Genomic DNA, 56,901 nt, shown 5'->3' on the forward strand with positions numbered 1-56,901 from the left:
TAGGCATCGCGAAGTTCCTTTACGGCATCTGCGCTGGAGTCTCCATGCTAGAAAAATTAGAGTAGAGAAAATAAATCTGTCCCCTTTATGCTCCTTTATGGTCCTTTGCCCCTGAGTCACTATTAGGGGCTCTACATGCTTGCAGGCCCCGAGCGTCTTCTTTTGTGCCTGATTGAGCGTCAGTACGCCTATGCGTCCCAAGGTGCGCCTTTAGGGACGCCATTTCATGCTCTGCTCCAGCTTCCCTCGCCGCTTCGACAGTCCGCTTGCCGTCACTTTCTCCGATAGCTTTTCTTGCCGCCCGGCGTCAGGCAGTACACCCCTCCGCGCGGGCCTGTGCAGAACGAGCCGCTGCCACAGGCACAGCCCTGCGTCGTGCCTTGCAGACGCTGTACGGCGGGTTGTCCGGTACGTCCGCCGGCGTTGCCGAAGTAGGCCGCGCAACTGCGCTTCGAGGCGCTGATGGAGCCGTCGTTGCAGAGGAAGATATCGCCGTCGCAACCGGCGATACCGCCTTTCTTTCCCGAGCAGGGGCTATTGGCAGCCAGCGCCGGAAGTGCGCAGACCGACAGGAGGAAGAGGGCAGTCGAGGCGAAGAGTCCGAATTTCATTGGCGAAGCTTCCGTGCGAATGATGGCTGCATGCTATCTCAGGCGCGCGCCGTGCGCTTTCGCGAGCGCGCCGATTACATGGTCTTACCCGAGCCTTGACAGGTCTTTTCAACGGGGCTTATAAGTGGCGCCATCAGGTCATGCGCATCAGCGTCGATGTCGCGGGACCGAACCTAACGCATACGTACAGAGCAAATGGGCTCTCCCGGGGTTACCCGGGAGGGCCTTTTTTCGTCCCGAAAAAATAACAACAAGAGGTGATATCCATGCGTCACGGCGATATTTCCAGCAGCAACGACACCGTCGGAGTGGCGGTGGTCAACTACAAGATGCCGCGCCTGCACACCGCGGCGGAGGTCCTGGACAACGCCCGGAAGATTGCCGACATGATCGTTGGCATGAAGCAGGGCCTGCCCGGCATGGACCTGGTGGTGTTCCCCGAGTACAGCCTGCAGGGCATCATGTACGATCCGGCGGAGATGATGGAAACCGCGGTGGCGATCCCCGGCGAGGAAACCGAGATATTCTCCCGCGCCTGCCGCAAGGCCAACGTCTGGGGCGTATTCTCCCTCACCGGCGAACGGCACGAGGAGCATCCGCGCAAGGCGCCGTACAACACCCTGGTGCTGATCGACAACAACGGCGAGATCGTCCAGAAGTACCGCAAGATCATTCCCTGGTGCCCCATCGAGGGCTGGTATCCCGGTGGCCAGACCTACGTCAGCGAAGGGCCGAAGGGCATGAAGATCAGCCTGATCATCTGCGACGACGGCAACTACCCGGAAATCTGGCGCGACTGCGCGATGAAGGGCGCCGAGCTGATCGTGCGCTGCCAGGGCTACATGTATCCGGCCAAGGACCAGCAGGTGATGATGGCCAAGGCCATGGCCTGGGCCAACAACTGCTATGTGGCGGTGGCCAACGCCGCCGGCTTCGACGGCGTGTATTCCTACTTCGGCCACTCGGCGATCATCGGCTTCGACGGTCGTACCCTCGGTGAGTGCGGCGAGGAGGAAATGGGTATCCAGTACGCCCAGCTGTCGCTTTCGCAGATCCGCGATGCGCGCGCCAACGATCAGTCGCAGAACCACCTGTTCAAGATCCTCCACCGCGGCTACAGCGGCTTGCAGGCGTCCGGCGATGGCGACCGGGGCCTGGCGGAGTGTCCGTTCGAGTTCTACCGCACCTGGGTCACCGACGCCGAGAAGGCGCGCGAGAATGTCGAGCGACTGACCCGCTCGACTACCGGTGTGGCGCAATGCCCGGTCGGCCGGCTGCCCTACGAGGGACTGGAGAAGGAGGCCTGACGGCAGACGCCGCCAGCCCGGCGTGCCGTCGTGCGGCACGCCGTCTCCGCCATTTCCCCCTGTGGCAGAAGGAGTTTCATCCATGCCTTTTCTGAGCGACATGCTCGACCAGTCCCGCCGGCAGCAGGACGAGGAACAGGCCCTGGCGCGGGAGAATCTTGCCGAGGCAAGTCTGCTCCAGGCCCACCTGAGTCACCGCAGCGCCCTGCACAGCCGTTTCCGTTTCGACCCGGCGGCGGTGATGGACTGCCTGCGCGCCGAGGTGCTCGGCCAGGAACCGGCGCTACAGGCCGTCGAGGACATGCTCAAGGTGGTTCGCGCGGACATCGCCGACCCGCGCCGTCCGCTGTTCAGCGCGCTGTTCCTCGGCCCCACCGGGGTCGGCAAGACCGAGATCGTGCGCGCCCTGGCCAGGGCCCTGCACGGCGACGCCGAGGGGTTCTGCCGGGTGGACATGAACACCCTGTCCCAGGAGCACTATGCCGCCGCCCTCACCGGTGCGCCGCCGGGCTACGTCGGGGCGAAGGAGGGCACCACCCTGTTGGAGCAGGACAAGCTGGACGGCAGTCCCGGGCGCCCCGGCATCGTTCTCTTCGACGAACTGGAAAAGGCCAGCCCGGAAGTGGTCCATGCGTTGCTCAACGTACTCGACAACGGCCTGCTGCGGGTCGCTTCCGGCGAACGCACCTACCATTTCCGCAATACCCTGGTGTTCATGACCAGCAATCTCTGCGCCCATGAGATCCAGCGCTACGACGAGCGTCGCCAGCGCCTGCCCTGGCGCCTGCTGCCGGTCGGCGGCGAGCGCCGGCGGCGGGACATCGACGGGATGGTCCGGGCCCGGCTGCTGAAGACTTTCTCGCCGGAGTTCGTCAATCGCCTCGATAGCGTGGTCACCTTCAACTGGATCGAACGCGACGTCGTCGCGCGCCTGGTCGAGCTGGAGGTGCAGCGGCTCAACCGGCGCCTGGAGAAGCATCGCTGCCGCCTGGAGGCGACCCCGGAGGTGCTGGCGAAGATCGCCCGCGCCGGCTTCGACCGGCAGTTCGGCGCCCGTGCGTTGCGCCGCAGCGTCCGTCATCATCTCGAGGTACCGCTGGCCGAGCATCTGCTCGACCACCACCAGCCGGGCGACGGGAACTGCACGACCTACCTGGCGAGCCTGGAGCACGAGCGGGTTCGCTTCGTGCGGCGCTGAGCGACAGTCACAGGAGAGGAAACGGATGGGATCGCACCAGGAGCGGCCGCTGATCGGCCTGCTGTTCTCCGAAACCGGCGTCACCGCCGATATCGAGCGCTCGCAGCGCTATGGCGCATTGCTTGCGGTCGAGCAACTGAACCGCGAGGGCGGCGTCGGCGGTCGCCCGATCGAAACGCTGTCCCAGGACCCTGGCGGCGACCCGGACCGCTATCGGCTGTGCGCCGAGGACTTCATTCGCAACCGGGGGGTACGGTTCCTCGTGGGCTGCTACATGTCGCACACGCGCAAGGCGGTGATGCCGGTGGTCGAGCGCGCCGACGCGCTGCTCTGCTACCCGACCCCCTACGAGGGCTTCGAGTATTCGCCGAACATCGTCTACGGCGGTCCGGCGCCGAACCAGAACAGTGCGCCGCTGGCGGCGTACCTGATTCGCCACTACGGCGAGCGGGTGGTGTTCATCGGCTCGGACTACATCTATCCGCGGGAAAGCAACCATGTGATGCGCCACCTGTACCGCCAGCACGGCGGCACGGTGCTCGAGGAAATCTACATTCCGCTGTATCCCTCCGACGACGACGTGCAGCGCGCCGTCGAGCGCATCTACCAGGCGCGCGCCGACGTGGTCTTCTCCACCGTGGTGGGCACCGGCACCGCCGAGCTGTATCGCGCCATCGCCCGTCGCTACGGCGATGGCAGGCGGCCGCCGATCGCCAGCCTGACCACCAGCGAGGCGGAGGTGGCGAAGATGGAGAGCGACGTGGCAGAGGGGCAGGTGGTGGTCGCGCCTTACTTCTCCAGCATCGATACGCCCGCCAGCCGAGCCTTCGTCCAGGCCTGCCATGGTTTCTTCCCGGAGAACGCGACCATCACTGCCTGGGCCGAGGCGGCCTACTGGCAGACCTTGTTGCTCGGCCGCGCCGCGCAGGCCGCAGGCAGCTGGCGGGTGGAAGACGTGCAGCGGCACCTGTACGACATCGACATCGACGCGCCCCAGGGGCCGGTCCGGGTGGAGCGCCAGAACAACCACAGCCGCCTGTCTTCGCGCATCGCGGAAATCGATGCGCGCGGCGTGTTCCAGGTCCGCTGGCAGTCGCCCGAACCGATTCGCCCCGATCCTTATGTCGTCGTGCATAACCTCGACGACTGGTCCGCCAGCATGGGCGGGGGAGCGCTCCCATGAGCGCCAACTCGCTGCTCGGCAGCCTGCGCGAGTTGCAGGTGCTGGTACTCAACCCGCCGGGAGAGGTCAGCGACGCCCTGGTCTTGCAGCTGATCCGCATCGGTTGTTCGGTGCGCCAGTGCTGGCCGCCGCCGGAAGCTTTCGACGTGCCGGTGGACGTGGTCTTCACCAGCATTTTCCAGAATCGCCACCACGACGAGATCGCTGCGCTGCTCGCCGCCGGAACTCCGCGCACTACCCTGGTGGCGCTGGTGGAGTACGAAAGCCCCGCGGTGCTCTCGCAGATCATCGAGCTGGAGTGTCACGGCGTGATCACCCAGCCGCTCGACGCCCACCGGGTGCTGCCTGTGCTGGTATCGGCGCGGCGCATCAGCGAGGAAATGGCGAAGCTGAAGCAGAAGACCGAGCAGCTTCAGGAACGCATCGCCGGCCAGGCCCGGATCAACCAGGCCAAGGCGTTGCTGATGCAGCGCCATGGCTGGGACGAGCGCGAGGCGCACCAGTACCTGTCGCGGGAAGCGATGAAGCGGCGCGAGCCGATCCTGAAGATCGCTCAGGAGTTGCTGGGAAACGAGCCGTCCGCCTGAGCGATCCGGGCCGACCAGAACAATAACAAGAGGGGTATCGTCATGATGCTGGGACTGGTTCTGCTGTACGTTGGCGCGGTGCTGTTTCTCAATGCCGTCTGGTTGCTGGGCAAGATCAGTGGTCGGGAGGTGGCGGTGATCAACTTCCTGGTCGGCGTGCTGAGCGCCTGCGTCGCGTTCTACCTGATCTTTTCCGCAGCAGCCGGGCAGGGCTCGCTGAAGGCCGGAGCGCTAACCCTGCTATTCGCTTTTACCTATCTGTGGGTGGCCGCCAACCAGTTCCTCGAGGTGGACGGCAAGGGCCTCGGCTGGTTCTGCCTGTTCGTCAGCCTCACCGCCTGCACCGTGGCGATCGAGTCGTTCGCCGGCGCCAGTGGTCCGTTCGGCCTGTGGAACGCGGTCAACTGGACAGTCTGGGCGTTGCTCTGGTTCTGTTTCTTCCTGCTGCTGGGGCTGTCCCGCAGCATCCAGAAGCCGGTGGCCTACCTGACCCTGGCCAGCGCCATATTCACCGCCTGGTTGCCCGGCCTGCTGCTGCTCGGGCAGGTGCTCAAGGCATAGCAGGAAGTCGGAAAGGGATGGCGGCTTGCCGCCATCCCGTCCCTTCCGAACTCCTAGCCGAGCGGCCAGTTGATCACCACGACGGCGTCGTTGTAGTCGTTGTCGGTGCCGTCTTCAGAGCCGACCAGGGCGAAGTTCAGCTCGTTGGTCAGGATTACCTGTGCCGAGACCAGATCCGAGGGGCGGCCGTTGACGCTGACCTGGACCTGTACCTTGCCACTGCTGCCGGAGTTGAGCACCTGGGTGCCGATGACGGCGTTATTGGTGCTTTGCCCGCTGAAGGTCGCGGCCGTCTCGTTGTTGACCAGCACGTTCACCGTCTGGGTTCCGGACGAGTTGGCGAAGGCGGTGACGCCGAACCGGGTGTTGGCGGGAAGGGTGAACACTCCTTGTGTTGCCATGGTGTATCTCCACTGAATACCTGGCCTGCCTTTTCAGGCAGCCGTCTGGCGCGCGGTATGGCGTGTCGGGAGAAATCCGCAGTCCTTGGCGGCAGGCGATGCGCAGGCAGGAAGGACGCATCGTTCAGCCAATCTACGCCGTCGACCGGGCGCGACCACTGCTAGAGTTCGCAGGAGGGCTACAGGGGTGTCCTGGCACTGGCGATGCATGGCCCGGTGCCGGACTGCGGCAGCGGCCTGCCGTGCCGGCTGGTTCGATTGTTACGCTGTCTGTAACGATCTATTGCCGATGCCGGCAGGCCAGGGGCGATTGTCTCGAAATATACTGCGTCACCTGGTCGCCGCAGCGGCGACGGCTACCCACTGGCCGTCGTCCGGGTCGCCGGTTCCATCCCGGCCGCGCCAACCCCCGCATTCAGGCCCCGCTGCGGCGACTGCATTCCCGCTGGATTCGAGGCTCGTACCCTATGACTCCCGATCAACGATTTGCCCGTTGGGTTCAAGTCGCTATCGCGGTATTCGTGTTGCTGTTCGTCTACTTCCTGGTCGCCGACCTGTGGATGCCGCTCACCCCGCAGGCCCAGTTGACCCGGCCGGTGGTGCGCGTCGCGCCGCGTGTCAGCGGTCAGGTCGCCGAGGTGCTGGTGTCCAACAACGGCCACGTGCAGCCCGGCGAAGTATTGTTCCGCCTCGATCCCGAGCCTTTCCGACTGGCCGTGCGCCAGGCCGAACTGGCACTGGAGGAAGCCGAGCGCACCAACCGCGAACTGGATGCCGCCATCGCCTCGGCCAAGGCCGACCTCCTGGCCGCGCGCAGCAGCGCCGGCGAGCTGGACAGCGAGGCGCGCCGCACCGCCCAACTGGTGCAGCGCCACCATGTGTCGCAGCAGATGCACGAGCAGGTCAGCGCCCAGGCCCAGGCCGCCCGTGCCCGGGTCGCCGCGGCCCAGGCGCGGATCGGCGAGCTGACCGCGCGACGCGGCACGGCCGGCGAGGACAACCTGCGCCTGCGCCAGGCGCGCAATGCCCTGGCCCAGGCTCGTCTGCAACTGCAATACAGCAGCGTCCGGGCCGACCGCGCCGGGACCCTGAGCAACCTGCAACTGACCCCGGGCACCTACGTTCCGGCCGGAACGCCGGTGGCGGCGCTGGTGGACGACCGTATCGACATCGTCGCCGACTTCCGCGAGAAATCGCTGCGCTACGTGCGCCCTGGCGACCGTGCGGCGGTGGTGTTCGACGCGCGTCCCGGCGAAGTGTTCGGCGCGCGGGTGGCGGCCATCGACGCCGGGGTCAAGGAGGGCCAGCTGGACGCCAACGGCGACCTCGCCGCGCCGGTCACCTCCGACCGCTGGGTCCGCGACGCCCAGCGCCAGCGCCTGCACGTGGTGCTCGACGAACTTCCCGAAGGCCTGCTGCCCACCGGTGCCAAGGCCACCGTGCAGCTCTATCCCGGCGACGGCCTGAGCCATCTGCTCGGTCGCGCGCAGATCGTCGCCATCAGCCTGCTGCACTACGTCTACTGACGCCATGCCGGCCAAGCTCGCGATGTCCGCCAACGACCTGCGTCAGTGCCTGCGCATCGCCGGCGGCGGCACCCTGGGGTTCTTCGTCTGCAAGCTGATGAACTGGGACTACGGCTCGTTCTTCGGCGTCTACCCGATGCTGCTGCTCGGCCTGACGCCGGTGATCAACCTGCACATCGTCCGCCAGTTCCTCGCCAACTCGGTGGTGATCAGCGTCGAGGTACTGGTGCTGTACGGGTTGTTCGGCGACCGGCCGCTGCTGATGACGCCTATCGTCTTCGGCCTCTTCGTCTACCGCTTCGCCCTGATGGCGCGCGGCCCGCTGTTCTTCTTCGGCGCACTGAGTTCGGTGTTCCTCTCGATGCTGCTGCACTTTGCCAGCTATCCGGACGTCGATCTGTTCGACATGCTCGCCAGCAACATGGTCGCCACCTGGCTGACGGTGGCCATCGCCGTGCTGATGTTCTACCTGTTCCCCGACGTCGAACCGCGGTCGCCGCGCCAGGCGCCGGCCAAGGACGCCCCCAGCCGGCGCCACGAGACGCTGCTCGGGGCCACGGTGGCGACCTTGTCCTTCGTGGTCTTCCAGACCTTCGACCTGAAGGACTCGCTGTCGGCGCAGATCGCCTCGATCCTGGTGTTGTTTCCCATGCACTGGAAGGGCGTGCACTTCGCCGGGCGCATCCGCGCCCTCGGTACGCTGCTCGGCTGTGCGCTGGCGGTGGGCTTGCAGGTGCTGCTCTACGATCACTACGACATCCTGCCCTTCGTCGCCCTGTTGCTGTGGATCTCGGCGATGTTCTGCGCGCGCATCCACATGCTGGAGAACGGCGTACCGGGGATCGGTTTCGGCGCGCTGACCACCCTGGCGATCGTCCTCGGCCAGTACCTGACGCCAACCCACGACATGATGTACAGCGTGCTCTACCGATTTACCTCGGTGTGCTTCGCGGTGCTGATCACGTTGATGACGGTGCTGGTGATCCACCTGTTCCTCAACCGCTTCGCCGCCACCCGGCACTACAGCCACTGAGGCCTCAGGCGCGCCGGCCCGACCAGTTGACCAGCGCGACGCCGAGCATCACCAGCAGCATGCCGCCGATCGCCGCCGGCGCCAGGCGCTCGTCGAACAGCAGCCAGGAGGCCAGCGCGGTCACTGGCGGCACCAGGTAGAACAGGCTCGCCACCTTTGACGCGGCGCCATGCCGGATCAGCGTGTAGAGCAGGCCGACGGCGCCGAACGAGAGTCCCAGCACCAGCCAGCCGAGGGTCAGCACGAACGGCGTGCTCCACTGCACCTCGCGGCTTTCGAAAAGCAGCGCGGCGAGGCCGAGCAGGGCGCCGCTGGCCAGGTACTGGACGACGCCGCCGGTGCGCAGGTCCATGCCGCCGCAGAAGCGCTTCTGGTACAGCGTGCCGCAGGTGATCGCCGCCAGTGCCACCAGCACCGCAGCCCAGGCCAGGCCGTCGGCGCCACCGTGGATGCGGCCGAGTACCACCAGGGCTACGCCAGCCAGGCCGAGCGCCAGTCCCAGCCATTGCCGGCGGCTGACCTGCTCGCCGAGCCAGATGCCGGCCAGGGCCGCGGTAGCCAGCGGTTGCAGGCCGACCAACAGGGAGGTCAGGCCGGCCGACATGCCGTGCTCGATGGCGAGGAACACCCCGCCCAGGTACAGGCCATGGACCAGCAGGCCGGCGACCGCGACATGCCCGGCCAGCCGTGCCGAGCCCGGCCAGGGCGCACCGCTGAGCAGGGCGAAGGCGGCCAGCAGGGTGGCCGCGAGGAGCAGGCGGATGGCCAGGAAGGTGAAGGGCTCGGCGTACGGCAGGCCGAACTTGGCGCCGAGGAATCCAGTGCTCCAGAGCAGCACGAAGAGCAGCGGCATGCCGCTGCCGAGCCAGGCGGGTGTGCGCATGCAAGGTCCTCGTCGGGAGGTGGCGGGACGGTCGTGGCGCCCCGCGCGTGTCGGTGTCAGTCCAGCAGCGAGCGGCCTCGCTCCAGGTAGGCGCGCATTTCCGTCTCGGGCACCATGCCGCCGCCGGTGGCCCAGACCAGGTGGGTGGCATTGGCCAGGCGCGCCGAGGTCAGCCCCATGCGTTCGCGATAGCCCTGCGGCTCACGGGTGACCCGGGCGATGCCCGGCGCGCCGGCCAGGGCCGAGGGTTCCAGGCGGATGCCCTGGCTGCGCTCGAGCAAGGCGAGCAGGCGGAACAACTCGTCGTCGTCCACCGTGTAGTAGCCGTCGAGCAGGCGCTGCATGGCGCGGCCGACGAAGCCCGACGGACGCCCCACCGCCAGGCCATCGGCGGCGGTGCGGTTGTCGATGCCGAAGTCCTGCACCGAAACCTGCTCGTGGCGGCCGGTATAGACGCCGAGGAACATGCAGGGCGAATGGGTCGGCTCGGCGAACAGGCAGTGCACCGCGTCGCCGAACGCCAGCTTGAGGCCGAAGGCCACCCCGCCGGGACCGCCGCCGACCCCGCAGGGCAGATGGACGAACAGCGGGTGCTCGCTGTCGACGCGGATGCCGGCGGCGTCCAACTGGCCGCGCAGTCGCTCGGCGGCGACGGCGTAGCCGAGGAACAGGTCGCGGGAGTTTTCGTCGTCGACGAAATGGGTGTAGGGATCGCCGGCCGCTTCGCGGCGGCCCTGTTCCACCGCGACACTGTAGTCGGAGGCGTACTCCACCACCGTCACGCCGTGGGCGCGCAGCTTGTCCTTCTTCCACTGGCGGGCGTCGGCGGACATGTGCACGCTGGCCTGGAAGCCCAGCGCGGCGCCGATGATGCCGATGGAAAGGCCCAGGTTGCCGGTGGAGCCCACCGCTATCCGGTGGCGGGCGAAGAATGCCCGGCAATCCGCCTCGGCCAGCCGCGAGTAGTCGTCGTCGAGGCCGACCAGGCCGTGCTCCAGGGCCAGGCGCTCGGCATGGGCGAGCACTTCATAGATGCCGCCGCGGGCCTTGATCGAGCCGGAGATCGGCAGGTGGCTATCGCGTTTCAGCCAGAGCCGGCCGGGCAGTTCGGCGGCGTAATGCTGGCGCAGGGCATCGTGGAAGGTGGCGACCTCGACCAGGTCGGACTCGATGATGCCGCCGCTGGCGGCGGTTTCCGGAAACAGCCGGGCGATCAGCGGGGCGAAGCGCTGCAGGCGGGCGCTGGCGTCGGCCACGTCGGCGGCGCCGAGGCCGACGTCGGCCAGGGCTTCGGCGCTCGGCGCGATGGCCGGGTTGAACCACTCGCTCGGACGCAGGGCGATGAGGTCGGCCAGGCGCGGGAATTCGGCGAGCCAGTCGGCCTTGGGTGTTCCGAGAATCAACGGCAGTACTCCTGTGGCGGGTAGGGCGGCGAAGGCACAGAGGATATACGCCTGGCCGGCGTTTTTCCTCGTACCCGGCAGGCAAGGCAGAACGCCTCTGCGGCGAAAGGCTTTGCACACGCGAGAATGTGCCGCATGCTTGATATCTTGAACAAGCGATGCGTATTTTGTACGCGGCCGCCGCCCGGTGCGGCATCCGCGATACCAACAAGGATAAGAAGTCATGACTATCGAAGGCCAAGGCTCACTCGCCGAACGGCTGGCTGGAGTTGAAGAAATCGAATGCGTCACCCCCGACCTCAACGGGGTGCCGCGCGGCAAGGTGATGACCGGCGAGGGCTTCCTCAGCGGCCGGCGCCTGCAGCTCGCCCGTGGCGTGCTGCTGCAATGCATCATGGGCGGCTACCCGCCGGCGCGCTTCTATGGCAGCGACGATGGCGACCTGGCGCTGGTCGCCGAGCCGACCCAGGTCCATCGCCTGCCCTGGAGCAACACTCCGCGCGCCTTCGCCATCTGCGATGCGCAGGAACTGGATGGCACGCCGTCCGGGCTGTCCACCCGCGGCCTGCTCAAGCAGGTGGTGGCGCGCTACGCCGCCCACGGCTGGCAACCGGTGGTGGCCACCGAACTGGAGTTCTTCGTCTTCGCCCCGAACACCGATCCCAACGAGCCGTTCCAGGCCCCGCTGGGGCCGGATGGCCGGCGCGAGCTGGGCTATTCGGCCTTCAGCGTGTCTTCCAACAACGGCCTGCGGCCGTTCTTCGAGGACGTCTACCGCTGCATGGATGCGCTGGGCCTGGTGCGCGACACCTTCATGCACGAGATGGGCACCAGCCAGTTCGAGATCAACTTCCTGCATGGCGACCCGGTCCTGCTGGCCGACCAGACCTTCCTGTTCAAGCACCTGCTCAAGGAGGTCGCGCTCAAGCACGGCCTGATCGTGGTGTGCATGGCCAAGCCGCTGGCGAAGACGCCGGGCAGCTCGATGCACATCCACCAGAGCATCGTCGAACTGGACGGCGGGCGAAACATCTTCAGCGAAGCCGATGGCGAGCCTTCCGCCGCGTTCCGCCACTTCATCGGCGGCCAGCAGGCCTGCCTGGCGGACTTCACGCCCTTCTTCGCGCCGCATGTGAACTCCTTCCAGCGCCTCTGCCATCCCTACGCTTCGCCGAACAACGCCTGCTGGTCCCACGACAACCGCGCCGCCGGCCTGCGCATCCCGGCCAGCGGAGCCTCCGCGCGGCGCGTCGAGAATCGCCTGCCGGGCGCCGACGCCAACCCTTACCTGGCCATCGCCGCCAGCCTGGCCGCCGGTCTCTACGGCCTGGAGCACGAACTGGAGCCGAGCCCGGCGATCCAGGGTGAGTTCGAGGTACCGGAGGAGTTGACCCTGCCTTGCACCATGTACGACGCCCTGCGGCGCCTGAAAGGCAGCGCGCTGGCGCGCGAACTGTTCGGCAGCGAGTTCGTCGAAGGCTACGTGGCGACCAAGAGCATGGAGCTGACCAGCTTCTTCGACGAGATCAGCCCCTGGGAGCGTCGCGTCCTGGCAGCCCAGGCCTGATCCACCGTGGTACTTTCCTAGCCCTGTGTCACCCCCTGCCGCCTCGCGGCGGCAGGGTCGTGGTGTCGGGTGCCGGCTTCGGCATCCCGCGTCCTGTCCCGGGGCCTCCCCGGGACTCCAACGCTGTGCGAGCCGGGCAGTCCGCGAGCGGCGCCGGCTCCCTTGTACGGGACCGGAGGTCCGATGCGGCGGATTTTCTTCTCTTTTCGCGCTCTCTATTTCGCTACCCTGCTGATGCTCACCGGCTCCGGCCTGCTCAGCACCTACCTGGCGCTGCGCCTGGCGGCGGACAAGGTCGACGGCCTGTGGGTCGGCGCGCTGATGGCAGCCAACTACTTCGGCCTGGTGCTGGGCGGCAAGGTCGGTCACCGGCTGATCGCCCGGGTCGGACACATCCGCGCCTACGTCGCCTGCGCCGGGGTGGTCACCGCCGCGGTCCTCGGCCATGGCCTGCTGCCCTGGCTGCCGGCCTGGATCGCCTTGCGCATGGTGATGGGCCTGGGCCTGATGTGCCAGTACATGGTGATCGAGAGCTGGCTCAACGAGCAGGCCGATGCCAGCCAGCGCGGCGCGGTGTTCGGCGGCTACATGGCGGCTTCCTACCTGGGCCTGGTGCTCGGCCAGATGATCCTGGTGGCGCATCCGCAACTGGGGCCGGAGTTGCTGATGCTGGTGGCCTTCTGCTTCGCCCTGTGCCTGGTGCCGCTGGCCCTGACCCACAAGATCCACCCCGCAGCGCTGCGCCCGGCGCCGCTCGAACCACGTTTCTTCATCCGCCGGGTGCCGCAGTCGCTGACCACCGTATTGGTCTCGGGGCTGGTGGTCGGCTCCTTCTATGGCCTGGCGCCGCTGTATGCCAACCAGTTGGGGTTGCCCAACGAGCAGGTCGGCCTGTACATGGGCGCCTGCATCTTCGCCGGGCTGCTGGTGCAGTGGCCGCTCGGCTGGCTGTCCGACCGTCGCGACCGCGCCTGGCTGATCCGCGCCTGCGCCATCCTGCTGTGCCTGTTCGCCTTGCCGCTGGCATTGTTGCAACAGATGCCGCTGGCGTTGCTGCTGGCCCTGGGAATCGCCGCGAGCATGTTGCAGTTCACCCTCTATCCGCTGGCAGTGGCCTTTTCCAACGACCATGTGGAGACCGAGCGACGGGTTTCGCTGACCGCCATGCTGCTGGTGACCTTCGGCGTCGGCGCCTGCATCGGGCCGCTGGCGGCCGGCGCGCTGATGCGGCTGTTTGGCGCTAACATGCTATATGCGTTCGTCAGCGCCTGCGCGCTGATCCTGGTCTGGCGGGTCCATCCGGAGAAGGTCAGCGGCCTGCACCGGGTCGACGACGCGCCGCTGCACCACGTGCCGACCCCGGACAACATGACCAGCTCCCCGCTGGTCGCGGCGCTCGATCCGCGGGTAGACGAACAGGCGGTGCAGGAGCAGATGGTCGATGGCGAGCCCGACGCGCCGCAGGCCGACGGTGCGACGCAGAACTGAACTCCGCTCGCCGCGGGAGCCGATAGGCAGGAGAGGTTGCGATGAGTCCGACGCTTTCCCTTCACCTGATGGTGCGCAACCTGCCGCCCGGGCAGCGGCGGCCGAAGATCGCCCAGGCCATCGGCGAGGAGAGCGCGGGACGCTTGCAGCGGGTATTGCTGGAACGCGCCCTGCGCCTGCCCGATCGCGGTTTCAGCGCCCGCATCCTCTGGTTCGACGACGATCTGGACAGCGATCTGCAGGCGCTGGCGGTGGCATTGGGCTGGAGCCTGATGAGCCAGCCGGCCGGCGACCCCGGCGAGCGCATGCGGCGTATCGCGGCGCTGGGGTTGGCGGAAAGCGAGGCGGTACTGCTGATTCGCCACGACTGCCCGGTGCTGGACGGCGACTACCTGGAAGCGGCCTGCACCGCCCTGGGCCGCCACCAGGCGGTGCTGGGGCCGGTGGAGCGGGGCGGCTACGCGCTGCTCGGCCTGACCCGGGTCGACCCGCTGTTGTTCGAGTCGATGCCCTGGGGCGGAGACCGCCTGCTGGCGCTCACCTGCGAGCGTCTCCGGCAACTGGGCTGGGAGCATCACCTGTTGCCGGCGCTCTGGGACGTCGACCGTCCCGAGGACCTGCCGCGCCTGGCGGCGCTGGGGCTGGTCCTGTGAAACTCAGAACAGTTCGTCTTTCTCGAAGCGCCGCGCTTCGCGCTGTAACTGGTAGACGAAGCGATCCACCTGACGCTGGGCGAGGCCGCTCATCTCGCTGAAGCGGACGCCGGCGAAGGTCGCGTCGAGCTTTTCGTCGAAGCGCACGTGACGCAGTTCGATCGCGCTACTGATCGCGCCCTGTGGCAGCTGGGCGCTGAAGTCTTCGTAGATCTCGCCGGGATGCAGGCGTTCGGCGACATTGCCGGCGAAGCGCAGCTTGGCGCCGGTGGCGGAGATATCCAGCAGTTGTCCGCTCAGCGGCGCGCGGAGTTTTTCCCCGGCGATTTCCGCGGCGATCGGCTGGCTCTGCTTGATGCTGGCGCGGTAGGCGTTGCGGCGCTGGTGGTAGAGCACTTCGGCGGGAAGGGCGGCCCAGTAGCAGGGGACGCCGTCGTGTTCGCCGAACTGCACCGGGCGCTCGCATTCCCAGGCGATACGCACGCCTTCGTGGAAGGCTTCGACGCGAAACGCCTCGCCGTTCTGCAGGAAACGTTCGCCGGTGTTGGGGATGAGTTCGTCCAGCGCGACCATCCCGCGGTCGCGGTCGATGTCCACCAGGAAGCTCTGGAAGCGCTGGTTGCGATCGGCAAAGGTGATCAGCAGGGAGTCGCGGCTATCCTGCAGCAGGCGCAGGTTGGCCTGGATTTCCACGGGGGCCTTGAGCACCTTCGGGGGTTGCGGCCCCGCTTCTTCGACGAACGGGTTGGGCACCTTCAATGCTCTCCTGGGGCACGAATGCCTCAATGATAGCACTGTGCCTTGATACGTGTGCTGGTCGGGTTCAGGCCTGGCTGAGCGGACGTTGCCGGCTGCTCGAGGCGGTGCCGCCGCGGCTGTCGTACAGGCTCGGGGCGTCCTGGCCGCGGAGGATGTTCAGCAGGCTGCCGGTGGAAGCCTGGTTGGCGCGGATGATCCGCCCGTTGCGCAGATTGGCCTGCTGGCAACGCTCCAGCAGTTCGCCCAGTTCGTCGCCGCGCGCCAGCAGCTCGGCGCCATCCGCGCGCTCGCGGGCATAGCGGGCAAGGCCTTCGCGGTCGAGGGAAACGCCGGCTTCGCGGAGGATTTCCGCGCGGGCCCGGCCATTTCGCTCCAGTTGCTGCATCAGTGGCTGCTTGGCCCCGAGAAGCTGTTGCAGGACCGGCAGCTCGCGCCGTTCCAGGGCCTGGAATTCTTCGTCGACCAACTGCAGGAGTTGGCTGGCGTGGCCGATATCCTCGGCGAACAGATCGAGCAGGGTAGGGGAGTCAGGCATCTCGGGCTCGGGAGTTCATTCGGCGTCCAATGTCCTCCAGCGCGTCCTTCGAGGTCAGCGCTGGGATTCGAAGTCGAGCAGCTTGCTGGCAACACGCTCGCTGTCGACCTGATAGGTGCCATCGGCGATCGCTTGCTTGATCCGGGCAACCTTATCGTTGTCGACCACCGGCAGGGTCTGCAGCTGGTCCGTGACTTTCTGCATGTTCTGGGCGGTTTCGCTGATCTGCACCGACTCGCCGCTCTTCGGAGCGGAAGTCGCGGCCTGGCCTGCCTTGTCGGCGCCAGTGGCGTCGGGGCGACCTGCGGCGGTGCTGCCGGTACGGCCGGTGGTGGCTGGCGTGCTGCCGGGATTCAGCCGGTTGAAGTCGATGACCATGGTTGTAAACCTCGAAGGTATTGGACGCTTGCCTAGCTTTTCGGCGAAGGCTTGAAAAACTTTAGGACTTATTTTCGTGCGTCGTTTCCCAGTTTAGAGAAACCCGCCGGGGTAGCGCCAGCGCTACCGGCCACGGCTTTCCCTCTACATATTCACCTCGACCGTGCCGGGTTCTATCACGCGGGCCTTGATTATCCGCTGCGAGCGCAGGTTGCGCACGCGGATCTGCTGGCCCGGGGCGCCATCGGACAGCGCCTCGCCGGGCATCTTGACGTTGATGGTGGCGGTGCGTGCGAGGATCACCACCTGGTCGCCCTTGCGCACGGCCTCGGCCTGCTCGAGGAAGACCGGCGCCAGCACCTGGTCGTTGACCACCGGTCGGCGCAGCTTCTGCCCGACGACGCGGGCCGGATCGGTCAGGTAGCCCTGGGTCAGCAGGCCGACGTCGCGCTCGACCAGGGCGATGTCGGCATCCTCCAGCACGTGCGCGCGCTTGAGTGGCTGCACCGCGACCACTACCTGGCGGAACAGTTTCACCTGCGCCGGCATGAAGATGGTCCAGGGCGCACTGCCTTCGCAACTGATGCGCACGGTGACCCTGCCGATCGGTTGTGCCGGACTTTCCTGGCTGAGCGTCAAGTCCCTGTCGCATTCGGCCAGGCGCAAGCGCGGGTCGACGCGATTGACCTGAATCTGGTAGCGCCCGTCGAGTCCGCTATTCTGCAGATATTCTTCTACCTTGAATTCAAGAAACCCCTGGGTGGAGCCGATAAGTACCTCGGGAGCGGTAAAACCCTGGGCCTGGCTGTTGTTAGCCGCGCACAGGTAGCCGAGCCCGAGCAAAACGGGTAAAAACCGTAGAGAAGTATGGCTACATGCCATTATTCGTCGAAAAACTGTCGTTGCCTGTTTCATGCAACGGGTTAAGCAATGGTCGTGCCGGAGTCCGGCACGACCGTCTGAGGGGAGCGCCAATGGCCGGTGTTTTGGATTCAGTCAACCAGCGTACGCAGTTGGTCGGACAGAACCGTCTGGAGCTGCTTCTGTTCCGCCTGGACGGCAACCAGCTCTACGGCATCAACGTGTTCAAGGTGAAAGAGGTGTTGCAGTGCCCGCGCCTGACGGTGATGCCCAAGTCCAGCCCGGTGGTGCGCGGGGTGGCGAACATCCGCGGAGGCACCATTCCGATCCTCGACCTGGCGCTGGCCACCGGCCGCCGCGGGTTGCAGGACCTGACCAACAGCTTCGCGATCATCACCGAGTACAACACCAAGGTGCAGGGCTTCCTGGTGCGCTCGGTGGAGCGCATCGTCAACATGAACTGGGAAGAGATCCATCCGCCACCCAAGGGCGCCGGCCGCGAGCATTACCTGACCGCGGTGACCCGGGTGGACAAGCAGTTGGTGGAAATCATCGACGTGGAAAAAGTGCTCGCGGAGGTCGCACCGACGTCCGAGGAAGTGTCCCACGGAGTGGTGGACGCCGAGACCCAGAGCCGCGCGGTGACCAAGCGGGTGCTGGTGGTGGACGATTCGTCGGTGGCGCGCAAGCAGGTAATCCGTTGCCTGGAGGCGGTCGGCGTGGAAATGACCGCGCTCAACGACGGGCGCCAGGCCCTGGAGTACCTGCAGAACATGCTCTCCGAGGGACGGCGTCCGGAAGACGAGCTGCTGATGCTGATCTCCGACATCGAAATGCCGGAAATGGACGGTTATACCCTGACGGCGGAAATCCGTAGCGATCCCCGCCTGCAGAAACTGCACATTCTCTTGCATACTTCGTTGTCCGGGGTCTTCAACCAGGCGATGGTGAAGAAGGTCGGTGCGGACGACTTCCTCGCCAAGTTCCGTCCGGACGATCTGGCGGCGCGGGTGGTGGAGCGGATCAAGGCGGTGGACGCGGGCTGAGCGATCGGCCCTCGACAACAATGTGAATACGGGCGACCGGCTGCGTTCCGGTCGCCCAGGGCGAAGAGGCTTATGCGTGTCGGCAGCTAATGCGGATTTCGAGTTGTTCAGGGTCTTCCTCGAGAAGACCTGCGGCATTGTGCTGGGCAGCAACAAGCAGTACCTGGTCTCGAGCCGGCTGAACAAGCTGATGGAGCAGCAGGGCATCAAGAGCCTGGGAGAGCTGGTGCAGCGCATCCAGACCCAGCGCGGCGGCCTGCGCGAGATGGTGGTGGACGCGATGACCACCAACGAGACCCTGTGGTTTCGCGATACCTACCCGTTCGAGGTGCTCAAGCAGCGGGTTCTTCCCGAACTGATCAAGGCCAACGGCGGGCAGCGCCTGCGGATCTGGTCGGCGGCCTGTTCGTCAGGCCAGGAGCCGTACTCGCTGTCGATGGCCATCGACGAGTTCGAGAAGACCAACCTGGGGCAGTTGAAGGCGGGCGTGCAGATCGTCGCCACCGACCTGTCGGGGTCGATGCTCACCGCCGCCAAGGCCGGCGAATACGACACCCTGGCGATGGGCCGCGGTCTGTCCCCGGAGCGTCTGCAACGCTATTTCGACGCCAAGGGACCGGGGCGCTGGGCGGTCAAGCCGGCGATCCGCAGCCGCGTCGAGTTCCGTGCCCTGAACCTGCTGGACAGCTACGCCAGCCTCGGCAAGTTCGACATGGTGTTCTGCCGCAACGTGCTGATCTATTTCTCCGCCGAGGTGAAGCGCGACATCCTGCTGCGCATCCATGGCACGCTCAAGCCTGGCGGCTACCTGTTCCTCGGCGCCTCCGAGGCGTTGAACAACCTGCCCGACCACTACCAGATGGTGCAGTGCAGCCCGGGCATCATCTACCGGGCCAAGTAGCGCAAGGAAGCGGACCCGCGCCAGGTTGCGCCGGGGGTGACCTGGCAGCCTGGCGCGGGTCCGCTTGGGACGGGCAGGTGGGACGAGACTTTCGCCCACTGCCCAGGCTCCGAGCGCCACGCGCGGCGGCGCCGTCGCAGCCCGCTCGGCACAGGACGGCTGGCTCGGAGCGGGGCAGTTTAGGACTGCGCGATCTAGTTGTATTGACAGATATTTCTGATAGTCAGGTGATCTGGCAAGTTGCCGCTTTGCCGGGGAACTGCTTACATGATTCAAGCCTTCCCTCGATCCGCCACGCCTACCAGGAGACTTCCATGGCCATCACTGCGCTGCCCTCGGCCGATGGGCAAGAGTTGACCATCCAGATCCAGGGGCGCTTCGACTTCGGGGCCCATCAGGATTTCCGCGACGCCTACGAGCGCGTCGCGATCACTCCGCGACGCTATGTCGTCGACCTGCGCAACGCCACCTACCTGGACAGCTCGGCCCTCGGCATGCTCCTGCTGCTGCGCGACCACGCCGGCGGCGAGAACGCGCAGATCAGCCTGGCGAACTGCAGCCCGGAAGTGCGCAAGATCCTCGCCATCTCCAACTTCGAGCAGTTGTTCAAGATCAGCTGAGATGAATCCCCCGGCGGCGCGGATCGAGAGCCTGACGATTCTCATCGCCGAGGACAACGCGGCCGACCGCCTGCTGCTGTCGACCATCGTCAGCCGCCAGGGGCATCGCGTGCTGACCGCCGGCAACGGCCTGGAGGCGGTGGCGCTGTTCGAGACCGAGCGGCCGCAACTGGTCCTGATGGACGTGATGATGCCGGTGATGGATGGCTTCGAGGCTGCCCGGCGGATCAAGCAGCAGGCCGGCGAGGAGTTGGTGCCGATCATCTTCCTCACCTCCCTCAGCGAAACCGAGGCGCTGGTGCAGAGCCTGGAGGCGGGCGGCGACGACTTCCTCTCCAAGCCGTACAACCGGGTGATCCTCGAAGCCAAGATCAACGCCATGGGACGCCTGCACCTGCTGCAACGAACGGTGCTGGAGCAGCGCGACCTGATCGTCCGGCACAACGAGCACCTGCTCAACGAACAGCGGGTGGCCAAGGCGGTGTTCGACAAGGTGGCCCATTCCGGCTGCCTGAACGCCAGCAACGTGCGCTACCTGCAATCGCCCCTCGCGCTGTTCAACGGCGACCTGCTGCTGGCCGCCTACAAGCCGTCCGGCGGCATGCACGTGCTGCTCGGCGACTTCACCGGCCACGGCCTGCCGGCGGCGATCGGCGCGATGCCGCTGGCCGAGGTGTTCTACGGGATGACCGCCAAGGGCTATCCGATGGCCGACATCCTCCGCGAGATGAACGCCAAGCTGAAGCGCATCCTGCCGGTCGGCGTGTTCTGCTGCGCCACCTTGCTCAACCTGAGCTTCCAGCGCGAACTGGTGGAGGTCTGGAACGGCGGCTTGCCGGACGGCTACCTGCTGCGCGCCGCCAGCGGCGAGCGGGTCGCCCTGGTGTCCCGCCACCTGCCGCTGGGAATCCTCGAACCGGCGGCGTTCAGCGACCGTTGCGAAACCTATCCGCTGGATATCGAAGATCGGATATTCCTGTTTTCCGACGGGGTCCTCGAGGCCAGCAACAAGGCTGGCGAGATGTTCGGCGAGGCGCGGCTGCTCCAGCTGTTCGAGCGCAATCGCCAGCCGTCCGCGCTGTTCGACGAGATCCAGCGCAGCCTGGCGCAGTTCCGCGGCGCGGTGCAGGACGACGTGAGCATGCTCGAAGTGCGGCTGCAGCCGGATAGCGGCCTGCAATGCCCGCCGCTGGCGTTTTCCGATAGCGGCGTGAGCAGTCCGCTGGACTGGTCGGTGAGCTTCGAATTCCGCGCCGAAACCCTCAAGCATTTCAACCCGCTGCCCCATGTGCTGCAACTGCTGCTCGAGGTCCACGACCTGCGCGCGCGCGGCGGCGCGCTGTATACGGTGCTCGCCGAACTCTATTCGAACGCCCTGGAACATGGCGTCATCGGCCTCGATTCGACGATGAAGAGCGACGCGGCGGGATTCGCCCGCTATTACCAGGAGCGGGTCAGCCGCCTGCAGGCCTTGTGCGACGGCTACGTGCGACTGCACCTGGACCTGGCGCCGCATGGCGCGGGGGGGCGTCTGCTGGTGCGGGTCGAGGACAGCGGCGAAGGTTTCGACGTGGAGCGCGCGCTGAATGCCGTGGAGCGCCAGGAACGCCTCTGCGGCAGGGGTTTGCGCCTGATCCGCGAATTGTCCGATCGTTGCCAGTGGTCGGCCGACGGAAAGGTGGTGTCCGTGGAGTTTTTCTGGTCGCCTCAGGCATAATCGCGCTTTCGTCGCGGTGCTCCTAATGGGTAGGGCATCGGAAGTCGACTTCAGGGAGCGATCGAATGTCCGCGCCGCATCTCGATGATCGTGTTCTGGCTTCGCTGCAGGAGGTCATGGAGGACGAATATCCGGTCCTGCTGGATACCTTCGTGCTCGACTCCGAGGAGCGCCTGCGCAGCCTGCATGCCGCCCTTCAGGCCGGCGATGCCCAGGCTTTGCGGCATACCGCACACAGCTTCAAGGGAGGCAGCAGCAACATGGGCGCGGTACTCCTCGCCGGCTACTGCAAGGAGCTGGAGGAAAGCGCCAGGCGCGGCGACCTGCAACGGGCGCCGGCGCTGATCGAACAGATGGAGCGCGAATTCGCCATCGTCCGCATCCTTTTCAAACAGGAACGTCAGCGCTATCGCTGAGGTTTTCGTCCTTTCCGGCGACAAGGTACCGGCCCGATCGAGCCTCCCTGGCGTATAATGCGCCGCTCGATTTGGAGTCCTTCATGCGCGAGCAAGCCCTACGCATCCTCAAAGACGTTTTCGGTTACGACGCCTTCCGTGGCAACCAGGCACGGATCATCGAGCGGGTAGCCGAGGGTGGCGATGCGCTGGTACTGATGCCCACCGGCGGTGGCAAGTCCCTGTGTTTCCAGGTCCCGGCGCTGCTGCGCGAAGGCCTGACGGTGGTGGTGTCGCCGCTGATCGCGCTGATGGAGGACCAGGTCGCCACCCTGGACGAACTCGGCGTGCCGGCGGTGGCGCTGAACTCCACCCTCAACCCCGAGCAGCAGCGGGACATCGCCGAGCGCCTGCAGCGTGGCGAGATCAAGCTGCTCTACCTGGCACCGGAGCGGTTGGTCCAGCCGCGCATGCTGGCCTTCCTGCAACGACTGCCGGTCGGCCTGTTCGCCATCGACGAAGCGCACTGCGTGTCGCAATGGGGCCATGACTTCCGTCCCGAATACCTGCAGCTCGGCCAGCTTGCCGAGCTGTTCCCGCAGGTGCCGCGGATCGCCCTGACCGCCACCGCGGACATGCGTACCCGCGAGGAGATGATCCAGCGCCTGCACCTGCAGAACGCCGAGCAGTTCCTCTCCAGCTTCGACCGGCCGAACATCTTCTACCGCATCGTGCCCAAGGAGCAGCCGCGCAAGCAGTTGCTCGGCTTCCTCTCCGAGCGGCGCGGCGATGCCGGCATCGTCTACTGCCTGTCGCGGAAGAAGGTCGAGGAGGTCGCGGAATTCCTTGGCAACCAGGGCTTCCCCGCGCTGCCGTATCACGCCGGACTGTCCAACGAACTGCGTGCCCACCACCAGAAGCGCTTCCTCAACGAGGAAGGCTTGATCATGGTGGCGACCATCGCCTTCGGCATGGGCATCGACAAGCCCAACGTGCGTTTCGTCGCCCACCTCGACCTGCCCAAGAGCCTCGAGGCCTATTACCAGGAAACCGGCCGCGCCGGCCGCGATGGCCTGCCGGCCGACGCCTGGATGGCCTACGGCCTGCAGGACGTCCTGCTGCTGCGGCAGATGATGCAGAGTTCCGAGGGCGACGAGCGGCACAAGCGCGTCGAGCGGCACAAGCTGGAAGCCATGCTGGCGCTCTGCGAGGAAACCCGTTGCCGGCGCCAGGCGCTGCTGGCCTATTTCGACGAGGAGATGCCGCAGCCCTGCGGGCATTGCGACAACTGCGTGGACGGCGTGGAAACCTGGGATGCCACCGAATCCGCGCGCCAGGCGCTGTCGGCGATCTACCGCAGCGGCCAGCGCTACGGCGTCGGCCATCTGGTGGATATCCTGCTCGGCCGCGAGACCGAGAAGATCCGCAGTCTCGGCCACCAGCACCTGGCGGTGTTCGGGATTGGCAAGGGGCGTGGCGAAGACGAATGGCGGACCCTGTTCCGCCAGTTGGTCGCGCGCGGCCTGGCCGACGTCGACCTGGACGGCTTCGGCGGCCTGCGCCTGACCGAGGCCTGTCGTCCGCTGCTGCGGGGCGAGGTGCGGCTGGAGCTGCGCCGCGACCTCAAACCCCAGCGCGCCAAGGGCTCCTCCAGCGGCGGCGCCAGCGCCGCCAGCCAATTGGTGCGCAGCGAAGAGCGGGAAATGTGGGAGGCCCTGCGCGCGCTGCGGCGCAAGCTGGCCGAAGAGCATTCGGTGCCGCCCTATGTGATCTTCCCCGACGCGACCCTGCTGGAAATGCTCCGCAGCCAGCCGCGCTCGCTATCCGACATGGCCCAGGTCAGCGGGGTCGGCGCGCGCAAGCTGGAGCGCTACGGCCAGGCCTTCCTCGATGTCCTCACCGACTCGCCGGCGGCGCCCGCCGCGCCGCCGCAGGACCTGCGCCACGAATTGGCCAGCCTGGCCTGTGCGGGGATGACCCCGGCGCAGATAGCCCGCCAGCTCAATTGCAGCGAGAAGAACGTCTACGCGATGCTCGCCGAGGCCATCGCCGGTCAGCAGGTGAGCCTGGAGCAGGCGCTGGATCTGCCCGAGGAACTCCTCGGCGAAATCCAGGACGCCTTCCTCGAGGAAGACGGCGAACTGCCGCCGGTGGCGGCGCTGGAGGAGCGTTTCGGCAAGCGGGTGCCGAGTGGCGTGCTGCACTGCGTGCGCGCCGCCCTGCAGGTGGAACTGGAGTCGTGATATGGCCATTTGCCGGTATTTTCTGACGCCAATCTTGTGACGTCCTTCGCAAGCGTCTACTGTGACGCCAAGCCCTCCAAGAGAAGAGGTGTGCGTGACACAGAAGGACCGGTTGGACGACTCCCGTTCCAATCTCTATGCCGACCAATTGAACCGCGGTTTCCGCGGTCTGCGTTTCCTTCCCGAACTGGAGCGTGACTACCGGCGCTACATGCTGGAGGACAGCTTCGCGCTGAAACGCATCGCCCTCAGCGTCGGCATGCTCGTCTGGCTGGCGTTCATCGGCATCGACCTGCTGATCCTCGCTGGTCCCCCGCTGTGGGGCGTACTGGCGGTGCGCCTTGGCGTGCTGGTCCTGCTGCTGGTCTGCGGCTGCCTGATCATGCTGCGCCGGCACATCCAACTGATGGTGCCGCTGAGCATCGCCTGCGTCCTCGCCCTTGGCGTCGGTGCGGCGGCGGTGGTCGGCCTGGCGCACCGGGCGGATCCCGGCTATCCCTACGAAGGCCTGCTGCTGGTCAGTTTCGCCGCCTATTTCCTCGCCGGCCTGCGGTTGTCGCAGGCATTGAGCTGTGCGTTGGTGGTGCTGCTCGCCTACCTGGGTTTCGAGTGGTGGGCGGGTACCCAGGAGCCGCTGGGCAACAACCTGCTGTTCCTGCTGTTCGGTAACCTGATCGGCGCGGTCGGCTGCTACCTGCTGGAGTTCAAGTCGCGCGAGCATTTCCTCATCAGCCGCCTGTTGCGGGTGATGGCCGACCACGACAGCCTGACCGGCCTGCACAACCGGCGCAGCTTCAACCAGCACCTCGACCGCCTCTGGCGCCAGGCCCAGCGCGAACAGAAGACCCTGGCGCTGCTGCTTTGCGACGTCGACCATTTCAAGGCCTATAACGACCGCTACGGACACCAGGCTGGCGATGCGGTCTTGCAGCGCATCGGCGCGGTGTTCGAGGCGAATGCCAGGCGTCCGCTGGACATGGCGGTGCGCCTGGGCGGCGAAGAGTTCGCCCTGTTGCTGTACGGCGCCAACGAGCACGAGGCGAGGCTGCGCGCGGAAGCGCTGCGCGCACAGGTCCAGGCGCTGCGCATGGAGCACGAGGCGTCGGACACGGCGCGCGAAGTGACCCTGTCGGTCGGCGTGTCCTGCCTGTGGCCGACCCCGGGCAACGACCTGAAGCGTCTCTACGATCTCTACGAGCATGCCGATCGCGCGCTTTACGAAGCCAAGGCGTTCGGCCGCAACCAGGTGGTGGCCTGAGTCCATGGCCGATTTTGTCCCTGTGGCTGGCGCCGCCGGTGACTGCGGGACGAGGCGGCGAATGCTAGGTTCGACAGGAAAAAATGCCAGACACGGCCGCTCTTCGCAGAGCTGCCGGCCCCACCGCGAGACGACTTCCGGACGGACCCCATGCAGCGCTTGATCCAGGCCAACGGCCAACCGCACTACGGCATCTTCCCGAGTGCCCCGCAGCACATCAATTACCGCGATTTCGACTTCCGTTCGCCGATGGGCCGGCGCGTGGGGGCCCTGGGCAAATGGCGACGCTTCCATCAGTTCCAGTACTTCGGCCTGATCAGCCCGGAGCTGATCGGCGGCTGCGCCCTGGCCCAGCTGAGCTTGCTTGGCGTCGGCTTCGTCTACCTCTACCAGCCTTCCAGCGGACGCATGCTGGAGCGGCGCTTCAAGCTGCCGCTGGGGTTCGGAACCCGGTTTTCCCAGACCCCGGACGACGGCGTCTGCGAACTGCGCCAGGGGCGCAACCTGCTACGCCTGGAGAACCGTATGGCTCACCGGGAGAAACGCCTGCTGGTGGAACTCGACGATGGCACCCGCATCGACGCCTGCTTCAGCGAGGAGGCGCCGAGCTTCCAGCCGATGTGCCTGTGTACGCCGACCGCGGTGAACGGCTGGGTCTACGCGCAGAAGGTGGCCGGCGTGCGCTGTCGCGGCGACGTGCGCAGCGCCCTCGGCGACCACGACCTGCAGGCGCTGGACGCCTTCGCCCATCACGACTGGTCGGCGGGCTACATGCGCCCGGAAACCTTCTGGAACTGGGCTTGCCTGTCCGGCGAGGCGGACGGCTTGCGGGTCGGCCTGAACCTGTCGTGCGGGGTCAACGAGACCAGCTTCACCGAGAACTGCTACTGGCTGGACGGCGAACTGCTGAAGGTCGACAGCGTGCGCTTCGACTTCGACCGCGACCAGCCGCTGCGGCCCTGGACCATCCGTTCATACGATGGCCAGGTGGAGCTGCGCTTCGAGGCTCACGGCATGCATCAGGAGCGGCTGAACCTCGGTCTGCTGGCGAGCAACTTCAAGCAGATATTCGGTTGTTTCAGCGGTGTGCTGCGTCCGCGAGGTCGTGCCGAGGTGAGGATCGAGCGGCTCTGGGGCTTCGTCGAGGACCAGTACGCGAAGTGGTAGACAGGGCCTGGCCTGGGCATATCGTGCGACAATTTGTCATTGTACGGGGGGGAATTGGACGGGCATTATTAGCCGACTAATAATTAGTCAAATGAAATATCGGACCTCCTTTTTCCTATGGCTCAGACAGACAAGCACTATTTCGGCACCTTGCTAGCCCAGACTTCCCGTGCTTGGCGCGCTGAACTCGACCGCCGCCTCAGTCACCTCGGCCTGTCCCAGGCGCGCTGGTTGGTGTTGTTGCATCTGGCGCGCCATCGCGATTCGCCCACCCAGCGCGAGTTGGCCCAATCGGTCGGGGTCGAAGGCCCGACCCTGGCGCGGCTGCTCGACGGCCTCGAGTCCCAGGGCCTGGTACGGCGCCTGGCGGTGGCGGAGGACCGGCGGGCCAAGCACATCGTGCTGACGCCCAAGGCCGATGTGCTGATCGCCGATATCGAGGCCATCGCCGCCAGCGTTCGCAACGACGTACTGACCGGCATCGACGAGTCCGAGCAGGCGCTGTGCCAGCAGGTGCTCTTGCGAATCCTGGCGAACCTGGAAAAGCGCTGAGCACTGCGTCACGAAATTCCGCTAGAATCGCCATTTTTATGGCATCACCTCCTGGGCTTTCGTCCGAAAGCCCTCTACAGAGGTTTTCGTCGGTTTTCTGACGAAAAATCTTGACCGTTTCCACGGCATTCCTCTATTCAGTGATGGCAAAAAGCCATGTCTTGCGCCATGTGGTGCGTTCAGCCCTGTACGGGGCGAAATTCGGGCTAACATGAAATAGATGTAGCAGTCGACCGCTGGCCGGCTGTGTGCTCGAAGTGCGGAGAAAAGAACGGAATGCCCGGTAAAGCCTTGCGTGTCATGTTGTGTGCCTGGTCGTGCCTGTTGGCCGGGCAGGCGAGCGCCCTGGGAGTGGGAGACATCACCCTGCATTCGGCGCTCAACCAGCCGCTGGATGCGGATATCGAACTGCTCGACGTCGGCGATCTCGGCGCGGACGAGATCGAGGTCCGCCTGGCGGGCGCCGACGTCTTCGCCGCGGCCGGGGTGGAACGCTTGCAGTTCCTCAACGAGCTGCGTTTCAGTCCGCTGCTCCAGGGGCGCGGTGGCAATCGCATCCATGTGTCCTCGAGCCGACCGGTGCAGGAGCCCTACCTGAATTTCCTGGTGGAGGTGGCACGCCCCAACGGCCGCATCGTGCGCGAATTCACCGTACTGCTCGATCCACTCGGTTATACGACGCGCATGCTTCCGGCCGCGCGCAGCGGGATCGAGCCGCAGCGGCAATCCTCGACGCTGGCGCCCGCGCCGCGTAGTGCCGCGGCCGTCGTAGACCCGGCACTGCTGGAGCCGGGCGAGGAATACCTGGCTCGCCCCAACGACAACCTCTGGGCCATCAGCGGACGCCTGCGTGGTGCCGGCAACGCCGATCGCGCGCAACTCATGGAGGCCCTGTACCAGCTCAATCCGCAGGCCTTCGTCAATGCCGACCGGCACCGGCTCAAGGCCGGCGCGCGCCTGCGCCTGCCGGCCGGCTACCAGCCGGAGCGAGGCGCGCCCGGCGCCGTGAAGGAGGCGGCCGTGGAAGTCCTGCCGCCAGCCGATGCCGCCGTGGTGGAAAACGCTCCGGCGGCTCTCGTCGAGGCGCAGCGCCAGGCGGATGCCGAGGCCGAGGCGTTGGCCCGGCAACGGGAGGAACTGAGCCAGCGGATGGACGATCTGCAACGCCAGTTGCAGGCCTTGCAGGAACAACTGCAGCAGCGCGATCACCAGGTCGCCGAACTGCAACAGCAACTGGCCCGGCGCCAGGCGGTGCGGCCCGCGGCACCGCCGCCCGCCGCGGCCGCGCCTTCGGTTGCGCAACCGGTTGAAACGCCGACGGACTCGCAGTACTGGCGCTGGATGATCGTCCTGCTGCTGGTCCTCGCTCTGCTCGGCGTGTTGCTGTTGCGTCGCCGCCGCGAAGAGGCTCCTGTCCCGGCGGTCGAACCGAAGCGCCGGGTCGCCCTGAACCTGCCGCTGCGGCGTGCGCCGCGCCCCCCGGCGGCCGCACCGGCGCCGGCAAAGGTCGAGGAACAGGCCAGGCCGCCGGTCGCCGTTCCCTCCAGCCCGCCGCCGTCTCCTCCGCCTGCTCCGGCCGCCGCTCCGCGCGCCGCCATGGCTGCGGCGGACAAGCTGGACGGCGCCGACATCTATATCGCCTACGGTCGCTACGGACAGGCCCGCGACCTGCTGCGTCAGGTACTCGCCGAGCAGCCGCAGCGCCTGAGCGCGCGGATGAAGCTGTTGCTGGTGCTGGCTGAGCTGGGCGATGCGGCCGGCTTCGACGCGCTGGCCGAGGAAACCCTGGCCAGTGGCGGCAACCCGGAGGCCATCGACGAGTTGCGCGGACGCTACCCGGCGCTGCTACAGATGCCGGCGACCGAGACGCCGGCGGCAACAACCAAGGACGACGACTGGAGCGACCTGCCGCTGGCCGAGCCGCCCGTTTTGCAGCAACCGGATGCGTCCTCGGGCGCCGACGGCTTCGGCGACCTCAACCTCGATCTCGATCTCGACTGGGGCGCCCTGGAGAATCCCCTGGACAACCCCGACCTGCCGCGCCGCGCCGCTGCCGGCAAGGCGGAACCGGCGGAGGAGCCCCTGGCGTTCGAGAGCAATCTCCATGAACTGCCGGATGTCGCCGAGTACGAACACCTCGAACTCGACCAGCCAGAGCCGGCCACGGTGCCGCCGGAGGAGGCCTCGGCCAGCCTGGACCGGGCCCGCGCCTGCATCGACAGCGGCGATCTCGACCAGGCCAGCCGCATCCTGCGCCTGGTGGTGGCGCACGGCGACCCGTGGCAGAAGGCCGAGGCGCGCGAGTTGCTGGCGCTGATCGCCTGAACTCCGCTCAGAAGTTCTGCCCGAGGTTCAGGTAGAACGCCTTGAAGTTCTCGTCGTTGATCCCGTAGCTGAAGGTCAGCGGCCCCAGCGGCGTATCGAAGCCGATCATCAGGCTGGCGGCGTTGATGTAGCCGCTGTCGTATTCGTTGTCGTTGTTCCAGATGCGTCCGCGCTCGATGCTGCCGCCCAGGTACAGCGGGAAGTCCAGCGGCAGGAAGGAACGTTCGGTGAGGCGCCGGTAATAGACGATCCGTCCCAGGCTGTAGTTCTGCCCGGACAGCGCGTCGCGGCGGAAGCCCGACAGCTCGCGGGCGCCGCCGAGGGTGAAGCTGGAGGTGACCACCTCGGCGTCGTCCAGGGTGCGCCCGTAGCCGCCGCCGAACACCCAGGTGTCGGCGCCGAAGCTGAGCGCCTTGTTCAGCCGCAGGTCCCACTGCCGGTAGCTGTCGTCCGAGCCGAGGGACTTGTCGTAGCGGCGCATGGTCAGGCCGATCTCCTCGCCCTCGTGGGGGAAATTGACGTCGTCGACGGTATCGAACGAGTACTTCAGTTCGTAGTAGCCCTCGGTGAAGTCGATGTCCGGCAGGCTCGGGTCGCCGATGCGCACGTCGGCCTTGCCGTAGGCCTGCACCGCGCCCAGGCGGATTTCGCCGTTGTTGGCGATCTGCCGGCCGACGTTGAGGCCGTAGCCGTAGCGCTCCAGGCGATAGCGCAGCAGCGGGTCGTTGTCCTCGGTGACGTCGACGTTCTGTGCCTCGTGGAACAGGAAGGGCGCGACGAAGTAGCGCGAGCCGACGTCGAGCGGCTGGTAGAACTCGCTGTAGAGTTCCTGGCGGTCGCCGAGCTGGACCCGGGTCAGCCACTCGGCGCCGAGCCGGTTGAGGCCGTTCATGCGGTAGCTGCCGCCGAGGTTGAAGGTGCTTTCGCCGCGCATGTCGTCGGACAGGTTGAGGCCCAGGCGAAGGAAGTCGGTGCCGCCTTTCTTGCCGGTGGCGTGGATCACCAGGGTGTTGAGCTTCTTCTCCTTGACCACCCGGTACTGCACCTGGTCGAAGTAGTCGAGGCCGTAGAGGGTGCTCATGTCGTCCTGCAGGCGGCCGAGGTCGAGGCGCGTGCCGAGCGGCTGGCGGATGTAGTGGCGGATCACCTCGTCGCTGACCTTCGAGTTGTTCTCCACGCGGATCGCGTCGATCACCGGCTTGCGCTGGTTCGGCGTGCGCGCCACGTCGAGCGCTTCGCTGTTGAGGTCCTTCGGCTTGCGCAACTCGGCGAGGCGCGCGGCGAGCACCGTGGTGGCGCGGTAGCCGGCGTCGATCAGTTGCGGCACGCGGCCGAAGTCGGTGGTGCCGTAGCCGGACAGCGGCGGCTGGATCAGCACGTCGCCGGGCTTGAGCGTGGCCAGCTGGGCTTCGGAGTTCTTCCGGGTCATCAGGGTGATCGACTGGTTCATCACGTCGAGCACGGTGCTCAGGTCCTTGCGGTCGCGCAGCGGGTTGCCGATGTCGACCACGATCACCACGTCCACGCCCATGTCGCGCGCCACGTCCACCGGGATGTTGTCGACCATGCCACCATCCACCAGCAGCCTGCCGTCGATCTCCACCGGGGCGAACACGGCGGGGATCGACATGCTGGCGCGGATCGCCTGGGGCAGGTGGCCCTTGCGGAACACCACTTTCTCGCCGGTTGCGATATCGGTGGAGACGGCGCGGAAGGGGATCGCCAGCTTGTCGAAGTCGCGGTTGTCGCTGGTGTGCACCAGCAGGCTTTCCAGCACCATCGCCAGGTTCTGGCCCTGGATCACCCCCAGCGGCAGGCCGAGGGTGCCGTCGTCGCGGAAGCTGATCTTCTGCTTGACCAGGAAGTCGCGGTCGTCCTGCTTGCGCCGGAACGGCACGTCCTTGCGCGGCGGCGCGTCGGACAGCGCCTGCTGCCAGTCCATCTCCAGGGCGATGCGCTCCAGTTCGGCGGGGGTGTAGCCGGAGGCGTACAGGCCGCCGACCACCGCGCCCATGCTGGTGCCGGCGATGGCGTCGATCTGGATGCCCTGTTCGTCGAGGGCCTTGAGCACGCCGATATGGGCCAGGCCGCGGGCGGCACCGCCGGAGAGGACCAGACCGATCTTCGGCCGGGCCTCCGCGGCGAGGGCGGACAGGGGAAGCAGGAGCAGCAGTACGAGCAGCAGGCGGCGCATGAGAACGATCCGGAGCCGGGTGAAAAGGCGGCTATTATAGGCGCGACCGTTTCCCCTGAGCCGCCGACATGCCCACCGCCAAGCCCGAAATCGTCATCACCTATTGCACCCAGTGCCAGTGGCTGCTGCGTGCCGCCTGGCTGGCCCAGGAACTGCTCAGCACCTTCGCCGACGATCTCGGAAAAGTCTGCCTGGAGCCCGGAACCGGCGGCGTATTCCGCATCACCTGCGACGGCGTGCAGGTCTGGGAGCGCAAGGCCGACGGCGGCTTCCCCGAGGCCAAGGCGCTCAAGCAGCGGGTTCGCGACCGCATCGACCCGCAACGTGACCTCGGTCACAACGATCGTCCTTCCCGCTGAACCGCTGCCGTCCGCCCATGGCTTGTTGCAGGTCAACGGGCGGCACGGCGCATAGGCATAGCCTGGGGGCATTCATCCTGTCGAAGGGAGTGCCCATGAGCATCATCGTCACCGGCGCCGCCGGCTTCATCGGCAGCAATCTGCTGCAGGCGCTGAACCGGCGCGGCGAGACCGACATCATCGCGGTGGACGATCTCACCGACGGCGAGCAGTTCCGCAACCTGGCGGACGCCGATATCGCCGACTACCTGGACCAGAACGACTTCCTCGAGCGTTACGCCCGCGGCGACTTCGGCACGGTCCGCGCGCTGTTCCACCAGGGCGCCTGCGCCAGCACCCTGGAAAGCAATGGCCGCTACATGATGGAGAACAACTACCGCTACAGTTGCCGCCTGCTGGAAAGCAGCCTGGAACTCGGCGTGCCGTTCCTCTACGCCTCGTCGGCGGCGGTCTACGGCGCCGGCCGGACCTTCCGCGAGGCGCGCCAGTACGAGCGGCCGCTGAACGTCTACGGCTATTCCAAGTTCCTCTTCGACCAGCGTGTGCGGCGGGCGCTGCCGCAGGCGCGCAGCCAGGTGGTCGGCCTGCGTTACTTCAACGTCTACGGGCCGCGCGAGGAACACAAGGGGCGGATGGCCTCGGTGGCCTACCACTGCTACCAGCAATTGCGCCGCGACGGGCGGGTCGAACTGTTCGGCGAACACGGCGGCTTCCCGCCCGGCGGCCACCTGCGCGACTTCGTCGCGGTGGAGGACGTGGCGCGGGTAAACCTGCATTTCTTCGACCATCCGCAGCGTTCGGGAATCTTCAACCTCGGCAGCGGCCAGGCACGGACCTTCAACGAGGTCGCCCTGGCGGTGATCAATAGCGTCCGCGCCAACGCCGACCAGCCGCCCCTGTCGCTGCAACAGGCCGTGGAAAGCGGCCTGCTCGGCTACCGCGAGTTCCCCGAGTCGCTGCGGGCGCGCTACCAGAGCCATACCTGCGCTGACCTGGAGCTGCTGCGCGAGGCGGGCTACCGCGACGATTTCCAGAGCCTGGAAGAGGGCGTCGCCGGCTACTGCCGCTGGCTGGCGCGCAGCGCCTGAGGGATCCTGCTCAGCGGCCCAGTGCCCCGCCTACCGGGGCGCGGGCGAAGCGCAGCTCCGGCAGCAGGGTCAGCAGCGCCAGTACTCCGAGGGCCGCGCCGACCCAGAGCGCGCCCTGCAGGCCGAATCCGCCGGCGATGCCCAGGCCGCCGATCCAGGAACCGGCCATCACGCCGAGCATGATGCAGGCGGTGTGCACCGAGTTGACCAGCATGTTGTTATGGCCGACACGTGCGCCGCGGGTCACCAGCGCCGGGTTCATCGACACCCCGGTCAGGCCGATCACCACCAGCGCCGCCACCGCCACCGCCGGAACCTGTCCGAACAGGGCGAAGGCCACCATCGCGGCGATGGCCGCCAGCAGGCCGAAGGCCAGGACCGCGATGGTATGGCGGTCGGCCAGGCGGCCGACGATGTTGTTGCCCACCAGCGTCGCCAGGCCGTAGACCACCAGCAGCAGCGGTACGGTCGAGGCGGAGAAGCCGCTGACCTCGGTGAGGATCGGCACGAAATAGGTGAAGCCGGCGAAGGTGGCGCCGATCAGCAGCAGACTGGTGGCGTAGACCCACCATAGATGGGCGTTCCTGAACACCTTCAGTTCCTCGCGCAGCGAGCCGCTGCCCGCCGACCCCGGGATCGCCGGCATCAGCTGCAACACCAGCAGGCCGACCAGCACCGCCACCAGCGCCACCGCGAAGAAGCTCGCGCGCCAGCCGTACCATTCGCCCAGCCAGGTGGCGACGGGCAGGCCGAGCACGGTGCCGACCATCAGGCCACCGAGCACCAGCGACGACGCGCGGCCGAACTGGTTGCCTTCGACCAGTTCGGCGCAGGCGGTCAGCGCCACGCCGAAGAAGGCCGCGGCGGCGACCGCGGTGACCAGTCGCGCCGCGACCATCACCGCATAGCCCGGCGCCAGGGCGCCGATGACCTGGCCGACCACGAACAGCGCGATCAGGCCGAGCAGGGCGTTCTTGCGCGGCACCCGGAGCAGGGCGGTGGACAACAGCGGGCCGCCGACGGCCATCGCACCGGCGTAGAAGGTGACCAGGTAGCCGATCGCGGCGAAGGACACGCCGAATTCGGCGGCCAGCGCCGGCATCAGCCCGGCGACCATGTATTCGCTGGTGGTCAGGGCGAAGATCGCGGCACCGAGCACGTAGACAATCAAAGGCATGTTTCCAGCTCCCGAGCGGTTCAGACGACGATGAAGCGAGCCACGGCGACCTGCCCGTGCCGTGGCCGCGCGATGAATGCACGACGGTGACTCATGCCGCCGACGAACCGAAGCCCTGGTCGGCGCCTTCGGGCAGCACCGTCACGCAGTGGGCGAACAGGTTCGAAGCGCTGCGCACCACGGTCAGCCCGCACTCGGCGAGCAGGGCGTGGAGGCAGGCGCGTGAATACGAGCGCGAGTAGAAGCCGTCGCTGCCGGTGAACACGGTGCCGTCGTCCCGCGTGTGCAACTCCAGGCCCTGCACCCCGCAACGGCGGTAGTAGCTCTGGCGGACGCGGGTGGCCTCGGCGCTGTCGCCGAACACCGAGACCACCGCCGCCACGCTGCGCTCGGCGAGGGAGTCGAGCAGCCGTTTCGGCTCGCGGAAGTTGCCCAGCAGGTTGAACGGCAGCAGGTACAGCGCGCGCGAGCCGACCGAGGCACCGCGCCTGGTGTGGTTGAGGATGTCGTCGACCACCGTGTCCGCGCGATCGCTCATGCCCTCGCGCTCGATCCGCGTGCGCAGCGTCTCGATCGCCCGCTGGTCGAGGTCGACGCCGAGATAGCGGGCATTGAGCAGGCGCGCGATTTCCAGCGCCCGGCCGTCGTAGCAGCCTAGCTCGACCAGTGCGTCGCAGCGCAGGTAGGCCATCGCCTCGAAGGTCATCAGGCTTTCCATTTGCAACAACGGCAGCACGTCGTCCGGAAAGTTGGCCAGGGTCATTATCGTCCTCGGACCGAACTCCAGCTCGTAGAAAGCCGACTCCCGATGCGTCCCGATCGTGAGATCCATGTTCTGACTCACCTCTTCCTCCAGCGAATCTCGCTCTGGTGTTGGTTGATCGAAGGCGATGCGCGTTCCCATGTCCCGGCACCGCCTTCGCCTGGCAGAGAAGCGACGGAACGCCGGCGTTCGCTGGCCTCAGGCGGCGCGGTGCTTCTCGACCAGTTGGAACAGTTCGTCCACCGTTTCCAGCAGGTCGAGTTCGTCGTCGACCCCGGTGACGCCGAACTCCTTGCGCAGCTTCAGCGACAGCTCGCTGACCACCAGCGAATCGAAAGCCAGGTCTTCCATCCTGCTGTCCCGGCTGATTTCCTCCTTCGGCACGCCGCTGGCGACGCTGAGCACGGTGAGGAGATGGTCTTCCATGTCGTTGGGCATTGTTCTTCCCTCTTCAGTCCATTGTCGGAACGATCTTCGGCCAGCGCAGGGCGACCGAACCCCAGGTCAGTCCGGCACCGAAACCGGTGAGGACCATGTTGCCGCCGTCGCGCAGGATGCCTTGGCGCAGGCCGTGGGCCAGGGCCAGGGGAATCGAGGCGGCGACGGTATTGCCCACCTCGGCGATGTTGCTCACCACTCGCTCGACGGGAAGGTCGAGCTGGTCGGCGACCGCCGCGAGAATGCGTGTGTTGGCCTGGTGCGGGACCAGGTGATGGAGGTCCGAAGCTTGCCAGCCGACCCGGTCGAGCACCCGCCGCACCGAGTCGCTCATCTGCGTCACCGCCTGGCCGAACACTGCCTTGCCGTCCATCCGGAAGTAGTTGGAGGCCTGTCCGGAACTGCGTTCGGCGCGACTGACGGCGGGGGTCATCAGCAGGTCGAACTGGTGGCCGTCGCTGCCGAGGTCGAAGGCCAGCAGCGCGCCTTCTTCCTCGGCATCGCCGGCACGCAGCACCACCGCTCCGGCGCCATCGCCGAACAGTGCGCGGGTCGAGCGATCGGCGGGGTCGAGGGTATGGCTGAAAGTGTCCACCCCGACCAGCAGCGCGCTGTCCGCCAGCCCGGCGCTGATCAGCGAGCCGACGCTGGCCAGGCCGTAGACGAAGCCGGTGCAGGCGGCGGACAGGTCGAACGCGAGCGCGCCGACCAACCCCAGGCGCGCCGCGACCCTGGGCGCGGTGGCCGGGCAGCAGAAGTCGCCGGTGCTGGTTGCCAGCACCACCGCATCGACTCGCTCCAGCCCCGCCGAGGCGAGCGCGGCGGAGGCCGCCCGCAGGGCCAGGTCGCCGCTGCCGAGGTCGCCCGCGATATGCCGCTGGCGCACGCCGGTGCGGCTGCTGATCCAGGCGTCGGAAGTGTCCAGCTCGGCGGCGAGCATGTCGTTGCTGAGCACGGCCTCGGGCAGGTAGCTGCCCAGGCCGCAGACCACGGCGGCGCGCGGCATGGCTCAGGCTCCCTGGACGATCTTGGCGGCGGCCTCGACCCCGCCCAGGGCCTCGAGGTGCCGCAGCGGATTCCAGAAGTCGCGGTAGAGCAGGATCTGTCCGTCGCGGGTGCGCAGCACCGAGATGTAGTCCTGCGCCAGCTTGCCGCCGGAAACGGTGGCCACGCCGTCGCCATGGAATTCGCCGATGGCCAGGTCGGGGTCGGCGGTCTCGTAGAACTGCACGTCGGTGAAGCGCACGGTCAGGTGCTCGGGAAACAGGCGCATGTGCGCCCAGATGGTTTCGCGGCCCTCGAAGCGGGTCTTCCAGCCCGGCGGGGCGTAGGGGAATTCGAGTACGCCTTCCGGATGGAACAGGTCGCACCAGCCACGGGCATCGCCGTTTTCCAGGAGGCGCAGGCTGTGGACGAGAATTTCCTTGGCATTCATTGGGCGATCCTCTCGATCGGGTTGGCGTGGGAGGCGGTGTTCGCCGCGGCGCTGCATCCGGTGCGCACCGGCACGCTGATCAGGGCGCGGAGGAAGGTGATCGGCAGCCACTGCAGCTCCGCGTGGGGCACCGCCAACTGGAGGTCGGGGAAGCGCGCGAGCAGGCGCTGGATGGCGATCCGCCCCTCCAGCCGGGCCAGCGAGGCGCCGACGCAGTAGTGCACGCCGAAGCCGTAGCCGAGATGGCCATCGGTGTTGCGGGTGAGGTCGAGGCGGTCGGGATCGTCGAAGCGCTCGGCGTCGTGGTTGGCGGTCAGGTTGGAGACCAGGATGTATTCGCCGGCGGGAATGGTGACCCCGTCCAGTTCCACGTCTTCCACGGTGAAGCGCAACATCGAGGCGCGCACCGGACTGTCGTGGCGGACCAGTTCTTCCATGGCGTTGGGCAGGAGTTCCGGCTGCGCCCGCAGCAACGCCAGTTGCTCCGGGTTGACCAGCAGGGTGACCAGCGCGTTGCCGATCATGTTCATGGTGGTCTCGAAGCCGCTCATCATCAGCAGGTGGGCCATGGAGACGAGTTCCGCTTCGCTCAACTGGCCGCTCTCGTCGGCGGCCTGCACCAGCCCGCTGTAGACGTCGTCGGCCGGCTGCCGGCGCTTGGCCTCGAGCAGCACGCGCAGGTAGTCGACCTGCGCATCGGCCAGGGCCTGGGCCTCCTCCGGCGACAGCAGTTCCGCCTGGCGCTCCCAGGACTGGCGGGCGTGTTCGCGCTCGGCCTCGGGAATGCCCAGCAGCTCGAAGATCACCGCGATGGTCAGCGGGATCGCGAAGTCGGCCATCAGGTCGGCCTGTTCGCGGCCGGCCATGGCGTCCAGCAATGCCTCGGTGATCCGTTCTATATGCGGTTGCAGGCGCTCCACCTGGCGCGGGGTGAACGCGCGGCCAACCAGCGAGCGCAGGCGGGTATGGTCCGGCGGGTCGAGGTTGAGCATGTGGTGGCTGAGTCCCTCGCCGATCCCCGCGCGCGGGCTGCCGGTACGCTTCGCGTAGAGTTCGGCGGCCTGCCGGGCGTCGCGGCGGACGCCCGGATGGTTGAGGACCTTGCGCGCGTCGCGGTAGCGCGTCACCACCCACACCGGATGCTCGGCGGCGCGATGCGCGGGACGCGGCGCGCCGTCCACCTGCAGGCCGTCGTAGAGCGCGTGCAGTGGCGAGATCAGTTCCTCGCCCAGTCTCAGTTTGCGATCAGGCACGTTGCTCCTCCTTCGCCGCCGGGGCGGCGGTGACGATGGGGCGGAACATCCCGTCGATCACGCTATCGGGCAGCAGCCGCGCCAGCAGGGTACCGCGGCGCACGTCGGCGCCGACCCGGTAGCGGGTCCGCGGCTTGGCCGCGGTGAGCGCGGCATGCACCGCGGCGGCGACATCGGCGGGCTTGGTCGCGCTGTTGCGCGCGCCGTCCTCGTTGGCCTGGAGGAAGCGCAGGTAGGTATCGCGATAGAGGTCGGCGACGGCGTCGGGGGCGTCGGCCAGGGCGCGCTCGCCCTCGCTGGCGATCTTGCCCCAGATCGGCGTCCAGATCGCCCCGGGGCTGACCACCGAGACCTGGATGCCCATGGGTGCCAGCTCGCGGCGCAGGGCGTCGCTCACTCCCTCCTTGGCGAACTGCGCGGCGGAGTAGGCGCCCAGGTAGGGAATGGCGACCGAGCCGAGGCCCGAGGTGACGTTCACCAGGCGCGCCGCGCCGCCACGGCGCAGCAGCGGCAGGATCGCCCGGGTCACCGCGAGCTGGCCGATCAGGTTGACTTCCAGCTGGCGCCGCAGCAGGTCGCTGGAGACGCATTCCAGCGGCGCGGAAATGCAGATCCCGGCGTTGTTCACCAGGCCCCAGAGCCCGGTATCGCCGACTTTCTCCGCCACCTGCGCGGCGGCCCGGCCAATGGATTCCTCGTCGGTGACATCGATCAGCAGCGTGCTGATCCGGCCGGACGGGCAGGCGTTCGCCAGGCGCTCGCCATCCTCCTGGCGGCGCACCCCGGCGATCACCTGGAAACCCTGTTCGGCCAGGTGCAGCGCGGTTTCCCGGCCGAGGCCGCTGGAGGCGCCGGTGATCAGTACGTGGCGGCCCTGGGGCGAGAGAGGTTTGCTGGTGAATAACATGTCATTGCTCCTCGAGGGCGGATCGTTGGGGGGCGTGGATCGCCGACAGCAGGGTGCCCAGGCAATCTTCGGCCAGGCGTTCGGCGCGTTCGCCGGGGACCGCTTCGTCGATATAGGTGAAGTTCCAGAACAGCCGGCCATGGCTGGAGTTGATGGCGGCCACGAAGTAGCCGTTCACCGAGATGCCGGTGAGGAACTGCGCGTCGGAGAGGCGCAAGGCGCCGATCCGCTCGGGGAACGGATAGCGACCGATGTTGGAGGAGCACAGGTTGATCGGCCCTTCGGCTTCCATGAAGGCCATGAATGGCCGCGCGTCGGCCATGCGGCGCGGCGCAGCGCTGGCGACCAGGGTGACCAGGTTGAAATGATGGCCCTGGCGACGGCGTTCGCCGAGGTCGTCGGTGAGCGCGCGGGCGACCTCCCAGAACGGCCGGGCGATGTCCAGCACCACCGGTACCGTGGCGACGTAGGTGCCTACTTCGTCGGGGCGCACCGGCGGCTCCAGTTCGTCGCGGAAGTCGATCGGCGAGCCGATGGCGATGTGGCTAGGGCGGCGCTGGTGGTCGTGGCCGGCGGCGATGGCCAGCGCCGCGGTCAGCGCGCCGTGTACCGTGGTGCCGTGTTCGCGGGCGCGTCGTTGCAGCTGTTCCAGCTGCGCGCCGTCCAGCTCCCGGTGCAGCAGGCGGGTACGCCGCGCTTCCAGCGGCACCGGGTTGCTCGGCTCGATCCGGCCCGGGCGGTGGCGACCGACCAGCGCTTCGTCCTGGGCGGTCTGCTCGGCCAGGCGCGCCGCGCCTTCGTCGCCGGTGAAGCGGCGCGGACGCAGATCCTCCGCCGGCGGCAGGGCGCTGGCGGTCCAGGGTTGCGCGGCAGGGTCGGCGGCCAGGGTCAGCCATTGTTCGGCGAGGGTCAGCACGGTAGTGCCGTCGGCGATGATGTGCGGTACCACGACCAGCAGGTCGTGGGCGCCGGCGTCGGTGGCGATCGCCACGGTACGGATCAGTGGCCCGTTGTCCGGATCGATGCGTTCCGGCAATTCGCGCTCGTTGATTTCCCGCAGCCATTGCTCCTCGCCGCCGCCGCGCACCTCGCGCAGCGGGATGGGCCGCTCGCAGGGCACCCAGCGCGGATCGAGCCCGGCATCGTGCTCGATCCGCGCGCGCAGCAGCGGATGCCGCGCCTGCAGCGCGTCGAGGCCGCGGCGCAGGTCGTCGATGGACAACCGGCCATGGACCCGCACCCGGGAAATCACGTTCAGCGCGGAGAACTGGTCGCTGAGCCAGTACCAGCGTTCCACCGCGGACAGCGGGCGTCGTATCTCGGCCATCATTCGACTCCTGGGAAGGTCAGTGCCAGTTCGTTCTGCCGGGCGAAGGTTCGCTCCGGAGCGAAGCGGAAGTAGAGATCGCGGGCGACGGTGCGTAGCGGATGCTCCAACTGCTCGATGCGGCTCAGCGCCCGCGAGGTCTCGACCATCGCCCTGGCGCGGTCGCGACGGCGGTTCTCGTAGGCGCGCAGGGCGGCTTGCGGGTCGTCGATGGTGGCCAGGCAGTGGGCCAGCACCGCGGCGTCTTCGATGGCGATGGCGGCGCCCTGGCCGAGGCTGGTCAGCATCGGATGCGCGGCATCGCCGAGCAGGGTCACCGGGCCGTCGCCCCAGCGCTCCAGGAACGGTCGGTCCTGGGCCGGCAGGCTGCTGATGTCGGCCTCCGGGGTCGCCTCGATGACCGCCTGCACTTCGTCGGCCCAGCCGGCGTAGAGGCGCTGGATGCCCGCCTTGCCGCCGCGCCAGTCCTTCGCCTGTTCGGCCGGCATGTTGCGGGTGCCCCACCAATAGACGTTGCCTTCGCCGATGTCGGCGAGACCGAAGCGCTGCCCACGGCCCCAGTAATGGGCGACGTAGCCCGGCGTCACCTTCGGATGGCGGAACGCCGGCGTGGCGCGCCAGATCACGTAGTGCCAGTCGGTGGGACGCTCCGGGCCGGTCATGGTGGCGCGGATCGCCGAGTTGAAGCCGTCGGCGCCGATCAGCACGTCGGCGTGCACTTCGCGGCCGTCGCTGCAGAGCACGGTGACGCCTTCGCCGTCGGCGTGGCGCAGGTAGCCGGTGGCGCTCACGCCCAGTTCGATGCGGCAGTCGCGGGCCTGTTCCAGCAGCGCCTGCTGCAGGCTCGCGCGGTGGATCGCCAGGCTCGGCTGGCCGAGCTGACGGGCCAGGCCGCCGAAGTCGATGGCGCGGATCGGTCGCCCGCGCCGGGTGAGGAACCGCAGCGAGTCGAAGGCCTGGGCGCGGGTAAGGTCAGGGCGCACGCCGACCCTCTCCAGGGCGGTCAGCGCGTTGGGCATCAGCGACAGCGCCGAGCCGACCGCGCGCAGCTCCCTGGCCCGCTCGTAGAGTTCGACCTCGAAGCCGGCGGCTTTCAGGCAGGCGGCCGCGGCGAGCCCGCCGATGCCGGCGCCGGCGATGACGATCTTCAGGGGATGTCTGCTCATGGGCGGGTCCGTTCGCTGGAGGTGGAGGGTTCGAGCAACGCGGCGATCTCTGCCGCGACCGTCTCGACATAGGGTTCTTTCATCAGCACCAGGTGGTCGCCGGGTACGTCGATCACATCGAGGCGGCCGCTGGTCCAGTGCTGCCAGCCGTTCTTCGGGTCGCCGTAGTGGGTGCCGGCGGCGTCGTGCATCGGCTTCAGCGCCAGCGGCAGCGGGCCGTCCGCGCGCAGCAGGGTCATGTCCTGGTCGCTGACTTCCGGGCGATAGCCGATGAGTGCCTGCCAGCTCGCCCGGAACAGCTCGTAGAGCCGCTGCACGGTGGCGCGCGGGGTGCCGGCGGGAAGTACGCCGGCCTCGATGGCGCGTTCGACGATGTGGTCGAGTTTCTGCTCCAGGCTCGCGCCTTCAGGCAGCGGCTCGACCTCCTCGTCGCTGCGCTCGAACCAGACCAGTTCCCAGTAGAAGAACAGCAGCAGGGCTTCGTCGCTGGCGCTGCCGGCGTGGTTGCGGTCGACGGTGATGGAGTCGAGCACGATCAGTTGGGCGACCGCCTGCGGGTCGAGCGCGCGCAGTTGCCGGGCCATCTCGTAGGCGACGAAGCCGCCGAACGACCAGCCGCCGAGGTAATAGGGGCCTTCCGGCTGCACCCGGCGGATCGCCGCGAGGTAACTGGCGGCGATGTCCTCGAGGACCGCCAGCGGCGTACTGCCCTGGCCGGTGCCGGCCGCCTGCAGGGCATATACCGGCTGGTCCGGCGGCAGTGCGCGGACCAGCGGCAGGTAGCAGAGTACGTGGCCGCCGAGCGGGTGGACGAGGAACAGCGGCGGGCGGCTGCCGCCGGCACGGATCGGTACCAGCGGGTCGAAGGCGCGCACCGCCGAGCGTTCCCGCAGGCGTTCGGCGAGGCCCTCCACGGTCGGCGTCTCGATCAGCGCGGCCATCGGCAGGTCGACGCCATAGCGCTTCTCGATCAGCAGCATGAAGCGCATCGCGCTGAGCGAGGTGCCGCCGAGGTCGAAGAAGCTGTCGCGGATGCCTACCCGGGGACGATCCAGCAACTCGCCGAGGAGTCCGGCCAGGGTGCGCTCGTAGTCGTCGCGCGGGGCCAGGTACTCGATGTTCGTCCCGTGCTCCAGCGGCAGTGCGCGCAGGGCGGCGTCGTCGCGCTTGCCGCTGGGGGTGAGGGCGAAGCCGTCGACCCAGGCGAAGTGTGCCGGCACCATGTGTTCCGGCAGTTCGCTGCGCAGCGCCTGCTTCAGTTCGGCGAGATCCACCGCCTCGGGCTCGCCGAGCAGGAAGGCAGCGAGGAATGCATCGTTGCCCTGGCGCTCGCGAGCTACCACCGCCGCGCCGCGCAGGCCCGGCTGGCGCTCGGCCTGGCGCATGATCGCCAGCTCGACCTCGGCCGGCTCGATGCGGAAGCCGCGGACCTTGACCTGGGTATCGGCGCGGCCGAGCCAGACGATCTCGCCGTTGCCGAGGATGCGCCCGAGGTCGCCGGTGCGGTAGAGCCTGGCGCCGGGGCGCCAGGGATGTTCGACGAAGCGCTCGGCGGTGAGTTCGGGGGCGCGGTGGTAGCCGCGCGCGAGGCAGTCGCCGCCGAAGTACAGCTCGCCGGTAACGCCGACCGGTACCGGGCGCAGCGCGGCGTCGAGCACCTGCACCTCGACCCCGTCCAGCGGCCGGCCGATCGGCGGCAGGTCCGGGTAGTGCGCCGGATCGCCGCTCAGCGAGTGGTAGGTGACCTGGTGCGTCTCGGTGGGACCGTACTGGTTCTCCAGCAGCAGCCCGGGCATCGCCGCGCAGAACGCGCGGACGTCTTCGGTGATGCGCAACTGCTCGCCGGAGGACACCACCACGCGCAGGGCGCCGGGGCGCACGCCCAGGGTGTTGGAGGCCTCGGCGAGGCGTTGCAGGGCGACGAAGGGCAACAGCACGCGCTGGACCTGGCGGCGTTCGAGGACATGCAGCAACGCGGAGGGGTCCATCCGCTCGCGGTTGGAGATGAGTTGCAGCTCGCCGCCGCCGCACAGCGTGGAGAAGATCTCCTGGAAGGCCATGTCGAAGCTCAGCGGCGCGAACTGCAGGGTGCGCAGCCCCGGTACGCCGCTGGCGACGCGCAATTGCCACTGGGTGTAGTTGGCCCACATCCGGTGGCTAAGCTCGACGCCCTTCGGCCGCCCGGTGGAACCGGAGGTGAACAGCAGCATGGCCAGCTCGTCGAGCTGCGGCGCGGCGAAGGTCTCGGGCTCGATGTCGGCGACCAGTTCCTCTACCGGCAGCACCCGTTCCGCCGCGGCGACATGGGCGTGCTCGGGATGCGCGACCACCCGGAACGGCTGTGCGGTCTCCAGGATCAGCGCCAGGCGCTGCGCGGGATAGCTGACGTCCAGCGGCACGCAGACCAGGCCGGCGCGCAGGATGCCCCAGATCGTCGCGATCATCTCCGGCGAACGGTTCAGCGCCACTCCGATCGCATCGCCGCGGCGCGCGCCGGCGCGGACCAGGCGGGTGGCCACGCAGCGCGCCACATGGTCGAGGTCGCGATAGGTCCAGCGTTGCTCCTCGAAGGCCAGCGCGGCGCTGCCCGGCAGCGCCTCGACCTGGCGTTCGAACAGGCTGACGACGTCGACCAGCGGCTCGGGCTGGGAAGCGGCGTCGCGGCGAGGGGCGAGGAAGGCGAAGTCGGCGGCTTCGTCGGGATGCTCGGCGAGGCGCCACAGGAGCTCGACGAAGGTCGCGCCGATCAGCGCGGCCTGGCTGCGGCTGATGCCGCGGCCGTCGCTGTCGATGCGCAGGTACATGCCGTCGCTGGGCGTGGCGATCACGTTGACCAGCAGGGCGAAGTTGGTTTCTTCCCAGACGTGGAAGTCGCGCAGTTGCCACAGCGGTTCGAGGACATGCAGGTTGACGTAGTTGAAGGCGCTGCTCAGTTCGTCGCCGACGATCTGCTGGATGGCGCTGAGCGGATAGCGGCGATGGGCGTGTCCGTCGCGCTCCTGGCGGAACAGCGCATCGGCTACCTCGATCCAGCTATGCCCGGCAATCTCCGAGCGGACCGGCACGGTATTCAGGAACAGGCCGACCATGCGGTCGGCGTCGGGCAGTTCGGGGCGGCCGTTGCTGATCGCGCCGGTGACCACGCTGTCGCTGCGGGAGAACAGATGCAGGGTCAGGCAATGGGCGGCGAGCAGCAGCGATTTCAACGGCAGTCCGCGTTGCGCCGCAGTGGCCTTGAGTCGTTCGAGCAGCCCGTCCGGCAGCGCTTCGCGATGGCTGGCCGGACCTTGCGCGGCTTGCGGCTCGTGGGCGCCGAAGCCGTCGAGGCGGGTCATCCTCGCGCCCTCCAGCAGCCCGGTCCAGTACCCCACGGCGGCCGGCGAAGCCAGCGCGGCCAGCTCCTCGCGGACATGGCAGGCCAGCGCCGGCGCGGGGCCCGGCAGCGGCTCGCCACGGTAGGCGGCGACCAGCGCGACGATCAGGTTGGCCACGCTCCAGCCGTCGAGGATCGCATGGTGGAAGCTGAACACCAGGTCCAGGCCGTCCTCGCGGACGAACGCGGCGAACAGGAACAGCCCGGGCTGTTGCAGCGAATAGCGATGGAAGCGGCGTTGGCGGATGTGCTCGTCGAGCACCGTCCCGGCCTCCGGGTTGCCGCGCAGGTCCAGGATCAGCGGTTCGCTGCGCGCCTGGGTATGCACCAGTTGCAGCGGTTCGGATGCACCGCTGAGGTCGAACGACGAACGCAGCGCGGGATAGGCGGCGACCACCCGGTCCAGCGCGTGGCGGAACGCGGCTTCGTCCCAGGCCAGGTCGAAGCGGTAGTGGAACACGTCGTGGTAGACCGACGAGTCGGGGCGCTGGCGGCTATGGAAGAGCAGGCCGAGACTCAGCCGGCTGGTCGGGAAGGCGTCCTCCAGCCCTTCCAGGCGCGGCTTGTCGACTTCGGAAACCAGTTCGAAGGGCTGGTAGCTTCGCTCCGCGAGCGGACGCACCAGGCGCTCGGCGAGGCCCGCCACCGTCGGGTTGCGCATCAGGTCGGCGAGTTCGAAGCCCAGGCCGCGCCGCTGTGCGGCGGCGCGGATGCGCAGCATCAGGATCGAGTCGCCGCCGAGGGCGTAGAAGTCGTCGTGCACGCCGACCTCCGCCACGCCGAGGACATCGGCCCACACCGCCGCCAGTTCGGCCTCGGTCGCCGTGCGCGGCGCAACCGCCGCCACCTGTTCCGGCGGTGCCGGCAGTTGCCGGCGGTCGAGCTTGCCGTTGGCGCTGAGCGGGAGGCTGTCGATGCGCACGAAGAAGGCTGGCAGCATGAAGTCCGGCAGCGTCGCCGAAAGTCCGGCGCGCAATTGACCGGGGTCGAGTTCCGCCGCAGCCACGTAGTAGCCGACCAGGTGCGTGCCGCGTACCGCCGAATCGCGTGCCACGACCGCGGCGTCGCGTACGCCGGGAAGCGCGGCGAGGCGGTCGCGTACTTCGTCGGGTTCGACCCGGTTGCCGCGGATCTTCACCTGGTCGTCGGCGCGGCCGAGGTATTCGAGGTTGCCGTCGGCCAGCCAGCGGGCCAGGTCGCCGGTACGGTAGAGACGGCCGCCGGCGACGAAGGGGTCGGCGAGGAAGCGCTCGGCGTTCAACTCCGGCCGGTTCAGGTAGCCGCGGGCGACGCCGACGCCTCCTATATATAGCTCGCCGACGGCGCCGAGGGGCTGCGGCCTGAGCGCGCGGTCGAGGACGTACAGGCGCAGGTTGTCGATCGGCCGGCCGATCGGGACCCGCGTGGGGTTGTCGCTGGCGCATTCATGGTCGGACACGTCGACGGTGGCCTCGGTCGGTCCGTACAGGTTGACCAGTCGCACGGCGTCGCCGAACAGCCGGCGGAAGCGCGTGACCTGCAACGGCGCGAGGGCTTCGCCGCTGCAGAACACCAGGCGCAGCGAGCTTGCCGCCGCGCGGGCGGTCGGGTCGCCGTTGAGCAGGTCGAGGAACGGCGTCAGCATCGACGGTACGAAGTGGATGACCGTGACCGCGTCGCGCTGGATGCTCCGCAGCATTTCCCGCGGGTCCTTCTCGGCGCCGGGCGGCAACAGCGACAGGCGGGCGCCGGTGAAGCTCCACCAGAACAGCTCCCAGACGGATACGTCGAACGTCACCGGAGTCTTTTGCAGAAGCACGTCGCGTTCGCCGATCGGATAACGACGCTGCATCCAGTTCAGGCGGTTGACCACCGAGCGGTGCTCGACCATGACGCCCTTGGGCATGCCGGTCGAACCGGAGGTATAGATGACATAGGCCAGGTCGCCGGGCGCCACGTTGGCCGCCGGCAGGTCGCCGGTGCTCTGCGGCAGGCGTTCGAGGTGCAGCACGCGCGTCTCTCCGAGGCTCTCGCCGAGTGTCGCTGCGCGCTCGTCCACCAGCACCACGCGGGCACCGCAGTCTTCCAACAGCAGGCGGACGCGCTCCAGGGGATGGTCGGGATTGATCGGCACATAGGCGCCGCCGGCGCGCTGCACGCCAAGGATCGCCGGCAGCAGGTGGGGACCGCGGGCGACCAGTAGCGCTACCCGCTCGTCGGTCCTCACACCCGCTGCGCGCAGGGCGTCGGCCACGGCCTGGACCTTGGCGTCCAGCTCGGCATAGCTGAGCGTGCCGCCGTCGGCTTCCAGCAGCGCGGTGCGTTGCGGGGTGCGTGCCACCTGCTCGGCGAACAGCGTGGGCAGGGTAGCCTGCTCGGGGAATGCCTGGTCGGTGGCGTTGCGGGTGTGGATCAGTTCCTCGCGCTCGGCGGCCGACAGCGGATCGAGTTCGCCGAGGCGGCGCTCGCCGCCCTCCACCAGGGCGCGCAGGAAGGTTTCGATATGCCGCGCCGCGGCGTCCATGGGGTAGTCGGCGTCGAACACATCGCAGGCGTATTCGAAATCCACCTGCGCGTCGCTGTGCCCGTCGAACTCGGAGACCCAGATGGCCAGCGCGTCCGGGTCATGGGCGTGGGTTTGCGCCACGGTCTCGACGCTGGCGCTCGGGATCGCCTGGGCGGCGGGCCAGCGCATGTAGGAAAGGGTGGTGTCGAACAGTGGCGAGGCGCCGCGCAACAGGTCGCCGAGGGGCATCTTCTGGTGGCGCAGCAGCGTCCGGGTCGCCTCGCGCAACTGCGCCAGGAATTCGTCGACGGTCTGTTCCGGCGCGGTGCGGATGCGTAGCGGCAGGGTATTGGCGAAGTGCCCGACCACTTGCTTGGCCGCGCGGTCGGCGCGGTTCAGCACCGGTACGCCGAGGACCACGTCGTCGTTCTGGTGGATCCGCGCCAGGTACAGCGCCACGGCGGCGGAGAGGAACAGGAAGGGCGATTCGCCACGATCGCGGATCGCATCGAGCAGTGTGCGTTCCAGCGTCAGCCTGTGGCGCGCGGTGCGGCGCAGCCCGGCCGGGCGCCTGCGGGTGAAGAGGGCCGGCTCCAGGCCCTCCAGGGCCTCGGCGAAATAGGCGCGGTCGCCGCGGTACTGTTCCGAACCGGAGTAGTCGTCGGTCTCGAGTTGCGCCAGGAGGGAAGCCGTCGGCATCTGCGCCTGTGGCTCGCCTAGCTCGCCCAGGTAGCCGGCGCGCACCCGGCTGAGGAATAGCTGCAGGCCCCAGGCGTCGCTGACGATATGGTGGGTGCGCACGTAGACGTAGAGCGCCTGGTCGCTATGCAGCAGGGCCAGGTCCACCAGGCTGCGGCCGTCCAGCGGGTAGGCGTGGCGGAAGGCGTCGCGCAGCCAGGATCGCACGGCGGCCTCGGGGTCGCGGTCGGCGCGCAGGTCGACGTGGCGCGCCTCGAACTCGGCATCCGTGTCCAGCCACTGGTACGGCGTACCGTCCGTCTCGCCGAGGCGCAGGCGGAACGCCTCGGTGTCTCGCGCCGCCTGCAGCAGCGCCCGTTCCAGGGCCTGGGTATCGACCTCGCCGGTGAAGCGGTCGTAGCTGAAGATGGTGTACTGGTCGAGTTCCGGAAACTGCGCGGCGGCGACCCAGATGTCCCGTTGGTAGGGCGATAGCGGCAAGCGAGCGAAACGAACCATCCCTGCGTCCTCTTCAACAATCCATCGATTCGGCGAACACGGGCACCGCACGCCTCGCCGGACAGGTTCCACCCGTCGACGTTTCAGCGCGCCGTAGCCAGCGTGGTTGGCAGGGAAGCGGCGGCACCCGAAGCAAGAGCGGGGTGTACTATTACTTTTGGCAGGCTCGAAGAAATAGCTGTTAATTCTTGCAGGGTAATCGCGTTGTTAACTGTTAATTCTGGTAGGTGTTTACGAGGCAACTTACAAATCTGTTAGGTTCCGGGAAACGTGCGTCGCGGCCCTGCATGGCTATGCTTCACGAGATTACCTTCGCCGGTCTTTTCGAAGTTGAAGCAAGCCTTTCGAAAGTGTCTGGCTGATGCATAATGGGCCGCTCGGAAGAGGCGCATTAACGGATATATATCCGCGCCCTGGCGAACAACGAACGCATGCCCTGAAAGGTTTGCCGGATGGATTACCAACAGTTCCAGGAGGTTGCATGAAAACCGATGACAAGGACCGCGAAGGCGGCGACTCCCACGGCGCCATCGGCGCCAAGCTGATGGAGTACGCGCTCAAGGTCAGGAAGGTGTTCGTCACCGGCGGGGTCGACGAGAAGATGGCCAAGGACGTCGTCCAGCAGCTGCACATCCTCGCCTCGATCAGCGACGATCCGATCTACATGTTCGTCAATTCCCCGGGTGGCCACGTCGAGTCCGGCGACATGATCTTCGACGCGATCCGCTTCATCACACCGAAGGTCATCATGATCGGTTCCGGCAGCGTTGCCAGCGCCGGCGCGCTGATCTATGCCGCGGCGGACAAGGAAAACCGCTATTCGCTGCCCAATACCCGCTTCCTCCTGCACCAGCCGTCGGGCGGCATACAGGGGCCGGCCAGCAATATCGAGATCTACCGCCGCGAGATCGTGCGGATGAAGGAACGCCTCGACCGGATCTTCGCCGAAGCCACCGGGCAGACGCCGGAAAAGATCAGCGCCGACACCGAGCGCGACTTCTGGCTGAACGCGGAGGAGGCCGTGCAGTACGGCCTGGTCAACAAGATCATCGTTTCGGAACGGGAGATCACGCTGCCTGGCCAGTGAGTTACCGCAGGCCGGATAAATACGAAGGCGGGCGCGAAGAGCGTATTTCCCGATTCTCTTCTCGCTCGCTTTTCTTTCTTTAATTTCCGATCGATAGGGTAACTTTTCTTACTTTTATTTTGCTTGTTTTCAAAATGCCATCAGCAAGAATGGCTGACTTTTGCAAAGTCTCACGTCGCGCGCCCGTTATTTTCAATCATTCTATCGAGCGACATTTTTCAGGCTTACGGAAATTACCTTCCGTCTGCCGGCCTTGTTTGACTCGACCTGACGTAACAATGGACAAGCGCCGGGAAAGTTCCAGCTTCCGCGGCGCTTGCCGGTATTTCCAGTGAATTGTTTTCAGGCGTTCGCCGCGCGCCGGGCCGCCGGCGAGTTGGCCAGGTATTCCAGGGCTTCCTGGGTATTCGCCTCGTGCTCGGGGTGGTACCAGGGATTGAAGTAACGGGCGACGTCGCGGAAGGTGCGCGCGAGGTTCGGCAGCAGGCCCTGCTTGCCGAGCCGCCACCAGGTTCGTAGGAATCCCTGGCGCTTGGCGCCGCGCAGGCTCGGGTCCTGGTCGAGGAGGGTGCGGGTGCCGTCGGCGAGCAGGTAGACCAGTATCGCGATGACCAACAGCATGGTCAGTTGCCGGGTGACGAAGCTGCCGCCCAGATGCACGTGCAGGTCGTGGGCGACGCTGCGGTGCTCTACTTCCTCGGCGCCGTGCCAGCGCAGCAGGTCGAGCATCACCGGGTCGCTGCCGCGGCGATCCAGCTCCCGGGCCTCCAGCACCCACTTGCCGAGCACGCAGGTGAAATGCTCCACCGCGGCGATGATCGCGCAGCGCTGGCGCAGCCACCAGCCGTCGAGGGCGCGGGTCAGGCTGTTCTGCCCCAGCGGGTAGTCGCAGAGCAGGCGTTCGAAAAGGAAATCCATCTTGTCGGTGAACGGCTTGGAGTCGATGTCGAACCTGCTCAGGTAGCGCTGGATCGCGCCGTCGTGGGCCCGCGAATGCATCGCTTCCTGGCGGATGAAACCCTGCACGTCGTCGCGCAGGCGGGCGTCGCTAACCAGCGGCAGGGCCTTGTTGTAGAGGCGGCAGAACCACAGTTCGCCGGAAGGCAGGAGCATGTGCAGGACGTTCATCACCTGGGACGCTTCCGCTTCGCCGGGAACCCAGTGCAGGGGGGTATCGCTGAAGTCGAAGCGGACCTTGCGCTGGACCAGCTTGTGGTGGAATTCGCTCATGGCAGGCTCTCAGGAAGTCAGGTCGAAGCGCGCGAGAAACCGCGTGGCCCAGGGCGCGAAGCGCCATTGCAGGGCGCCGAGGTGCACCTCGCTGCCCACCGAGACCACCGCCTTGTTGCGCTCCACGGCGCGCACCAGCTTTTCCCCGACGGTGTCCGGGCTGAGCCGGCGTCGCTTGTAGAAGCGCTGGATCTTCGCCTGGCGCCGTGCCTGGCGTTCGGCGTCCATGCCGACGAAGCGGGTGGCCTGGACAATGCCGGTATCGACGAAGCCCGGGCACACCGCGGTGACTCCGATCGAACGTCCGGCCAGTTCCGCCCGCAGGCATTCGCTGAGCATCACTACCGCGGCCTTGCTGGTGGCGTAGGCGGGGTAGTTGCGCGACGGCGCGAAGGCCACGCCGGAGGCGACATTGACCAGGTGCCCCGGCTTGTTCGCCGCGATCATCTGCCGGCCGAACAGGCGGCAGCCGTCGATCACGCTCCACAGGTTGACCCGCAGCAGGCGCTCCCATTCCGCGGGCGAGGTGTCGAGCATCGGTCCGGCCATGCCGATGCCGGCATTGCTGACTACCACATCCGGGACTCCGAGGGTGTCGCGCACCCACTCGGCGAAGGTCTCCATGGCCTGGGTATCGCCGACGTCGACCTGGTAGACATGGGCCGTGGCGCCAAGGGCGCGGGCCAGTTCGGCGCTGCGTTCGGCGGCTTCCAGATCGAGATCGGCGGCGAGCAGGCTGGCGCCGCGCTCGGCGAAGCTGAGCAGGGTCGAACGGCCGATGCCGCCGCCGGCGCCGGTGACCACCACCAGCTTGCCGCTCATCGAGCGCGCGTCGGGCCGGACCTGGGCGCGTTGCAGGGCCGGCGACGACTCGCCGGTTTCCTGGGCGTCGATGAACTCGCCGAGCCAGCCGGCCAGTTGCTCCGGCTCGGCCAGCAGTTGCCAATGGCCGACGCTCGCCTCGCGCCGCCACAGGCGTGGCGCCCACAGGCTGAGGTGCTGGAACAGCTGGGCGCCGACGTAACGGTCGCGGGTCGGTACGATCAGTTGCACCGGCACTTCGGTGTGGCGCTTGCGCGGACGGAACAGGCTGCGGATGAAGTTGCCGCGGTACAGCTTGACCCCGTGCCGGCCGTCGCTGGCCTGGGTCGGGTTGACCTGCGGATGGCGGACGCCTTCGGCGTGCTTCAGGAACTGCGGCCAGAGCCGGGCCAGGCCGGCGCTCCAGAGCAGCTCGGGTACGACGGGGGTATGGAAGAAGGCGATGTACCAGGAGTGGAGCAACTGGCCGAATACCGCTTTCAGGGCCTTCGGACTGCGCTGCCTGAGGTGTTCGCGCATCCAGAAACCGACATGGTCCAGGCAGGGCCCGGAGATCGAGGTATAGGACGCGATCAGCGGTCGGCACTGCGGATCGGTGACGCTTTCCCAGGTCTGGATCGAGCCCCAGTCATGGGCCAGCAGGTGCACCGGGCGATCCGGGCTGGTGGCGCGAATCACCGCCTGCAGGTCTTCGCTGAGCCGTTGCAGGTGGTAGTCGCGGCTCCAGCGTGGCTTGTCCGAAGCGCCGGCGCCACGCACGTCGTAGGCGACGATGCGGTAGCGCCCAGCCAGTTGGCGGATCAGCGGCAGCCAGGTCTCGTGGTTGTCCGGGTAGCCATGCACCATCAGCAGCGTCGGCTTGTCGTTGTCCGGCGCGCCCCAGCAATGAACCGCCAGGCGCACGTCGCCGGACTGCACGAACAGCCGTTCCGGCTGCAGGTCGGGGAGGGCGAGGAGCGCGTTCATGCGGCCTCCCGTGCTTGCGGCAGCAGGCCGCGCGCCTGCCAGCGGCGGACGTGCGGCAGGTCGTCGTCGAGCCAGTAGGCGTCGTCTTCGGTGACTACCAGCAGTTCCTCGAACTTGGCGCCCACCCCGCGTAGCCCCAGGTGCGGTTCCACCGCCCAGAGACCGGGCGTCGGCGGGTGCTCGGAGCGCTTGCCGCTGGACCACAGCGGCGACCAGCCTTCGCGCTTGCCGGTGACCAGCGCGTTGCGCGTCAGGGTGTACAGGTTGCGCACGCCGAAGCGCGCCACCGAGGGACCGCGGCGGTTGCCGAGCTTTTCCACGCGATGGGCGAGCACTTCGAAGGGATAGGCCTTGTGCCGTGGCAGGGTGCCCTGGATCACGCAGAGCCGGTCGACCGCCTGGCTGACTTCGGCCAGGGGGCGCCGTTCGCGGACCAGGTCGAGGATGGTGCGTCGGTGTATCAGCAGGTCGTCCATCAGCCGCTCCTGCAACAGGTTGTGGCCGAGCGCGCCGGAGTAGCCGACATCGGCGGTATAGGCGCCGAGGGTCGGCGCGCAGTCGAGGATGAACGGCATGCCTTCCTCCAGGCGCTGCTTGCCGGGGTAGAAGGCCAGGTTGAAGCCACCGAGATGACGCAGGCCGTCGAAGCCCTTGAACGAGGTGCGGCTGCCGAACCAGGCGAAGGGCTGGTGGAACCAGTCGTCGACGCCGTGATCCTGCAGCCAGGTCTTCATCAGCGCCGCGGCTTCCCTCTCGCTGATGCCGGCGCGCAGTTCGCCGTGGATGGTTTCGCAGCAGGTATAGGCCAGTCGCTGGACCTGGCGGAAGTGATCGAGATCGTCGGGAGTGGGTACCCAGGCGCCTTGGGACATGGCTCTCTCCAGGCTGGCTTGTCGTTATTGTGACATTGATTGATGTCATGGTTGATGCTGGCCCATAAGCAGGCGTTGCGCCAGCCCTGGGAAGTCTCTTCACGCCGGTGTTACGGCACTTGCTACCGGCGCCGGAAGGCCCGGGGCAGAAGGCTCGGGACGTTTCCCCCGGGTTGTGGCGGCGGTGCCGGAGGAGCGGCTGACCGACGAGTCCAGTCTTTGGTTGGCGCCCGCGCATCCCGACGCCGGCAAAGAGCGTTGCACCCCCGGAGGTTGTGGCCGTTCGGCGGGCCTCGTTATGATCCGCCTCCATGAGCACACCCCTGACCCTCCTGCAGCGCCTGCTGCAACGTGGCGAGCAGCCGTCCGCCGAGGATGCCCGCGAATACAGTGTCGACGAACTGGCGCGCGCGGCCGGCAGCAGCGTGCGCAACGTGCGTGCCTACCAGGACCGCGGCCTGCTGCCGCCGCCGGAGCGGCGCGGCCGGGTCGGCGTGTATTTCGACAGCCATCTCAAGCGCCTGCGGCTGATCAACCAGTTGCTCGAACGCGGCTATTCCAGCGCCAACATCAAGGAATTGCTGGAGGCCTGGGAACAGGGCCGCGACCTCGACCACGTGCTCGGCCTGGACCAGGCGATCATCGGCGAGTGGAACCTGGAGACGCCCGGCAGCATCGGCTTCGACGAACTCCAGGCGATCTTCGGCGACGAACTGAACGACCGGGTGATCGACAAGGCCCAGGCGCTGGGCCTGCTGCTGTTCGACGGCGAGTGCATGAAGATCCCCAGTCCGCGGCTGTTCCAGGCCGGGCTGGAGCTGTACCGCAGCGGCATCCCGCTGGAGGCGCTGCTCGATCACCTCGGCGAGTTGCGCAGCGACACCGAGCACCTGGCGGCGGGGATCGTCCGCCTGATCGTCACCCACCTGGTGGACGGCCGCGGCACCGACCTGCTGCCCGGGGCGCCGGACCTGCAGGAGCTGGCCAAGGTGTTCCTGCGCCTGCGCCCGCTGGCGGAACACGTGGTCCAGGTGGAACTGGCGCGCGGCCTCAAGCTGTCGGCCAACGAAATGCTCGGCGAGCGTGTCGGCGAGATGCTGCGCAAGCTGGAAAAGCCTTCCTGACTCTTCTTCAGATCTTCCGCGCCGCCGCCTGGATCTGTTCCCGCAGCCAGGCGCCGGCCGCTTCGCGCTCGGCGTCGCCGCGCCAGATCTGCACGTAGTCGAAGCGCGGGATCGCCAGCGGCGGCTCGCAGACCGCCAGTTCCTCGGGTAACCGCAGGCGTTCGAGGATGCGCTCGGCGATGGTCAGTACCAGGTCGGTGCCGGCCAGCAGCGCCGGGGCCACGGTGAAGTGCGGCAGGGTCAGCGCTACCTGCCGGCGCAGGCCGCGTTTTTCCAGGGCGCTGTCGACTTCCTCGGCCGGGTTGTCCTGTAGCGAGACGCGCACGTGGCGGGCCGCCAGGTAGCGGTCGAGGGACAGGCCGTCGGGGCGGTCGAACAGGCTGCGCCGACAGACGCAGACGAAACGCTCCTCGAACAGGCGCCTGGCGCGCACGCCCTCCGGAAGCAGGGGGAATACCCCCAGCGCGCAGTCCAGTTGTCCTTCGGCGACCTGCCGGGCGGTTTCCAGGCGCGGTTCCTGGACTATCCCGAAGCTCACCCCGGGCGCCAGCGCCTGTTGCTGGCGCAGCAGCGCCGGCAGCACCACCCAGGCGCCGTAGTCGGACATGCCCAGGCGGAAGTGGCGCCGGCTGCGCACCGGCTCGAAGGCCGGCCCGCCGATCACCCCGCGCACCTGGTCGAGGCTGGCCTGGAGCTTCGGCGCCAGCTCCAGCGCCAGGCTGGTCAACTGCATGCGGCTTTTCACCCGCACCAGCAGCGGATCGCCGAACAGTTCGCGGAGACGCCCGAGGGCGTGGCTGACCGCCGGCTGCGACATGGCCAGGCGCTGCGCCGCGCGGGACACGTGGCGCTCGCTGAGGAGCGCGTCGAGCACCACCAGCAGGTTGAGGTCGATACGGCGTAGGTCATGAATCTGCTGCATGGAGGCTGTACCAACTATCGATTTCCATTCGCGAAGTGGATAGCAAAAACTCCGCTCCAGAGGCAATGGCCGGAGGAGGAGAATCAGCATGCCCAATTATCTGATGGTACTGATGGCAGTTTCGGTGGGCGGCATGGTGGTGCTGCAGGCCGGCAGCAACGCCTTGCTCGGGCGCCTGCTCGGCCATCCGCTGAGCGCCAGCCTGACTTCGCTGGGCGTCAGCCTCGGGGCGGTCTGCCTGGGCCTGCTGCTGGTGCGGGTGCCGCTGCCGGCTACCGCCAGCCTCGGCGGCGCGCCCTGGTGGAGCTGGCTCGGCGGGCTGTTCGGCGCGGCCTACCTGACGGTGGCGATCCTGGTCGCGCCGCGCCTGGGCGCCGCCACTTTCATCGCGTGCGTGGTGGCCGGGCAGATGCTGGTCTCGGCGCTCTGCGACCAGTTCGGCTGGGCCGGTTTCCCGGTGCGCCGTTTGTCCTGGGAGGGCTATCTCGGCCTGGCGCTGGTGGTGGCGGGGGTATTGCTCCTGCAATGGCGGGGAAGAGTGTGAGGAGAGTGCCGGCGAGGGCTGTCAAGTGGAATCTGGCCTAGACCAAAATCTTGATCTGAAATTGTGACGAAGTTGGCATGAATAGTTGTTGCAAAGCGTGTTGAAACCAAAGCGTCTTTTTCCCTCACTAGCGTCGTCGGGGTTCGAACAGCTTGCTGCCGAGTGAGCCTGCGGGCGTCATGGATGCGCTCGGCAGCCCTGTGCCACACCCTGACCTGGTGAGTCCCCCCGATGATTTCGAAAAGCAGAAGAAGCTTCATCCGCCTGGCCGCCGGTACGGTCGGCGCCACCGTCGCCACCAGCATGCTGCCGTCGAGCATCCAGGCGGCCCTGGCGATTCCCGCGCACCGCCGGCATGGCAACCTCAAGGACGTCGAGCACGTGGTGATCCTGATGCAGGAGAACCGCTCCTTCGACCACTATTTCGGCACCCTCAAGGGCGTCCGCGGCTTCGGCGACCGCATGGCGATCCCGCTGCCCGACGGCCAGCGGGTCTGGCACCAGAAGGGCAGCAAGGGCGAGATCCTGCCCTACCACTTCGACACCAGCACCACCAGCGCCCAGCGCGTCGACGGCACCCCGCACACCTGGCCGGACGCCCAGCAGGCCTGGAACGAAGGGCGCATGGACAAGTGGCTGCCGGCCAAGACCGAGCGTTCCCTGGGCTACTACAAGGAGCAGGACATCGCCTTCCAGTTCGCGATGGCCAACGCCTTCACCATCTGCGACGCCTATCACTGCTCGTTCCAGGGCGGCACCAACCCCAACCGGCTGTTCCTCTGGACCGGCACCAACGACCCGCTCGGCCAGCACGGTGGTCCGGTAACCACCAACGACCACGACAGCAACGGCCCGGTGGAGCAGGGCTACACCTGGACCACCTATCCCGAGCGCCTGCAGGCTGCCGGCATCACCTGGCGGGTCTACCAGGACATGGCCGACAACTTCTCCGACAACCCGCTGATCGGCTTCCGCCAGTACCGCGCCGCGGCGCCTGACTCGCCGCTGATCGTC

At 67.5% G+C, this 56,901-nt stretch carries 49 protein-coding genes (1 of these 49 cut by a window edge); 26 read left to right on the top strand and 23 right to left on the bottom strand.

Translation table 11 applies throughout. The features are described from left to right. Nucleotides 1-272: 272 nt before the first annotated feature. Nucleotides 273-611, bottom strand: coding sequence for a YdcA family protein (locus HMPREF3014_RS24350; protein WP_003091758.1), 339 nt, complete (start codon nt 609-611; stop codon nt 273-275). A gap of 266 nt (nt 612-877) precedes the next feature. Between HMPREF3014_RS24350 and HMPREF3014_RS24355 the strand changes: the two genes are divergently transcribed. From HMPREF3014_RS24355 to HMPREF3014_RS24375, 5 genes are all read left to right on the top strand, one after another. After that, nucleotides 878-1,918, top strand: coding sequence for an aliphatic amidase (locus HMPREF3014_RS24355; RefSeq protein ID WP_003091756.1), 1,041 nt, complete (start codon nt 878-880; stop codon nt 1,916-1,918). An 82-nt stretch (nt 1,919-2,000) separates the two neighbouring features. Further along, a complete protein-coding gene (locus HMPREF3014_RS24360) occupies nt 2,001-3,116 on the top strand; it encodes an AAA family ATPase (RefSeq protein WP_003098718.1) in 1,116 nt (371 codons plus the stop codon). A gap of 25 nt (nt 3,117-3,141) precedes the next feature. Further along, a complete protein-coding gene (amiC, locus tag HMPREF3014_RS24365; RefSeq protein ID WP_003117566.1) occupies nt 3,142-4,299 on the top strand; it encodes an aliphatic amidase expression-regulating protein AmiC in 1,158 nt (385 codons plus the stop codon). Further along, nucleotides 4,296-4,886 (top strand): transcriptional antitermination factor AmiR, encoded by a 591-nt coding sequence (amiR, locus tag HMPREF3014_RS24370; protein ID WP_003098722.1) that lies wholly within the window; start codon nt 4,296-4,298, stop codon nt 4,884-4,886. Before amiC ends, amiR begins: the two co-directional genes overlap by 4 nt. Before the next feature lie 42 nt (nt 4,887-4,928). Continuing rightward, nucleotides 4,929-5,447 (top strand): AmiS/UreI family transporter, encoded by a 519-nt coding sequence (locus tag HMPREF3014_RS24375; protein WP_003098725.1) that lies wholly within the window; start codon nt 4,929-4,931, stop codon nt 5,445-5,447. Between the two features lie 53 nt (nt 5,448-5,500). Here the strand turns inward: HMPREF3014_RS24375 and lecB are convergent, their stop codons facing one another. Further along, on the bottom strand, nt 5,501-5,848 hold the full coding sequence (gene lecB / locus HMPREF3014_RS24380; protein WP_003098728.1) for a fucose-binding lectin LecB: 348 nt from the start codon (nt 5,846-5,848) through the stop codon (nt 5,501-5,503). A gap of 467 nt (nt 5,849-6,315) precedes the next feature. Between lecB and HMPREF3014_RS24385 the strand changes: the two genes are divergently transcribed. Both HMPREF3014_RS24385 and HMPREF3014_RS24390 read left to right on the top strand, forming a co-directional pair. Beyond that, entirely contained in the window at nt 6,316-7,374 is a 1,059-nt protein-coding gene (locus HMPREF3014_RS24385; protein WP_003119629.1) for an HlyD family secretion protein, read from the top strand. A gap of 22 nt (nt 7,375-7,396) precedes the next feature. Next, nucleotides 7,397-8,407, top strand: coding sequence for a DUF2955 domain-containing protein (locus HMPREF3014_RS24390; RefSeq protein ID WP_003122410.1), 1,011 nt, complete (start codon nt 7,397-7,399; stop codon nt 8,405-8,407). A gap of 4 nt (nt 8,408-8,411) precedes the next feature. On the opposite strand, the gene HMPREF3014_RS24395 is transcribed toward HMPREF3014_RS24390, so the two are convergent. Continuing rightward, complete coding sequence (locus tag HMPREF3014_RS24395; protein ID WP_034016644.1) at nt 8,412-9,290, bottom strand: DMT family transporter; 879 nt, start codon at nt 9,288-9,290, stop codon at nt 8,412-8,414. Nucleotides 9,291-9,346: 56 nt separating this feature from the next. Beyond that, the gene (gene dsdA, locus HMPREF3014_RS24400; RefSeq protein ID WP_004351142.1) at nt 9,347-10,693 is read right to left on the bottom strand and encodes a D-serine ammonia-lyase; all 1,347 of its coding nucleotides are present in this window, start codon (nt 10,691-10,693) and stop codon (nt 9,347-9,349) included. Nucleotides 10,694-11,018: 325 nt separating this feature from the next. On the opposite strand from dsdA, the gene HMPREF3014_RS24405 reads away from it, so the two are divergent. The 3 genes from HMPREF3014_RS24405 to HMPREF3014_RS24415 all read left to right on the top strand — a co-directional run bounded on the left by HMPREF3014_RS24405 (nt 11,019) and on the right by HMPREF3014_RS24415 (nt 14,401). Further along, the gene (locus HMPREF3014_RS24405; protein WP_003119633.1) at nt 11,019-12,260 is read left to right on the top strand and encodes a glutamine synthetase family protein; all 1,242 of its coding nucleotides are present in this window, start codon (nt 11,019-11,021) and stop codon (nt 12,258-12,260) included. Between the two features lie 183 nt (nt 12,261-12,443). Continuing rightward, a complete protein-coding gene (locus HMPREF3014_RS24410) occupies nt 12,444-13,748 on the top strand; it encodes an MFS transporter (protein WP_003098737.1) in 1,305 nt (434 codons plus the stop codon). 41 nt (nt 13,749-13,789) lie between these two features. After that, nucleotides 13,790-14,401, top strand: coding sequence for a TIGR04282 family arsenosugar biosynthesis glycosyltransferase (locus HMPREF3014_RS24415; protein WP_003113134.1), 612 nt, complete (start codon nt 13,790-13,792; stop codon nt 14,399-14,401). A 3-nt stretch (nt 14,402-14,404) separates the two neighbouring features. Here HMPREF3014_RS24415 and flgZ read toward each other — a convergent pair whose 3' ends face one another. The 4 genes from flgZ to flgA form a co-directional block, all read right to left on the bottom strand. Further along, complete coding sequence (gene flgZ / locus HMPREF3014_RS24420) at nt 14,405-15,196, bottom strand: flagellar brake protein FlgZ (protein WP_003119635.1); 792 nt, start codon at nt 15,194-15,196, stop codon at nt 14,405-14,407. 28 nt (nt 15,197-15,224) lie between these two features. Further along, nucleotides 15,225-15,695: a flagella synthesis protein FlgN gene (locus HMPREF3014_RS24425; RefSeq protein WP_003091733.1), complete on the bottom strand. Its 471-nt coding sequence runs from the start codon at nt 15,693-15,695 to the stop codon at nt 15,225-15,227. A gap of 54 nt (nt 15,696-15,749) precedes the next feature. Further along, entirely contained in the window at nt 15,750-16,073 is a 324-nt protein-coding gene (gene flgM, locus HMPREF3014_RS24430; RefSeq protein WP_003098742.1) for a flagellar biosynthesis anti-sigma factor FlgM, read from the bottom strand. Nucleotides 16,074-16,217: 144 nt separating this feature from the next. After that, entirely contained in the window at nt 16,218-16,916 is a 699-nt protein-coding gene (flgA, locus tag HMPREF3014_RS24435; RefSeq protein WP_003098745.1) for a flagellar basal body P-ring formation chaperone FlgA, read from the bottom strand. Between the two features lie 131 nt (nt 16,917-17,047). On the opposite strand from flgA, the gene HMPREF3014_RS24440 reads away from it, so the two are divergent. From HMPREF3014_RS24440 to HMPREF3014_RS24485, 10 genes are all read left to right on the top strand, one after another. Next, on the top strand, nt 17,048-17,980 hold the full coding sequence (locus HMPREF3014_RS24440; RefSeq protein ID WP_003098747.1) for a chemotaxis protein CheV: 933 nt from the start codon (nt 17,048-17,050) through the stop codon (nt 17,978-17,980). Nucleotides 17,981-18,056: 76 nt separating this feature from the next. Further along, nucleotides 18,057-18,881 carry a protein-glutamate O-methyltransferase CheR gene (cheR, locus tag HMPREF3014_RS24445; protein ID WP_003091728.1) on the top strand — a complete coding sequence of 275 codons (825 nt, stop codon included), beginning with the start codon at nt 18,057-18,059 and terminating at the stop codon, nt 18,879-18,881. Nucleotides 18,882-19,195: 314 nt separating this feature from the next. Beyond that, nucleotides 19,196-19,501, top strand: a complete 306-nt coding sequence (gene hsbA / locus HMPREF3014_RS24450) for an anti-anti sigma factor HsbA (RefSeq protein WP_003091727.1) — start codon at nt 19,196-19,198, stop codon at nt 19,499-19,501. 1 nt (nt 19,502) lies between these two features. Beyond that, nucleotides 19,503-21,218, top strand: a complete 1,716-nt coding sequence (hsbR, locus tag HMPREF3014_RS24455) for a two-component system response regulator HsbR (RefSeq protein ID WP_023087130.1) — start codon at nt 19,503-19,505, stop codon at nt 21,216-21,218. A gap of 65 nt (nt 21,219-21,283) precedes the next feature. Continuing rightward, nucleotides 21,284-21,634 (top strand): two-component system sensor histidine kinase HtpB, encoded by a 351-nt coding sequence (gene htpB / locus HMPREF3014_RS24460; protein WP_003091725.1) that lies wholly within the window; start codon nt 21,284-21,286, stop codon nt 21,632-21,634. An 83-nt stretch (nt 21,635-21,717) separates the two neighbouring features. Further along, nucleotides 21,718-23,856: a DNA helicase RecQ gene (gene recQ / locus HMPREF3014_RS24465; protein WP_003091724.1), complete on the top strand. Its 2,139-nt coding sequence runs from the start codon at nt 21,718-21,720 to the stop codon at nt 23,854-23,856. Nucleotides 23,857-23,944: 88 nt separating this feature from the next. Beyond that, nucleotides 23,945-25,114 carry a GGDEF domain-containing protein gene (locus HMPREF3014_RS24470; protein ID WP_003119637.1) on the top strand — a complete coding sequence of 390 codons (1,170 nt, stop codon included), beginning with the start codon at nt 23,945-23,947 and terminating at the stop codon, nt 25,112-25,114. Nucleotides 25,115-25,264: 150 nt separating this feature from the next. Further along, nucleotides 25,265-26,281 (top strand): DUF2804 domain-containing protein, encoded by a 1,017-nt coding sequence (locus HMPREF3014_RS24475; RefSeq protein ID WP_003098754.1) that lies wholly within the window; start codon nt 25,265-25,267, stop codon nt 26,279-26,281. Between the two features lie 117 nt (nt 26,282-26,398). After that, nucleotides 26,399-26,833 (top strand): MarR family transcriptional regulator, encoded by a 435-nt coding sequence (locus tag HMPREF3014_RS24480; RefSeq protein ID WP_003091721.1) that lies wholly within the window; start codon nt 26,399-26,401, stop codon nt 26,831-26,833. Between the two features lie 276 nt (nt 26,834-27,109). Then, on the top strand, nt 27,110-29,158 hold the full coding sequence (locus HMPREF3014_RS24485) for a motility hub landmark protein FimV (protein WP_023087131.1): 2,049 nt from the start codon (nt 27,110-27,112) through the stop codon (nt 29,156-29,158). A 7-nt stretch (nt 29,159-29,165) separates the two neighbouring features. Here HMPREF3014_RS24485 and plpD read toward each other — a convergent pair whose 3' ends face one another. Beyond that, on the bottom strand, nt 29,166-31,352 hold the full coding sequence (plpD, locus tag HMPREF3014_RS24490) for a patatin-like phospholipase PlpD (RefSeq protein ID WP_003113139.1): 2,187 nt from the start codon (nt 31,350-31,352) through the stop codon (nt 29,166-29,168). Between the two features lie 68 nt (nt 31,353-31,420). Between plpD and HMPREF3014_RS24495 the strand changes: the two genes are divergently transcribed. Beyond that, nucleotides 31,421-31,711 (top strand): Rdx family protein, encoded by a 291-nt coding sequence (locus HMPREF3014_RS24495; RefSeq protein WP_003091717.1) that lies wholly within the window; start codon nt 31,421-31,423, stop codon nt 31,709-31,711. Between the two features lie 95 nt (nt 31,712-31,806). Then, nucleotides 31,807-32,799, top strand: coding sequence for an ADP-glyceromanno-heptose 6-epimerase (gene rfaD, locus HMPREF3014_RS24500; RefSeq protein WP_003106207.1), 993 nt, complete (start codon nt 31,807-31,809; stop codon nt 32,797-32,799). 10 nt (nt 32,800-32,809) lie between these two features. Here rfaD and HMPREF3014_RS24505 read toward each other — a convergent pair whose 3' ends face one another. From HMPREF3014_RS24505 to HMPREF3014_RS24550, 10 genes are all read right to left on the bottom strand, one after another. Next, on the bottom strand, nt 32,810-33,976 hold the full coding sequence (locus tag HMPREF3014_RS24505; protein WP_004345139.1) for an MFS transporter: 1,167 nt from the start codon (nt 33,974-33,976) through the stop codon (nt 32,810-32,812). Between the two features lie 91 nt (nt 33,977-34,067). Next, entirely contained in the window at nt 34,068-34,820 is a 753-nt protein-coding gene (locus HMPREF3014_RS24510) for an SAM-dependent methyltransferase (RefSeq protein ID WP_003119643.1), read from the bottom strand. 117 nt (nt 34,821-34,937) lie between these two features. Next, nucleotides 34,938-35,177 (bottom strand): acyl carrier protein Acp3, encoded by a 240-nt coding sequence (locus HMPREF3014_RS24515; protein WP_003106204.1) that lies wholly within the window; start codon nt 35,175-35,177, stop codon nt 34,938-34,940. A gap of 13 nt (nt 35,178-35,190) precedes the next feature. Further along, complete coding sequence (locus tag HMPREF3014_RS24520) at nt 35,191-36,183, bottom strand: beta-ketoacyl-ACP synthase III (protein ID WP_003091712.1); 993 nt, start codon at nt 36,181-36,183, stop codon at nt 35,191-35,193. Between the two features lie 3 nt (nt 36,184-36,186). Beyond that, nucleotides 36,187-36,612, bottom strand: coding sequence for a nuclear transport factor 2 family protein (locus HMPREF3014_RS24525; RefSeq protein WP_003091711.1), 426 nt, complete (start codon nt 36,610-36,612; stop codon nt 36,187-36,189). Next, entirely contained in the window at nt 36,609-37,865 is a 1,257-nt protein-coding gene (locus HMPREF3014_RS24530; protein ID WP_023087132.1) for a cytochrome P450 family protein, read from the bottom strand. Before HMPREF3014_RS24530 ends, HMPREF3014_RS24525 begins: the two co-directional genes overlap by 4 nt. Next, on the bottom strand, nt 37,858-38,772 hold the full coding sequence (locus HMPREF3014_RS24535) for an SDR family NAD(P)-dependent oxidoreductase (RefSeq protein ID WP_003106196.1): 915 nt from the start codon (nt 38,770-38,772) through the stop codon (nt 37,858-37,860). The genes HMPREF3014_RS24530 and HMPREF3014_RS24535 overlap by 8 nt, the downstream gene beginning before the upstream one ends. A gap of 1 nt (nt 38,773) precedes the next feature. Continuing rightward, complete coding sequence (locus HMPREF3014_RS24540; RefSeq protein WP_073647903.1) at nt 38,774-40,102, bottom strand: condensation domain-containing protein; 1,329 nt, start codon at nt 40,100-40,102, stop codon at nt 38,774-38,776. After that, on the bottom strand, nt 40,099-41,265 hold the full coding sequence (locus tag HMPREF3014_RS24545) for an FAD-dependent oxidoreductase (RefSeq protein ID WP_003091709.1): 1,167 nt from the start codon (nt 41,263-41,265) through the stop codon (nt 40,099-40,101). Before HMPREF3014_RS24545 ends, HMPREF3014_RS24540 begins: the two co-directional genes overlap by 4 nt. Continuing rightward, nucleotides 41,262-48,320, bottom strand: coding sequence for an amino acid adenylation domain-containing protein (locus HMPREF3014_RS24550; RefSeq protein WP_023087134.1), 7,059 nt, complete (start codon nt 48,318-48,320; stop codon nt 41,262-41,264). The genes HMPREF3014_RS24545 and HMPREF3014_RS24550 overlap by 4 nt, the downstream gene beginning before the upstream one ends. A 481-nt stretch (nt 48,321-48,801) precedes the next feature. On the opposite strand from HMPREF3014_RS24550, the gene HMPREF3014_RS24555 reads away from it, so the two are divergent. Beyond that, nucleotides 48,802-49,407 (top strand): ATP-dependent Clp protease proteolytic subunit, encoded by a 606-nt coding sequence (locus HMPREF3014_RS24555; protein ID WP_003091706.1) that lies wholly within the window; start codon nt 48,802-48,804, stop codon nt 49,405-49,407. Nucleotides 49,408-49,749: 342 nt separating this feature from the next. On the opposite strand, the gene HMPREF3014_RS24560 is transcribed toward HMPREF3014_RS24555, so the two are convergent. From HMPREF3014_RS24560 to HMPREF3014_RS24570, 3 genes are read right to left on the bottom strand one after another with little or no spacing between them, the layout of a single operon-like run. After that, nucleotides 49,750-50,637, bottom strand: a complete 888-nt coding sequence (locus tag HMPREF3014_RS24560) for a metal-dependent hydrolase (RefSeq protein WP_003102091.1) — start codon at nt 50,635-50,637, stop codon at nt 49,750-49,752. A 9-nt stretch (nt 50,638-50,646) separates the two neighbouring features. Then, nucleotides 50,647-52,425, bottom strand: a complete 1,779-nt coding sequence (locus HMPREF3014_RS24565) for an SDR family oxidoreductase (protein ID WP_003102094.1) — start codon at nt 52,423-52,425, stop codon at nt 50,647-50,649. Further along, nucleotides 52,422-53,297, bottom strand: coding sequence for a M24 family metallopeptidase (locus HMPREF3014_RS24570; RefSeq protein WP_003091703.1), 876 nt, complete (start codon nt 53,295-53,297; stop codon nt 52,422-52,424). Before HMPREF3014_RS24570 ends, HMPREF3014_RS24565 begins: the two co-directional genes overlap by 4 nt. Before the next feature lie 311 nt (nt 53,298-53,608). On the opposite strand from HMPREF3014_RS24570, the gene HMPREF3014_RS24575 reads away from it, so the two are divergent. Then, complete coding sequence (locus tag HMPREF3014_RS24575; protein ID WP_009313699.1) at nt 53,609-54,421, top strand: MerR family transcriptional regulator; 813 nt, start codon at nt 53,609-53,611, stop codon at nt 54,419-54,421. A gap of 7 nt (nt 54,422-54,428) precedes the next feature. On the opposite strand, the gene HMPREF3014_RS24580 is transcribed toward HMPREF3014_RS24575, so the two are convergent. Further along, the gene (locus tag HMPREF3014_RS24580; protein ID WP_003138279.1) at nt 54,429-55,343 is read right to left on the bottom strand and encodes a LysR substrate-binding domain-containing protein; all 915 of its coding nucleotides are present in this window, start codon (nt 55,341-55,343) and stop codon (nt 54,429-54,431) included. An 88-nt stretch (nt 55,344-55,431) separates the two neighbouring features. Between HMPREF3014_RS24580 and HMPREF3014_RS24585 the strand changes: the two genes are divergently transcribed. Continuing rightward, complete coding sequence (locus HMPREF3014_RS24585) at nt 55,432-55,887, top strand: DMT family transporter (protein ID WP_003158318.1); 456 nt, start codon at nt 55,432-55,434, stop codon at nt 55,885-55,887. A 231-nt stretch (nt 55,888-56,118) separates the two neighbouring features. Continuing rightward, a protein-coding gene (locus tag HMPREF3014_RS24590; protein WP_003113149.1) for a phosphocholine-specific phospholipase C crosses the window boundary here: on the top strand, nt 56,119-56,901 show its beginning. It continues 1,296 nt past the right edge of the window; the window shows 783 of its 2,079 coding nt (coding positions 1-783); it begins with the start codon at nt 56,119-56,121; the stop codon falls past the right edge of the window.

This window comes from Pseudomonas sp. HMSC065H01 (genome assembly GCF_001815235.1).
GTDB classification, from domain to species: Bacteria; Pseudomonadota; Gammaproteobacteria; order Pseudomonadales; family Pseudomonadaceae; genus Pseudomonas; species Pseudomonas aeruginosa.

Coding starts and splice junctions, on each gene's coding strand:
- HMPREF3014_RS24425 (WP_003091733.1), bottom strand. CDS start 15,695: ATGCCTGACTCCCCTACCCTGCTCGATCTGTTCGCCGAGGATATCGGC.
- hsbA (WP_003091727.1), top strand. CDS start 19,196: ATGGCCATCACTGCGCTGCCCTCGGCCGATGGGCAAGAGTTGACCATC.
- HMPREF3014_RS24525 (WP_003091711.1), bottom strand. CDS start 36,612: ATGAATGCCAAGGAAATTCTCGTCCACAGCCTGCGCCTCCTGGAAAAC.
- HMPREF3014_RS24570 (WP_003091703.1), bottom strand. CDS start 53,297: ATGTCCCAAGGCGCCTGGGTACCCACTCCCGACGATCTCGATCACTTC.
- amiR (WP_003098722.1), top strand. CDS start 4,296: ATGAGCGCCAACTCGCTGCTCGGCAGCCTGCGCGAGTTGCAGGTGCTG.
- amiC (WP_003117566.1), top strand. CDS start 3,142: ATGGGATCGCACCAGGAGCGGCCGCTGATCGGCCTGCTGTTCTCCGAA.
- HMPREF3014_RS24565 (WP_003102094.1), bottom strand. CDS start 52,425: ATGAACGCGCTCCTCGCCCTCCCCGACCTGCAGCCGGAACGGCTGTTC.
- HMPREF3014_RS24410 (WP_003098737.1), top strand. CDS start 12,444: ATGCGGCGGATTTTCTTCTCTTTTCGCGCTCTCTATTTCGCTACCCTG.
- HMPREF3014_RS24475 (WP_003098754.1), top strand. CDS start 25,265: ATGCAGCGCTTGATCCAGGCCAACGGCCAACCGCACTACGGCATCTTC.
- HMPREF3014_RS24395 (WP_034016644.1), bottom strand. CDS start 9,290: ATGCGCACACCCGCCTGGCTCGGCAGCGGCATGCCGCTGCTCTTCGTG.
- lecB (WP_003098728.1), bottom strand. CDS start 5,848: ATGGCAACACAAGGAGTGTTCACCCTTCCCGCCAACACCCGGTTCGGC.
- HMPREF3014_RS24515 (WP_003106204.1), bottom strand. CDS start 35,177: ATGCCCAACGACATGGAAGACCATCTCCTCACCGTGCTCAGCGTCGCC.
- HMPREF3014_RS24355 (WP_003091756.1), top strand. CDS start 878: ATGCGTCACGGCGATATTTCCAGCAGCAACGACACCGTCGGAGTGGCG.
- HMPREF3014_RS24375 (WP_003098725.1), top strand. CDS start 4,929: ATGATGCTGGGACTGGTTCTGCTGTACGTTGGCGCGGTGCTGTTTCTC.
- htpB (WP_003091725.1), top strand. CDS start 21,284: ATGTCCGCGCCGCATCTCGATGATCGTGTTCTGGCTTCGCTGCAGGAG.
- HMPREF3014_RS24390 (WP_003122410.1), top strand. CDS start 7,397: ATGTCCGCCAACGACCTGCGTCAGTGCCTGCGCATCGCCGGCGGCGGC.
- plpD (WP_003113139.1), bottom strand. CDS start 31,352: ATGCGCCGCCTGCTGCTCGTACTGCTGCTCCTGCTTCCCCTGTCCGCC.
- HMPREF3014_RS24550 (WP_023087134.1), bottom strand. CDS start 48,320: ATGGTTCGTTTCGCTCGCTTGCCGCTATCGCCCTACCAACGGGACATC.
- HMPREF3014_RS24540 (WP_073647903.1), bottom strand. CDS start 40,102: ATGATGGCCGAGATACGACGCCCGCTGTCCGCGGTGGAACGCTGGTAC.
- HMPREF3014_RS24440 (WP_003098747.1), top strand. CDS start 17,048: ATGGCCGGTGTTTTGGATTCAGTCAACCAGCGTACGCAGTTGGTCGGA.
- rfaD (WP_003106207.1), top strand. CDS start 31,807: ATGAGCATCATCGTCACCGGCGCCGCCGGCTTCATCGGCAGCAATCTG.
- HMPREF3014_RS24415 (WP_003113134.1), top strand. CDS start 13,790: ATGAGTCCGACGCTTTCCCTTCACCTGATGGTGCGCAACCTGCCGCCC.
- recQ (WP_003091724.1), top strand. CDS start 21,718: ATGCGCGAGCAAGCCCTACGCATCCTCAAAGACGTTTTCGGTTACGAC.
- HMPREF3014_RS24405 (WP_003119633.1), top strand. CDS start 11,019: ATGACCGGCGAGGGCTTCCTCAGCGGCCGGCGCCTGCAGCTCGCCCGT.
- HMPREF3014_RS24480 (WP_003091721.1), top strand. CDS start 26,399: ATGGCTCAGACAGACAAGCACTATTTCGGCACCTTGCTAGCCCAGACT.
- HMPREF3014_RS24350 (WP_003091758.1), bottom strand. CDS start 611: ATGAAATTCGGACTCTTCGCCTCGACTGCCCTCTTCCTCCTGTCGGTC.
- flgM (WP_003098742.1), bottom strand. CDS start 16,073: ATGGTCATCGACTTCAACCGGCTGAATCCCGGCAGCACGCCAGCCACC.
- HMPREF3014_RS24560 (WP_003102091.1), bottom strand. CDS start 50,637: ATGAGCGAATTCCACCACAAGCTGGTCCAGCGCAAGGTCCGCTTCGAC.
- hsbR (WP_023087130.1), top strand. CDS start 19,503: ATGAATCCCCCGGCGGCGCGGATCGAGAGCCTGACGATTCTCATCGCC.
- HMPREF3014_RS24575 (WP_009313699.1), top strand. CDS start 53,609: ATGAGCACACCCCTGACCCTCCTGCAGCGCCTGCTGCAACGTGGCGAG.
- HMPREF3014_RS24385 (WP_003119629.1), top strand. CDS start 6,316: ATGACTCCCGATCAACGATTTGCCCGTTGGGTTCAAGTCGCTATCGCG.
- HMPREF3014_RS24535 (WP_003106196.1), bottom strand. CDS start 38,772: ATGTTATTCACCAGCAAACCTCTCTCGCCCCAGGGCCGCCACGTACTG.
- HMPREF3014_RS24555 (WP_003091706.1), top strand. CDS start 48,802: ATGAAAACCGATGACAAGGACCGCGAAGGCGGCGACTCCCACGGCGCC.
- HMPREF3014_RS24485 (WP_023087131.1), top strand. CDS start 27,110: ATGCCCGGTAAAGCCTTGCGTGTCATGTTGTGTGCCTGGTCGTGCCTG.
- HMPREF3014_RS24585 (WP_003158318.1), top strand. CDS start 55,432: ATGCCCAATTATCTGATGGTACTGATGGCAGTTTCGGTGGGCGGCATG.
- HMPREF3014_RS24495 (WP_003091717.1), top strand. CDS start 31,421: ATGCCCACCGCCAAGCCCGAAATCGTCATCACCTATTGCACCCAGTGC.
- HMPREF3014_RS24520 (WP_003091712.1), bottom strand. CDS start 36,183: ATGCCGCGCGCCGCCGTGGTCTGCGGCCTGGGCAGCTACCTGCCCGAG.
- HMPREF3014_RS24360 (WP_003098718.1), top strand. CDS start 2,001: ATGCCTTTTCTGAGCGACATGCTCGACCAGTCCCGCCGGCAGCAGGAC.
- HMPREF3014_RS24580 (WP_003138279.1), bottom strand. CDS start 55,343: ATGCAGCAGATTCATGACCTACGCCGTATCGACCTCAACCTGCTGGTG.
- HMPREF3014_RS24545 (WP_003091709.1), bottom strand. CDS start 41,265: ATGAGCAGACATCCCCTGAAGATCGTCATCGCCGGCGCCGGCATCGGC.
- HMPREF3014_RS24505 (WP_004345139.1), bottom strand. CDS start 33,976: ATGCCTTTGATTGTCTACGTGCTCGGTGCCGCGATCTTCGCCCTGACC.